Below are 57,671 nucleotides of genomic sequence, written 5' to 3' on the forward strand. Positions count from 1 at the left end.
TGCGGGCGGACACCCCCCACCCCGTCCCCTTCGCGCCGTACGCGGCTAAAGGTGCGTCCACCGTCCCCACCCCAGGGGCGCGGGGAACTGCGCGATCAGCCCCCACCGGGGCGCAGCCGACACCCCTCCTCCAGAACCCCGTGACCCGTCCCGACATCACCGGAGACAATGGACCCCGTGCGCTATCGCATCCTCGGCACCACGCAGGTACTCCGTCCCGACGGTTCGTCCGTCCCGGTCGGCGGGGCGCGGCTGCGTGCGCTGCTGACCGTTCTCGCTCTGCGGCCCGGCCGCACCGTTCCGGTGAGTGTGCTGGTGGACGAGGTGTGGGACAGTGACCCGCCCGCCGACGCCATGGGTGCGGTGCAGGCACTGGTGGGGAGGCTCAGGCGAGCGCTCGGGTCGGACGCGGTGGCCTCCGTGGACGGTGGCTACCGGCTGACCGCCGTGCCGGACGACATCGACCTGCACCGTTTCGAGCGGCTCGCCGGTGACGGGGTGCGGGCCCTGGGCGACGGTGACCCCGCGAAGGCGGCCGTGGTCCTGGACGACGCGCTCGCCCTGTGGCGGGGTCCGGCCCTGGCCGACCTGCCCGACCGTACGGCCGAGGCGGCCCGTGCCGAAGCGCGTCGCCTGGACGTTCTCCGGGCCCGTCACACGGCCGCGCTCGCCCTCGGCCACGCCGATCTGTCTCTTCCCGAACTGACCGCCCTGTGCGACGCCCACCCTCTTGACGAGCCCCTCCAGGCCCTCCGCCTCCGTGCCCTCCGCGACACGGGCCGTACGGCGGAGGCGCTGGCCGCCTACGAGTCCGTACGGCAGGTTCTCGCGGACCAGTTGGGTGCCGATCCGGGACCGGAACTGCGGGCGCTGCACGGGGAGTTGCTGCGGCCGGAGGCTGTCTCCGTGACGCCCTGGGTTCCCGGCGCGGACTCCTCCGGCCCCTCTCTTCCCGGCAACCTCCGCGCCCGCCTCACCTCGTTCGTCGGCCGGGAAGCCGACATCGAAGCCATCCGGGGCGACCTCGCGGCCGCGCGGCTCGTCACGTTGCTCGGGCCTGGCGGGGCCGGGAAGACGCGGCTCTCGCAGGAGGCCGCCGAGACCGTGCGGGACGCGGCGCGGGACGGGGTGTGGCTGGCCGAGCTCGCGCCGGTCGATGATCCGGACGCCGTGCCGGAGGCCGTGCTCACCGCCGTCGGTGCCCGTGAGACCGTGCTGTACGGCGCCGGTGCCGAGGCGATCCGTGCCGCCGGGAGCGAGCGGCACGACGATCCGGTCGAGCGGCTCGCTGAGCACTGCGGTCGGCGTCGGATGCTGCTGATCCTCGACAACTGTGAACATGTCGTCGAGGCTGCCGCCCGACTGGCGGAGACGCTTCTGGAGCGGTGTGCGGGACTGACCGTCCTGGCCACCAGTCGTGAACCCCTCGGTGTGCCGGGGGAGTTGCTGCGGCCCGTGGAGCCTCTGCCCGAGCCGGTCGCGCTGCGGCTGCTCGCCGACCGGGGTGCCGCCGCCCGGCCCGGGTTCCGGGTCGACGCCGACGAGGAGACCGCGGCGGCCTGTGCCGAGATCTGCCGTCGCCTCGACGGGCTGCCCCTGGGTATCGAGCTCGCCGCCGCCCGGCTACGGATGTTGACGCCACGTCAGATCGCCGACCGGCTCGACGACCGCTTCCGGCTGCTCACTTCCGGCAGCCGTACCGTCCTGCCCCGGCAGCAGACCCTGCGGGCCGTCGTCGACTGGTCGTGGGACCTGCTCGACGAGGAGGAACGGGACGTACTGCGGCGCCTTTCGGTGTTCGCCGGCGGTTGCGAGCTGGCCGCCGCCGAGGCCGTGTGCGGACCCGCCGCCCTGGACTCGCTCGGCTCGTTGGTGGACAAGTCCCTTGTCGTGGCCGCTCCTTCGGGGGACGGCGAGATGCGCTACCGGCTCCTGGAGACCGTCGCCGAGTACGCCGGCGAGCGACTTGGCGAGGCTGGCGGGCTGCGTGCCGACGCCGAGCGCGCGCATCTCACGTACTACCGCGAACTCGCCCGCACCACCGACCCGTTGCTGCGCGGGCCCCGTCAACTCGACGCCATCGGGCGCCTGGAGCGCGAGTACGAGAACCTCCGTACCGCCCTGCGCCGGGCCGTCGCCGGGCGTGACGAGCAGGAAGGGCTGTGTCTGGTCCTGTCGTTGGCCTGGTACTGGCAGATGCGTGACCTGCGCATCGAGGCCCGCAACTGGTCCCGCGAGGTCCAGGGCCTGGGTCCCGATCCCTTCACCGAGCCGGTCCGCCCCGCCGCACCGGTGCGGGAGCGCTGCACGGACAGCCCGCCGCCGTGGACCGGCGAGGTGCTGGAGGAGGCCCGGCGCGGCGCCCACCTCGTCCATCTGGCTTGTATGGACACCGAGTTGGACGCCTGGCAGAACCAGCACGCACAGGCCAAGCTGCGCACCATCGCCGCGACCTACGAGCCCGGCATGGCACAGACCTGCCGGATGCCGGGCTCCCTGTGGTTCTTCGCCGTCATGCTCACCGGGGACATGGACCGGCTGCGGAAGGTCATCCAGGCGACCGTCGACACCTGCCGGGCCACCCCGGGCTACGAGTGGGAGCTCGCCGCCTCCCTCCAGTGGCGGGCCAACCTGCTCGCCAACCGTTCCGACTGGGCCGGCGACGCCATCCAGGACGCCGAGGAGGCGCTGGAGATCTACGAGCGTCTCGGTGACCTGTGGGGCACCGCCGAGGCGCTCTCGGCGCGCGCCGAGGCCCATGAGCGCAAGGGCAAGTGGCATGCGGCCGCCGACGACTACGAGAGGGCGATCGAGCGGGCCGAACAGCTCGGTGCCCGCGCCCAGAAGTCCGTGCTCAACGCCCGGTTGGGCAGCGCGCTGCTGGAGACGGGGGAGGCCGAGCGCGGCGAGCTGCTGCTGCGCGAGGTGATCGCCGACCGGGAGGGTGCCCGCAACGAGGCGATGCCCGCCTCCCGGATGTTCCTCGCGGGCCGACTGGGTATGACCGGCCGCATTCCCGAGGCGCGTGAGCAACTCCGGCTGCTGCGCCAGCAGTTCGGCATCGCCCACTTCGTCATCTTCGACGCCTTCATCCTCGGCTCCGAGGCCTGGCTGGAGGCGATGGACGGCTGCTACGAGGAGTGCCTGACGCTGACCCGCCGGGCGCTGGAGAAGTCCGAGGACCCGCTGGCCCGGACCATCGCCCCGCATATGCGCACCATGTATCTGCACACCGCCGCGCTCGCCCTGGCCGCGGTGGACGGCGGCGCCCGCGCCGCTGACGGTGCCCGCTGCCTGAGGGCCGGGGACGCGCTGCTGCCGTCCAGCCATGTGCCGACGACCATCGAGCGCGAGGTGCGGACCACGGCCGAGCGGACGCTGCGCGAGGCACTCGGCGACACCGCCTACGAGTCGGCGTACGCGGAGGGCGACGGCCTCTCCCCGGAGGAGGCCGCCGCCCTGGTGTGACGCGCACCGACGCCGAACTTCAGTTCTTCGTACGGAACTTGTGGATCGCGTACGGTGCCGCCACCGCCGTGATGGCCGCGGACCAGCCGAGGGTCACCCACAGGTCGTGCGCGACCGGGCCGCCCACCATCAGTCCGCGGGCCGCGTCGGCGAGCGTGGACAGCGGGTTGTAGTCGGTGAAGTGCTGGAGCCAGCCCGGCATCGAGTTCGTCGGCGCGAAGATCGACGAGCCGAACTGGAGCGGGAACAGCACCAGGAAACCCATCGCCTGTACGGACTGCGCGTTCTTCAGGATCACGCCCAGGGTGAGGAACACCCACATGATCGAGGAGGCGAACACGGCGGACAGACCGACCGCCGCGAACAGACCGCCCCAGTGGTCGATGTCGAACCCGACCAGGACGGCGACCACCATCAGCACGGTGGTCGCGAACAGCATCCGCAGCAGTTCCACGGAGATCTTCGCGAACAGCACCGACCCACGCCCGATCGGCAGGGACCGGAAGCGGTCCATGACACCGGAGTTGAAGTCCTGGCTGAAGCCGGTGCCGACGCCCTGGGACAGAGTCATGCTCATCATCGCGATCATGCCCGGGATGACGTACTGGACGTATCCGTCCTGTCCACCGCCAAGGGCCTGTCCGATCGAGCCGCCGAAGACGTACACGAACAGCAGGGTGAAGATGACCGGCATCAGCACCGCGTCCATCATCGACTCCGGGTCCTGCCGGATCCACAGCAGGTTGCGGCGGATGAGGGCGCCGGTGTGGCGCAGATGGCCGCGCAGCGGGATCCGGGCGTCGGCGTCGATGGTGGCGGTTGCGGCGCTCATACGGCGACCTCCTCGCGGGTGTCGGTGGTGGGGGTGGGGTCCTGCGGGGCACTGGCGCGGTGGCCGGTGAGGGACAGGAACACCTCGTCCAGGCTGGGCAGTTCGGTGGTGATGGAGGAGAGGGTGACGCCGCGCGCGGTGACCGCGCCGACCACGGCGGTCAGCTGCTCGTCGCTGAGGATCGGGACGACGACCGTGCCGCTGTCGGTGTCCACGGTGCTGGTGGCGAGCCCGGTGATGCCGAGTTCGTCGATCCACCCGGCCAGCGGCCGCAGCTGCATCGGGTCGACGGGCCGTACCCGCAGGGAGCGTCCGCCGACCTTCGCCTTGAGCTCCTCGATGGCGCCGTCGGCGATGACCTTGCCGTGGTCCACGACGGTCAGCTCGGAGGCGAGCTGCTCGGCCTCCTCCATGTACTGGGTGGTCAGCAGGACGGTGACACCGTCCCCGACCATCCGCTTGACCTCGTCCCACACCTCGTTGCGGGTGCGCGGGTCGAGACCGGTGGTCGGCTCGTCCAGGAAGAGCACCTGGGGCCGTCCGATCATCGAGGCGGCGAGGTCGAGCCGCCGCCGCATACCGCCGGAGTAGGTGCTCGCGGGCCGCTTGGCGGCATCCGTCAGCGAGAACCGCTCCAGCAGCTCGTCGGCCCGGGCGCGGGCGTCCTTGCGGGGCAGGTCGAGCAGCCGCCCGATCATGTACAGGTTCTCCCAGCCCGGGAGCTTCTCGTCCACCGAGGCGTACTGGCCGGTGAGCCCGATCACCCGGCGCAGCTGGCGGGGCTGGTGCAGCACGTCGTAACCGGCGACGGTCGCCTGCCCGGAGTCGGGGGAGAGGAGGGTGGACAGAATGCGTACGAGGGTGGTCTTCCCGGCGCCGTTCGGCCCGAGCACACCCATCACGGTGCCCTCGCGCACGTCCAGGTCGACACCGTCCAGCGCCTTGGTCTCGCCGTAGTGCTTGACCAGCCCCCGCACGGATACGGCGGTGTTCCCGCCCTTGGGGTTCTTGTCGATTCGCGTCATACCGAGGACGGTGTCAGCCCTCACCGACAAACCGCCTACAGGCCGCCGACAGGCACCTACAGACCGCCGACAGGTCCGGCAGGGCGTGTGTGCGGCAGCGAAAGGGGGCGCCCGGTGATCACCGGGCGCCCCCTTCGTCGTACGACCGCTCAGTGCCGTACGGCTTCCACGTGCTCGGGCACATGGCCGGCCACGAGCCGCTCGCGGCCGGACGACATGCCACCGCGCCGTCGGTCCACGGCCGTCGCCACCCCGGCGACCCCGAGGCCGAGTACGGCCAGGCCCGCGCCCGTCAGAGCCGGGGAGGTCACGCCGAGGCCCGCGGCCAGGGCCAGGCCGCCGATCCAGGCGCCGCCGGCGTTGGCGAGGTTGAAGGCGGCCTGGTTGGCGGAGGAGGCCAGGGAGGGGGCCGCCGAGGCCTTCTCCATGACCATCAGCTGGAGCGGGGAGCCGGTGACGAAGGCCGCCGTGCCCAGCAGGACCACCGCGACCACCGCGCTCCACTGCGCGGACATCAGCACCGGGAACAGGGCGAGGACCGCGACCAGCGAGGTCAGACCGCCGAACAGGGTGCCGCGCAGCGAGTGGTCGGCGAGCCGTCCGCCCAGCAGGTTGCCCGCCGTCGCGCCCACGCCGAACAGGGCGAGGAGCAGGGTGACGCTGGAGTCGGCGTATCCGGCGGCGTCCGTGAGCATCGGCGTGATGTAGCTGTACGCGGCGAACAGCGCGCCGAAGCCCGCGACCGTCGTGCCGAGGGCGAGCCAGACCGGGACCGACTTCAGGGCGACCAGTTCGCGGCGCAGGCCCACGGCGGGGGCGTGCGCGTGGTCGTGCGGGATCAGCAGGGCCAGCGAGGCTATCGCCGCCAGGCCGATCGCGCTGACGCCGAGGAAGGTCGCGCGCCAGCCCAGGTGCTGTCCCATGACGGTGGCGACGGGCACGCCCGCGATGTTGGCGAGGGTCAGGCCGAGGAACATCAGGGAGACCGAGCGGGCCTTGCGCTCCGGCGCCACCATGCCGGTGGCGACGACCGCGCCGACGCCGAAGAAGGCACCGTGCGGCAGACCGCTCACGAAGCGCGCCGCCAGCAGAGTGTGTTCGTCGGGGGCGAAGGCGGAGGCCGCGTTGCCGATCACGAAGAGTCCCATCAGACCGATGAGGACCGTACGGCGGGACATCCGGGCGGTGACCGCGGCGAGCAGCGGGGCGCCGATCACCACGCCCAGCGCGTACGCGGAGACCAGGTGACCCGCGGTGGGGATCGAGATGTTCAGGTCGTCGGCGACGTCGGGCAGCAGGCCCATCATCACGAATTCGGTGGTGCCGAGACCAAAAGCGCCGACGGCCAGTGCGAGCAGGGCCAAGGGCATGGGAGAGCCGAGCCTTTCAGGGGAGAGCGGAGTTCCGTACGCGTTTATGTTCAAGTACGGAACAAAGACTCCCGTGCTCGGTATTCCAACGGGGTTCCGGGGGGTTACGACGAGGTGGCGATGTTCACACGGGCCGCCACCGGCAGATGGTCGCTGCCGGTGGCGGGCAGCGTCCACGAGCTCACCGGGTCGATGCCCTGCACCATGATCTGGTCGATCCGCGCCATCGGGAACGACGCCGGCCAGCTGAACCCGAACCCGCTGCCCGCGGCGCCCTGCGTGGAGCGCATCTGGGCGGTGACCGCGTTCAGCGCACGGTCGTTCATCGTGCCGTTGAGGTCGCCGAGCAGGATCTTCCGGGGGAGCTTCTCGTCCGAGATGGCCTCGCCGAGCGCGTTGGCGCTCTTGTCGCGCTGCCGTGCGGTGAACCCGGCCGCCATCTTCACCCGTACGGATGGCAGATGGGCGACGTAGACCGCGACCTGTCCGTCCGGAGCGGTCACCGTGGCCCGCATGGCCCGCGTCCAGCCGAGCTTGATGTCGACCGCCTTGACGCCTGTCAGCGGGTACTTGCTCCACAGCCCGACGGTGCCCTCGACCGCGCGGTACTTGTACGTCGACGCCAGCGCCTTCTCGTACACCGGTACGGCCGTCGTGGTCAGCTCCTCCAGGGCCACCACGTCCGCGTCGGAGGCGGCCACGTCGCGGGCGGTGCCGGACGGGTCGGCGTTCTCGGCGTTGACGTTGTGGGTGGCCACCGTGAGGTCGCCACCGGTGCCGTCCTTGTCGGAGAGCAGCCCGCCGAAGAGGTTCAGCCACACGGCCGTCGCCAGCAGCACCGCGATCAGGGCGGTCGCCGACTTGCGCACCAGGGCGAGCACGAGGAGCAGCGGAACGAACAGGCCCAGCCAGGGCAGGAACGTCTCGGTGAGACTGCCGAGGTTGCCGACCGCGTTCGGGATCTGTGCGTGCAGCAGCATGACCAGCGCGACGATCACGGCGATCGTGGCGAGGACGATCCCGCGGCGCCAGATCCGCCGGTCACCGCGCCATCCGGAGACCGTCCGACCGAGCAGGCGCTGGAACCGGCCTCTCTGGCGCTCGGACCCCGAGCCGCCGTCCGCCGTCTCCTTCACGTACGCCTGCTGCGCCATACCGTCGCCTCACTACCTGCCGTACACACCGTTCGCCCCGCTGCCGTGGGGTGTCAGACACCCCATAAGACCCTAGGGGATGATCGGCTTTCATCTCGTCGTCGCATGACGACCGTACGGGGGCGATGACGTACAAGTCGGCTTCCCGAGTTCCGGATCCCGGCGGGGAAAGCGCCCTCTGTGACCAAACGCGCACACTCGGACCGCGGAGGCCAGGGCCCGTCCGCCGGATCAGGCAGGCTTCAGGCAACGGCGCCTCGTCAACCCAGGTGAGCGGGGTGTGGTGTGTGCAGCTGCAAGGCGGAGGAGGTTAGGAACTGACGGGCCGTAGACCTTCGAGCAGACTGTCGACGATCTGCTCCGAGAGCCCCTCGGGGAGGTCCGCTTCGGGTTGCATGACCGTGCGGAACAGCATGGGGCCGACGAACAGGTCGTTGAGCAGTTCGGCATCGACATCCCTGCGGAGTTCGCCGTTGGCCTGGCCGCGGCGCAGGATGTCGACCTGCTGCTGTCGCCGGGGCGCGATGACGAGCGTCTGGTAGGCGTCCCAGACCTTCGGGCTGCTCTTCATCTGGGCGAACACACTGTGCAGCAGCGCCGAGGAACGGGTCATCAGTCCGCGCTGGCGCAACTGCTCCAGGAGCGCCACGAGATCGTCGCGCATCGAGGTGCCGGGGAGTCGGGGGTCCGGCGGCTCGGCGTTGCGCACGACGTCGACGAAAAGCTCCTCCTTGCCGTTCCAGCGGCGGTAGATGGTGGCCTTGCCGACGCCGGCGGTACGGGCGATGCGCTCGATGGACAGCTCGGCAAGCGGTACGCCGTCCTCCAGCAGCTTGATGACGGCCTCGACGATGGACCGCTCCACCGCCTCACTGCGGGGCCGGCCCCGCACGGGACCCATCTGCCTGGGCTGACTCTCGGCGAGGCCGCTCACGTCGCTCCGTCCTCTCTGTGGTCTGAGGTGATTCTCCCTGGCGTACGACGGTCTCGGAGGACCATGTCCGGCCGTCCCCCGGGGATCCCCACACCGACCGCTCGGGCCGCGGGGACCTTCCCCGGGAATCCGGGGCACCGAGGGTCCGTGGTCCGGCCCGGGTTCTCGGTGGCCGGGGTGGTGGCCGGGGCCCTGGTTCGACCCGGGGCCCCGCTGCCTCCGCCGACCGGCTCGGCCACCGACCCCCACGCTGTCACCGTCGCCTCACTCGCCCGCGGCCACCAACTCCTGTTCCTGCCGCCCCGACTGAGGGTCCGTCGGTCGCCCCGGCAGAAACAGCGCCGCCACCAGGGCGCCGATCAGGGCCACGCCCGATCCGCACAGGGCGGTGATGTGCATCGCGTGCAGGAAGGCGTCGTTGGCCGTGCCGAGCAGGGCGTCACCCCTTGGGCCCAGCTTCGCGGCGACGCCGAGGGTGGCCTCGATGGACTCGCCGGCCGTGTCGCGGAGGCCTGCCGGGAGGAGCCCCAGCTTGCCCTCGATGCCGTTGCGGTAGGCCGTCGACAGCACCGAGCCGAGGACGGCGATGCCGAGCGCGCCGCCGACCTGGCGGAAGGTGTTGCTCAGCGCGGACGCGGAGCCGGCCTTCTCGCGCGGCAGTGCCTGCATGATGACGACGGACGTCGGCGTCATGACGTGCGCCATACCGGTGCCCATCAGGAAGAACACGACCTCCAGCACCCAGATCGGCGTGTCCGCCTCGAAGGTCGCGAACGCGGCGAGCGCCCCCGCGAGCAGCAGCAGTCCCGCAGTGGTGGTGACCCGGTTGCCGAACCGGTCGACGATCAGCCGCGCCCGCGGAGCGAAGATCATCTGCGCGGCGGCCAGCGGCAGCATCAGCAGACCCGACTCCAGCGGCGAGTAGCCGCGCACGCTCTGCGTGTAGAAGATCGAGAAGAACGTCACACCCATCAGCGCGAAGAACACCAGCGCGATGGCGGCCATGGCGGCCGAGAACACCTTGTTCTTGAAGTACGTGACATCCAGCGACGGATGGTCACTGCGCTTCTCGAACACCACGAACGCGGCGAGCACGACCACTCCGGCGCCGATCGTCGACAGCACGGTCGGGTCCGTGAAGTCGGCGAGCTCGCCGCCCCGGATGATGCCGTAGACGAGAAGGACGAGCCCGACGACGGACAGGACCACACCGACGGGGTCGAGACGGCCGGGCCTCGGGTCGCGCGAGTCGGGGACCAGCCACACCATCAGCGCGAGGGCGATCAGCACGATCGGCACGTTGATGAGGAAGACCGACCCCCACCAGAAGTGGTCCAGGAGGACACCGCCGGTGATCGGGCCGATCGCGATGGCGAGTCCGACACCGCCCGCCCAGATGCCGATGGCTTTGGGCTGCTCCTCGCGCTCGAAGACGTTCATCAGGACGGCGAGGGTGGCCGGCATGACGAAGGCCGCGCCGAGGGCCATCAGCGCGCGGTAGGCGATGAGCTGCCCCGGCGAGCCGGACTCGGCGGCCAGCGCGGAGCCGATGCCGAACACGACCAGACCACCGAGCAGCACCTTCTTGCGGCCCACCCGGTCACCGATCAGTCCCGCGGTGAACAGCAGGCCCGCGAAGGCGAGCGTGTAGGAGTTGATCGCCCACTCCAGCTCGCTCTGGGTGGCGCCCAGACCGGTCGGGGCGGGGGTCGAGATCGTCTTGATCGCGACGTTCAGGATCGAGTTGTCGAGCACCACGATCAGCAGGCTCAGCATCAGCACGCCGAGGATCGCCCAGCGGCGCCGGTGCACTGCTTCCGGGATCCGGGGTTCAGGGACTGCGGTAGTCATGCGTTCGAGCGTAGGCTATTTTCGATACGGCACCGTCTCGTATCGTAATTCTTTACTGAGGCCTTACCCACAGGGGGGCCTCTGGCCCTCTCTGGCACGAGGTGCCACCATGGAGGTGATCCGGGGACGCCGTGAGGGCGCCTCGAGATGACGTAAGGAGCCGTTGCAATGACGCAGCTTTCGGCTGCCCACAACAAGCCCTCCGACGGCAGCAAAGCGCTGTACGGGGGGAAGGGCACGCGCCGCATCACTGTCCGGGACATCGCACTCGCCAAGGAGCGCGGCGAGAAGTGGCCCATGCTCACCGCCTACGACGCGATGACCGCGTCCGTCTTCGACGAGGCCGGCATCCCGGTCATGCTCGTCGGCGACTCGGCGGGCAACTGCCATCTCGGGTACGAGACCACCGTGCCCGTCACGATGGACGAGATGACCATGCTGTCGGCGGCGGTCGTACGGGGCACCTCGCGCGCCCTGATCGTCGGCGACCTGCCCTTCGGGTCGTACCAGGAGGGCCCCGTACAGGCGCTGCGCTCGGCGACCCGGCTGGTCAAGGAGGCGGGCGTCGGCGCCGTCAAGCTGGAGGGCGGCGAGCGTTCGCACGAACAGATCCGGCTGCTCGTGGAGTCCGGCATCCCGGTGATGGCCCACATCGGCCTGACCCCCCAGTCCGTCAACGCCATGGGCTACCGCGTCCAGGGCCGCGGCGAGGAGGCGGCCCAGCAGCTGCTGCGGGACGCGAAGGCCGTCCAGGACGCGGGCGCGTTCGCGGTCGTCCTTGAGCTGGTCCCGGCGGAGCTCGCGGCCGAGGTCACCCGGGTCCTGCACATCCCGACCGTCGGTATCGGCGCCGGTCCCGAGACCGACGCCCAGGTCCTCGTCTGGACCGACATGCTCGGCCTCACCGGCGGCCGGGTCCCGAAGTTCGTCAAGCAGTACGCCGACCTGCGCGAGGTGATGTCCGGCGCGGTCAAGGCCTTCGCGGAGGACGTCGTCGGCGGAACGTTCCCGCTGGAGGAGCACTCCGTCCACTAGGGCCTACGGCCCACCAGAGCCACAGTGGCACCAAGCGCCCCGCCGATCTTCCCCCGTCGGCGGGGCGCTCTCCGTGTAGGACAGGCTCCGGCCTACTGGGTGCCTACCGTCGTCGGTGTCCGACGCCGACGAAGGAGCCGCCATGACCGAGCAGACCAGCGCAGCGCCCGAGGGCTACACCTCCGTCGCCCCCTGGGTCGTCACCGACGACACGGGAGCCTTCCTCGACTTCGTCACCGAGGTGTTCGGGGGCGAGGAGCTCGGCAGGGTGGCCACCGAGTCCGGTGCGATCGGCCACGGCGAGATCAGGGTCGGCGACACCGTCGTCCTGGCCTTCGACCGGGGCGCGGACTGGCCGGTCATGCCGAGCCTGCTGCGGGTGTTCGTCGAGGACGCGGACGTAACGTTCGCCAGGGCTCTCAAGGCCGGCGCAACGGTGGTCACGTCCCTGGCGGACAGCGCCTTCGGCCAGCGCGGCGGCCGGATCAAGGACCCCTTCGGCAACATCTGGTGGGTGGTCGCCCATGTCGAGGACGTCTCCGAGGAGGAGATGTGGAAGCGGCTGCGGATGCCCGTCTACGCCGAGGCCATGCGGGTGGCGCAGGAGACGTTCGACGCGGAGATGACGGGGCGGGGGAGTGGGCGCAGCAGCGCACCGGTCAGGGAAGTCAGCCCGTCCGGCGATTGAGGACGAGGCCCAACGGGCCGACGGGGTCTGGGGGCCCGTTGGGGGTCTGGGGGCGCAGCCCCCACGGACGCGTACCCCCACCGGCCCGCACCACCTAGTCGAACCGCTCCAGATCCCGCAACCAGGCCCGCGCCGAACCATCACTCGGCGCCCGCCAGTCCCCACGCGGCGACAGCGAACCCCCGGCCGACACCTTCGGCCCGTTCGGCATCGCCGACCGCTTGAACTGCGCGAACGCGAAGAAGCGACGGCAGAACACCTCCAGCCACCTCCGGATCTCCGGCAGGTCGAACGCCCCGCGCTTGTCCTTGGGAAAGCCCGGCGGCCACTCGCCCCCCTCCACGTCATGCCAGGCATGCCACGCCAGGAAGGCGATCTTCGACGGCCGGAAGCCGTAGCGCAGCACATGGAAGAGCGTGAAGTCGTGCAGCGCGTACGGTCCGATCTTGGACTCGGTGGACTGCATCTCCTCGCCCGGCACCAGCTCCGGGCTGATCTCGGTGTCGAGGATCGCCGCGAGGATGTCGCCGGTCTCCTCGTCGAACTGCTCGCTGCTGATGACCCAGCGGATCAGATGCTGGATCAGCGTCTTCGGCACACCGGAGTTGACGTTGTAGTGGCTCATCTGGTCGCCGACGCCGTATGTGGACCAGCCGAGCGCCAGCTCAGAGAGGTCACCGGTGCCGAGCACGATGCCGCCCCGCTGGTTGGCGAGCCGGAACAGGTAGTCGGTGCGCAGTCCGGCCTGGACGTTCTCGAAGGTGACGTCGTACACCGGCTCGCCGGAGGCGAACGGGTGGCCCATCTCCTTCAGCATCAGTCGCGCGGTCGGCGTGATGTCCAGCTCGGCCGCGGTGACCCCGAGGGACCGCATCAGCCGGTGGGCGTTGTCCTTGGTGTGGTCGCTGGTGGCGAAGCCGGGCAGGGTCCAGGCGAGGATGTCGCTGCGCGGACGCCCCGCCCGGTCCATCGCGCGGGCGGCGACGATCAGGGCGTGCGTGGAGTCGAGGCCGCCGGACACCCCGATGACGACCTTCGGTCCGCCGATCGCCGCGAGCCGCTGCTGGAGCCCCGCGACCTGGATGTTGTAGGCCTCGTAGCAGTCCTGGGCGAGCCGGTCGGCGTCGGCCGGCACGAACGGGAAGCGCTCAAGGCGCCGCTTGAGGCCGAGGTCGCCCGCGGGCGGGTCGAGTTCGAAGGAGACCGTCCGGAAGTCACCGGTCCGCGCCTGATGGGTGCGCCGGTTCTCGTCGAACGTGCCCATCCGCATCCGCTCCTGCCGGAGCAGGTCGAGGTCGACGTCCGCCACCGCGTACTCGTCGCCCAGCGGGAACCGCTCGGTCTCGGCCAGCAGTACGCCGTTCTCGTACACCATGGCCTGCCCGTCCCAGGACAGGTCGGTGGTCGACTCGCCGAGACCGGCAGCCGCGTAGACGTACGCGGCGAGACAGCGCGAGGACGCCGAGCGGCAGAGCAGCTTGCGGTCCTCGGCCCGGCCCACGGTGATCGGGCTGCCGGAGAGGTTGGCCAGGACGGTCGCACCGGCGAGGGCGGCCTCCGCGCTGGGCGGCACCGGCACCCACATGTCCTCGCAGATCTCCGCGTGCAGCACGAGACCGGGGACGTCGGCGGCCTGGAACAGCAGGTCCACCCCGAAGGGCACGTCCGAGCCGCCCACCCGGATGGACCCGCCGCGCTCGTCGGCGCCGTCTCCGATCTGCCGACGCTCGTAGAACTCCCGGTAGTTCGGCGGGTACGACTTCGGTACGACACCGAGGACGCGGCCGCGATGCACGATCACCGCGCAGTTGTAGACCCGGTTGCGGTGGCGGAGCGGGGCGCCGACGACCAGTACCGGCAGCAGTTCGGCCGAGCCGGTCACGACCTCCTGGAGCGCCGCCTCGACCTCGTCGAGCAGCGCGTCCTGGAGCAGTAGATCCTCGATGGAGTAGCCGCACAGCCCCATCTCCGGGAAGACGGCGACGGCGACCCCCTCCGCACCGCACCGGCGCGCGTGGCGCAGTACCGCTTCGGCGTTGGCGGGCGGGTCCGCGATGACGGTGTGACCCGTACACGCGGCGACACGTGCGAACCCGTGCTGATAGATGGACCAGAAGTTCGACTGAGGCACGGGCCCAGTGTAATCGTCAGAGCGACGCGATGGGGTGGCGCGAGATGTCGGGCACCTCACGCCACCCCATGTGCGACTAGCGCTTCTTGTACGACTCCACGTAACCGTTCGCGGGCGTGCCCACGCCGGTCACGTCGTCGTACCCCTTCACCGCGGACAGCGAGCTGTCCTTGCCGAGGGAGCGGACCGAGGTGAGCAGCCCGTCGGTGGCGTCATAGCCGTTGGTGAAGTCGACACGGGCCACCGCGAGGCCGGAGCCCGTCGGGTTGTCCGTGACGTCGTGGAAGGCCTTCGACCCGTACTTGGCGTAGATCGACGGGTTGGCGAAGCCGATCGCCTTTCCGCCCCGCGCCTGCTGCGCCAGCGCCTGCACGGCCGCGATCACCGGCGAGGCCAGCGAGGTGCCGCCGATGCGGTACTCGCTGTACTTCTGCGACCCGTCCGGGAAGGTCTGCGTCTGCCCGACCAGGAAACCGGTGTTCGGGTCGGCGATCGCGGAGATGTCCGGGACCACGCGGTTGCCGGCGGCGTTGTTGGCCGTGGCGAGCGCGTCGGGGACGACACCCTTCTGGTAGAAGGGCTCGGCGACCGTCCTGCTGGTGCCGCCGCCCGCACCGGAGGTGAACGCGCCGGGGAAGTCCGTCCAGCTCTTGCCGTCCGCGGACAGCGTGGCCTTGTCGGTGCCCCAGCCGGTCTCCCACAGGTACTTGTCGCCCTTGCCGACGGCGAGGGAGGTACCGCCGACCGCCGTCACCCACGCCGAGTTGGCCGGGGTGTCGACCTGCTTCGTCCCGGTGTTGGCGACCTCGTCGCCGTTGTCGCCGGAGGAGAAGTAGAAGCCGATGCCCTCGACCGCGCCGAACTGGAAGACCTGGTCGTAGGCGGCCGCGAGGTCCGGCGTCTGGTTGGCCTCGATGTCGCCCCAGGAGTTGGAGACGAGGTCGGCCAGATGGTTGTCGACGATCTTGCTGAGCGAGTCGAGCAGATCGTCGTCGTAGCAGGACGAGGCGCCCACGTACGTGATGTTCGCGTCCGGCGCGACCGCGTGCACGGCCTCGACGTCGAGGGTCTCCTCGCCGTACCAGCCGGCCGCCCCGCACTCCTCGGTCTTGGTGTAGTTCTTCGGCAGGACCTGCTTCAACTGGCCGCTGGTGTAGGCCGCGTCACCGTTCTTCTTCGCGTAGGTGGCCGCGTCGAAGGCGATGGTCGGGGAGGCGTACGCGTCGGTGATGGCCACGCGCACCCCCTTGCCCGTGTACGTGCCCGCGCCGTAGGCGGAGCGCAGCTGCTTGCCCGTGTAGCCCTTGATCGCGTACGGGATCTTCGAGCCGTAGGCCTCGGGCAGGGTGCTCGCGGTGTTGGAGCCGTAGTACGAGGAGAACGGCCCGGCGTTCTTGAACACGGCGTCCGGCGGCGGCAGTTGGTCCTTGCTGCTCGCTTTGTGCGGCGCGTTGTCCAGGCCGGTGACGGTCAGTACGGCACCGTCGAGACCGGCCGGCGCGGAGGCGGCCTTGGCCGGGGCGTGGTAGGTCTTCGAGCCCTTGGTGTAGTTGTGCAGCTGGGTGCCGAAGGCCTTCTCGACGGCGGCCACCTCACCGCTGACGGCGACGTAGTGCTCGGTGACGTCCGTGACCTTCAGGCCCGCCGACGTCAGCCAGGACTTCACCGCGGCGACCTGAGCCGCGGTCGCGCCGAAGCGGTCCTGCGCCTGCGCGGCGCTCAGATACTTGCCGTACGACGCCGAGTTCGGGTCGGACACGGCCTTCGCGTAGGCGGCGAGGCCGGTGGCGTCCTTGCCGGCGAGGTAGACCCGGGCGGAGACCTGGGCGCTGTCCGAGGTGGCGCCCTTGTCGGCCTTGGCCGTGGCCCACGCAGGCTTGGTCCCGGCCAGCGTGTCGCGGTTCGGGCTGTCCGCGGCGTGGGCCGCGGGTATGCCGAGCGCCAGCGCGCCCGCGAGCATCGGCAGTGTCGCCGCCATGCTCACCCCGGCGCGCACCATGGCGCGATTGGATCTCATGGAACCCCCTGTGCGGTTCGTCGCGAGTGATCACTCGACGGTCGTCACTCTCTCGATGAACCGTTCACGTCAGGGGAATGTCAGCGTCAAGAGGAGCTCAATTAACCTAATGGCAAAGCCATTTGAGGGTTAAGCCGCTGCGCGGACCGAGGGTTAACCCTCTAGGAACGCGCTTTCGCGCCCCGCTCCTTCAACATCCCCGCCATCAGGTCGATCTCCGACTGCTGCGCGTCGACCATCCCCTGCGCGAGCCGCTTCTCCACCTTGACCGTGCACTTGTCGACACAGCCCTTCGCCATGTGGATGCCGCCCTTGTGATGGTCCGTCATCAACTGCAGATAGAAGATCTCCGCCTGCTTGCCGTTGAGCGTGCCCAGCTTCTTCATCTCGCTGTCGGTGGCCATGCCCGGCATCAGCGAACCCTCCCCGGCGGAGGGCATGTCGCCCATGCCCATCCACGTCATCGGCGCATCGGCCGACACCTTCGGCAGTCCCCACAGGTCCAGCCAGCCCAGCAGCATGCCGCGCTGGTTGGCCTGCGTCTGCGCGATGTCGTAGGCAAGCCGCCGTACCTCCACGTCCTTGGTGCGGTCGCGCACGATGTACGACATCTCGACGGCCTGCTGGTGGTGAACGGCCATGTCGCGCGCGAAACCGGCGTCCGCCGACTCGGCGGTGGGCGCGTCGGCCGAGCCGCCGTCCTCGGCGACGGCATAGGTGATCGCGCCGGCCGCGACGAGCACGCCCGCCACGGCGACGGCCACTCCCGCGAACCTCACTGCGACAGACCGCCCGTGCACGCCGCGCCCGGCTCGGGCGTCTGCTCGCCCTGCACGAACTTCTCGAAGAACTTGTCGACGTTCGGGTCGTCGGCCCCCGTCACCGTCCGCTGGTGGCCCCACGCCGACAGCATGATCGGGTCCTTCTGCTTGTCGTCCGGGCTCATCAGCGTGTACGGCGTCTTCTTCACCTTCGCCGCCAGCGCCTCGACGTCGGCCTTCGAGGCCTTGCTCGTGTACGTCACCCAGACCGAGCCGTGTTCCAGGGAGTGCACGGCGTTCATGTTGTTGAGCGCCTTGGTGTAGACGTCGCCGTTGCAGTTCATCCAGACCTGGTTGTGGTCGCCGCCGACCGGGGGCTCCATCGGGTAGTTCACGGTCTTGGTGACGTGGGTGCGGCCCAGGGTGCCCTTCCAGGTCTTCACCCCGTCCGAGCCCGTCACGAAGTGCCCCGTCCCCTTGGAGTCGGCCGCCGTGCTCGCGTCGTCGTCGGACTGCGACTGCACCAGCGCGACGGTGCCGGCGACCAGACCGGCGACCACCACCACGCTGGCGGCGATGACGAGGATCCGGTTGCGGCGCTCCCTGGACTGCTCGGCGCGCCGCATCTCCTCTATACGCGCCTTGCGTGCCGTGGCGGTGCTCTTCTTGGCGGAACCCATGAGATGTGTCCTTCTGGGGAAAAGGGATGGGCCGGACGGTGACGATCGGTCCACTGATCGTAGTGGGGCGGGAGGGGCTTCTCACAGGGAGTCCCCGGGAAACCCGGGGCACGGGGTGAGACAGGGCGGGCCGGGCATTACGTATGTCAGTCCGAGCAGGCAAGATGGGCGGAAGAGCAGTACATCTGCCGGGTGCCAGGCATTCACTCCTGCGTCGCCCGGACGATCAAGGTCGGCAACGCGCACGAAATGGTGTTGTGGTGTGATGCTCAGGTGCCCGACCGCCTCCTGCGGGACACGGAGACAGGCGGCCTGACCAGCAAGGATGGGGAAGCGGAAGATGGACAAGCAGCAGGAGTTCGTGCTCCGGACCTTGGAGGAGCGCGACATCCGGTTCGTACGCCTGTGGTTCACGGACGTGCTGGGCTTCCTCAAGTCCGTCGCCGTGGCCCCGGCGGAGCTGGAACAGGCCTTCGACGAGGGCATCGGCTTCGACGGCTCCGCGATCGAGGGATTCGCTCGCGTGTACGAGTCCGACATGATCGCCAAGCCGGACCCTTCGACCTTCCAGGTCCTGCCCTGGCGCGCGGAGGCACCCGGCACGGCCCGTATGTTCTGCGACATCCTCATGCCGGACGGCAGCCCGTCCTTCGCGGACCCGCGCTACGTCCTCAAGCGCGCCCTGGCCCGCACCTCCGACCTGGGTTTCACCTTCTACACCCACCCGGAGATCGAGTTCTTCCTCCTGAAGGACCGCCCGCTGGACGGCTCGCGCCCCACCCCGGCCGACAACTCCGGCTACTTCGATCACACCCCGCAGAACATCGGCATGGACTTCCGCCGCCAGGCGATCACCATGCTGGAGTCGATGGGCATCTCGGTCGAGTTCTCCCACCACGAGGGAGCGCCGGGCCAGCAGGAGATCGACCTCCGCTACGCCGACGCGCTCTCCACGGCGGACAACATCATGACGTTCCGCCTGGTCATGAAGCAGGTGGCGCTGGAGCAGGGCGTCCAGGCGACGTTCATGCCGAAGCCGTTCTCCGAGCACCCCGGCTCGGGCATGCACACCCACCTCTCCCTCTTCGAGGGCGACCGGAACGCGTTCTACGAGTCGGGCTCCGAGTACCAGCTCTCCAAGGTCGGTCGCTCCTTCATCGCGGGCCTGCTGAAGCACGCCGCGGAGATCTCCGCGGTCACCAACCAGTGGGTCAACTCCTACAAGCGCATCTGGGGCGGCACCGAGCGCACGGCGGGCGCGGGCGGCGAGGCCCCCTCCTACATCTGCTGGGGCCACAACAACCGCTCGGCCCTGGTCCGCGTCCCGATGTACAAGCCCGGCAAGACCGGCTCGGCCCGCATCGAGGTCCGCTCCCTCGACTCCGGCGCCAACCCGTACCTCGCCTACGCCCTGCTCCTGGCCGCCGGCCTCAAGGGCGTCGAAGAGGGCTACGAGCTCCCGCCGGGCGCCGAGGACGACGTCTGGGCCCTCTCCAACTCCGAGCGCCGCGCCATGGGCATCGAGCCCCTGCCCCAGAACCTCGGCGAGGCCCTCACCCTGATGGAACGCAGCGACCTGGTCGCCGAGACACTCGGCGAGCACGTCTTCGACTTCTTCCTGCGCAACAAGAAGAGCGAGTGGGAGGAGTACCGCAGCGAGGTCACGGCCTTCGAGCTGCGGAAGAACCTGCCGGTGCTGTAGGGGCGGGCCCCAGTGGGTGGACCCCCCGTCCCGGAGGCAGTCGCGTCCAGGACGGGGGGTGCGGTGCGGGTGCTACCAGGTCCACTTCTGGTCGGTGTTCGTCGAGCACGGCCACTGAATGGCCTTGGCGCCGATATCGGTGGTGGACTGGGGAATGGCGAGGCACTTGTCGGTGGCCAGGTTCCGCAGCCGGTCGACGCTGTCGTGGATCCAGACCTGCTCGTTGCCCGTGGAACAGGTCCACTGGATGGCCTGGGTGGCGTCGGTGGTGGTGCCGCTGGGGATGGCGAGGCACCTGCCGCTGTTGGCGTTCTTGACGCGGTAGCGGTCGTTGTTTCCGCCCGCCACCTTCTCCAGGTGCCACTGCTGCTCGGCGCCGGTGGAACAGGTCCACTGGATCAGACCGGTGCCGTTGTCCTTGCTGGCCTGAGGCACGGCCAGGCACCTTCCGGTCCCCTGGTTTTTCAGGGGGCGGGCGGCGGTCACGGCCGCGTCGACCCAGGAGGCCAGGTCGTCGACACGGGCGGCGATACCGCCGGTGCGGGTCTCGGTCGCGTCCGTGGCGAAGCAACCGCCCTGGTACGAACGGCTGTTGAGGGCCACCAGCTGGTCGGCGCCGTTCACCGTGCGCACCACCGGGCCGCCGGTGTCGCCGGCACACGCGGCCACGCCCTCCTTGCCGGTGACCGTGGCCGTGGTGGTGTCCGCGGCGTCCACCGAGAGCGCGCCGGCGTGCAGCTGAAGGGGCGCCCACTCGGTCTGGGTGCGCCCGTACCCGGCGAACTTCAGCTCCTCGCCCACGGCGGGCGCGGCGGTGGCCAGGGCGACGGGGGTGACATTGGTGACCGCCTGGTTGAGCCGGGCCAGGACCACGTCACGGTCGGTACGGGGCACCAGCTCCACGACCTCGCGCACCGCGCCCGCCGTGGTGGTGAGGTCGGAGCGGCCGATGGTCGCGGTGGTCGTCAGCGCCGGCTTGCCCGCGGGCACGGCCGGGTTTGTGGCCGTCTGATCGTCGGCGAAGCAGCTCGCCCCGGTGAGCAGCCACTGAGGAGCGACCAGGACGCCGGAGCAGCCGCGGTCGTGATCGCCGAGGACGAGCTGCGCCGTGTAGCCGAACGTGGCGTCCGTGACGGCGGGGCCGGTGACGGCCGGCGCGGGCACCGCGAAGAACGCGAGCGGCGCTGCGGCCAGGACCATTGCCAGTACGGCTCTACGTGCCTGTCTGGAGTGTCGCAAGACGGGATTCCTTGAGCTGGAGGTCGGATGTCGGAGGTGTGCCGGGGCGGGGGCCGGCACACCTCACTCTCTCCACTCCGTGAAGCACGCATGGGATGAGGGCCGAGGTTCTGATGTGAGGTCGATCACCGTCATCGAAGGTTGTACGGAATTCGATGAACAAGCGATGACGAATGAGGACGGCCGGCCTACTGTCCGGCCGTCCTCGCCACCACCTGGTGCAGGGGCTCCGTCTCGCGGCGCTTGTACTCCTGGATCGCCCAGCCGTTGCCGTCCGGGTCCTTGAAGTACATGAAGGTGGCGCCGTCCTGAGGGGCGAACTGGACGGGTTCACTGACGTCCAGGCCGCGGGAGGTCAGCTCGTCGTAGGCGGCCTTGGCGTCGGTGACGCAGAGCTGCATGCCGTGGTAGGTGCCGGGCTGTGGGGCTCCCGTGGGCACCTGGAGGCCGTCCACCAGGGCGATCGAGCAGCCTGAGCCGGGTGGCGTGAGCTGGCAGATGCGGACTCCCTCCATGACCTCGCCGTCCAGGTCCACGTGGAAGCCGACCTTGTCGCGGTAGAACTCCTTCGCCCGGTCCACGTCCGTGACGGGCAGCAGGATGACTTCGAGGCTCATGTCCATGGCGTGACTCCCTTGTCGACGTCAGTACGGCCGTCCTCAGAAGCGCCACCGCGTCTGGCTGAACGGCTGTCCCTTACCGAAGCCGAAAACCGTGCGCGGCGCCACCGCATAGACGACGGCGTGGCCCGGACCGTGATGGAAATAGCCCTCCCGCACCTCGAAGCGCCAGAAGTCGCCGTACTTCGCCTCCCACGCGGCGGCCAGCTCCCGCAGACGCGTGTCGTCGGACACCCGCACCGCCTCGCCCTCCACCACCAGGTCGTAGCCCTTGTCCCAGATGTTGGTGCCGGTCGTCAGGGTGACGTGGGGGTTGTGCGCGAGGTTCTTCGCCTTGCGTTCCTCGGGGCCGGTGCAGAAGTGCAGCGCGCCATGGGCCCACACCGCGGGCAACGGCGTGACGTGCGGGCGCCCGTCCGGTCGTACCGTCGAGATCCAGAACAGTTCGGCGGCGGCCAGCAGCGACTCGGCGTCGGGCCAGGAGTGTGCCGTCGCGTCGGCGTCGCTGTAGCGCGGGTCGAGGTGGGTCTCGGGTTCCTTCTCGGTCATCACAGAGCCTCCGGCTCGGGGAACACCCGGGCCACCGCGGCGGTCCGGCTCGACACTCCCAGTCTGCCGAAGGCGTTCTCCAGATGCTTGCGAACGGTGCCGGACGACCACATGCCAGCGGTGAACCGGTACGTCGTCCTCTCCCGGGGCCGAGTCGGGCGACACGATCCTCACGGACCCGTCCCGGCCACGACGGTCGTGGTGATCCGCCGAACCGACCCTCACCACAAAACCACCGCCCCGCGCCCCGGCGCTTCTCCCAGGCTCTCCGGTTAGGCTCGATCGACACGACCTTGATCGGACGGGAGGCCGGGGATGACGGCGGCGCCGGGGCGCAGGAGCAGTACCTTCACGCGGCTGCTGCGGCACGGTTTCACCGATCCGTCGGCGGCCGAGCGGCTGCTGGAGAGCGCGGAGCTGAGCGCCGTACGCAATGACCCGGTGCTCCTTGAGGCCCTCGGCGCGACCGCCGACCCCGATCTCGCGCTGCACGGTCTCGTACGGCTCCTGGAGGCGCAGCCCGGCCGGGAACTCCTCGACACGGTGATAGCGGCGAAGCCGCTGCGCGACCGGCTGCTCGGGGTGCTCGGGGCGTCCGCCGCGCTGGCCGAGCATCTCGCCCGGCATCCCCGCGACTGGCACGCGCTCGTCACCTACGAGCCCCGCGATCTCCACCCCGGTGTCGAGGAGTTCGAGCGCGGGCTCGCCGAGGCCACCGACCCGGTCTCGCTGCGCGTCGCCTACCGTCGCTGTCTGCTGTCCATCGCCGCCCGTGACGTGTGCGGCACCACCGACCTCGCCGAGACCGCCGCCGAGCTCGCCGACCTCGCCACCGCGACCCTGCGCGCCGCGCTCGCCATAGCGCGGGCGGCCGCTCCCGAGGACGCCGCGCTGTGCCGGCTCGCGGTCATCGCGATGGGCAAGTGCGGTGGTCACGAGCTGAATTACGTCTCCGACGTCGATGTGATCTTTGTCGGTGAGGCCGTCGACGGGGCCGACGAGGGCAAGGCCCTGCGTGCCGCCACCAAGCTCGCCTCGCACATGATGCGGGTCTGCTCCGAGACCACCGTCGAGGGGTCCATCTGGCCCGTCGACGCCAATCTGCGGCCCGAGGGCAGGAACGGCCCGCTCGTCCGCTCCCTCTCCAGCCACCTCGCCTACTACCAGCGCTGGGCCAAGACATGGGAGTTCCAGGCCCTTCTCAAGGCCCGCCCGGTCGCCGGTGACATCGAGCTCGGCGAGCAGTACGTCGAGGCACTCGAACCCCTCGTCTGGAAGGCCGCCGAGCGCGACAACTTCGTCGCCGACGTGCAGAAGATGCGGCGGAGAGTCGTCGAGAACATCCCCGTCGCCGAGCTCGACCGGCAACTCAAACTCGGCCCAGGGGGCCTCAGGGACGTCGAATTCGCCGTGCAGCTCCTGCAGTTGGTGCACGGCCGCGAGGACGGCTCGCTGCGCAGCGGCACCACCCTCAACGCCCTCCAGGCGCTCGCCGTCGGCGGTTACGTCGGCCGCGTCGACGCCGCACAGCTCGACGAGGCCTACCGCTTCCTGCGCTCCATGGAGCATCGCATCCAGCTCTACCGGCTGCGCCGCACCCACCTCGTCCCCGAGGACGAGGCCGACCTGCGCCGCCTCGGCCGCTCGCTCGGTCTGCGCGCCGACCCGGTGACCGAGCTGAACCGCGAGTGGAAGCGGCACGCCTCGGTCGTACGACGACTGCACGAGAAGATCTTCTACCGGCCGCTGCTGGACGCCGTCGCCCAACTCGGGCCCGGCGAAGCCCGGTTGAGCGCCGGAGCGGCCCGCGAACGCCTGGTCGCGCTCGGATACGCCGACCCGGCCTCCGCCCTGCGTCATCTGGAGGCCCTCGCCTCCGGTGTCACCCGCAAGGCCGCCATCCAGCGAACTCTCCTTCCGGTACTGCTGGGTTGGTTCGCCGAATCCGCCGACCCGGACGCCGGACTGCTCAACTTCCGCAAGGTGTCGGACGCGTTGGGCAAGACGCCCTGGTATCTGCGGCTGCTGAGGGACGAGGGCGCCGCCGCCGAGAACCTCGCCCGGGTCCTGTCCGCCGGACGTCTCGCCCCCGACCTGCTGATGCGCGCCCCGGAAGCGGTGGCGCTCCTCGGGGACGGAGACGGCGGCGGCCTCGACCCGCGCGGCCGGGCCGGACTCGAACAGGAGATCCTCTCCGCGGTCGGCCGCGCAGAGGGCGCCGCCCAGGGCGTCACGGCGGCCCGTGGAGTCCGCCGCCGCGAACTCTTCCGTACGGCCGCCGCGGACATCGTCGGCTCCTACGGCACCGAGACCCAGCCCGCCGAACCAGACCAGGGCGTCCTGATGGACCGGGTCGGCGACGCGGTGTCCGACCTGACCGCCGCGACCCTCGCCGGCACCCTGCGCGCGGTCGTGCGGGAGGGCTGGGGCGACACCCTGCCGACCCGGTTCGCCGTCATCGGCATGGGCCGCTTCGGCGGTCACGAACTCGGCTACGGCTCCGACGCGGACGTCCTGTTCGTCCACGAACCGCGCGACGGTGTCGACGAGCGGGAGGCCTCCCAGGCCGCCAACAAGGTCGTCTCCGAGATGCGCCGGCTGCTCCAGATCCCGAGCGCCGACCCGCCCCTGCTCATCGACGCCGACCTGCGTCCGGAGGGCAAGTCCGGGCCGCTGGTACGGACGTTGACGTCGTACGAGGCCTACTACCGCCGCTGGTCCCTGGTCTGGGAGTCGCAGGCGCTGCTGCGGGCCGAACCGGTCGCCGGGGACGAGGAGTTGGGCCGCCGCTTCGTCGAGCTGATCGACCCCCTCCGGTACCCGGCGGCAGGGCTCGGCGACGACGCCGTACGCGAGATCCGGCGGCTGAAGGCACGGATGGAGTCCGAGCGGCTGCCTCGCGGGGCCGACCCCAAGCTGCACACCAAGCTCGGACCCGGTGGGTTGTCGGACGTCGAGTGGACCGTCCAGCTGCTCCAGATGCGGCACGGAGCGACGGAGCCGGGGCTGCGGACCACCCGTACCCGTGCGGCGCTCACTGCCGCGCGGGCTGCCGGGCTGATCTCCGAGGAGGACACGCAGGTGCTCGACGAGGCCTGGGTGCTGGCCACTCGGGTGCGTAACGCGGTGATGCTGGTGCGGGGGCGGGCCGGCGACACGTTTCCGACCGAGGCGCGGGAACTTGCCGCGGTGGGCCGGTACCTGGGTTATGGGCCGGGACATGCCGGGGACATGCTGGACGACTATCGGCGGACTGCTCGGCGGGCCCGGGGCGTGGTGGAGGATTTGTTCTACGGGGCGTAGCGGGGTCCGGTTTTCGGCTGCGGGCCCGTCTTCACGCCGGACCTGATCGAGACGTGGATCGACTTCAAGCGGACGAACGAGATCGCCGGGGTCCGGATTTCGGCCGCGGGCCGGTGGGGGCTTGTCGCGCCGTTCCCCGCGCCCCTTTGGTCAAGCCGCTGAACGAGCCGGCAGCGTGCCCTTGTCCGGGGCCGGGACCACCCTCGGCAGGGCGTACGGCAGTGCCCCGTACCAGAGACGGGCCACCGTGAAGCCGAACAGGAGGCACAGGATGCCGCCCACCGCGTCGAGCCAGAAGTGGTTGGCGGTGGAGACGATGACCAGGAGCGTCGCCGCCGGGTAGAGGAGGCCCAGGACACGCACCCACGGCACCGACGCCAGCGCGAAGATCGTCAGGCCGCACCACAGGGACCAGCCGATGTGCATGGACGGCATCGCGGCGTACTGGTTGGACATGTGCTTGAGGTCACCGGAGGCCATCGAGCCCCAGGTCTGGTGGACCATGACCGTGTCGACGAAGTGCCCGCCGTTCATCAGCCGCGGGGGTGCGAGGGGATACAGATAGTAACCGACCAGTGCCACGCCCGTAGTCGCGAACAGGACCAGGCGCGCCGCCGCGTAGCGGCCGGGATGACTGCGGAAGAGCCAGACCAGGACGCTCAGCGTCACGATGAAGTGCAGCGTCGCGTAGTAGTAGTTCATGCCGACGATGAGCCAAGTCATCGAGTTGACCGCGTGGTTGACGGACTCCTCGACCGCGATGTCGAGATGGTGCTCCATCCGCCAGATCCAGTCGGCGTTGCGCAGCGCCTCCGCCTTCTGCTCCGGCACCGCGTTGCGGATGAGTGAGTACGTCCAGTAACTCACCGCGATCAGGAGGATCTCGAACCAGAGGCGCGGTCGGGGCGGGGTGCGCAGCCGACGAAGGAATCCGGGCCGGTCCGAGGCCGTGACGGAGCCCGGAACGGCCGTGTTCTCACGGTCTTCCAGACTGGTCACGGTCGAGTCACCCATAGACACAAAGTCTGCCAGAATTGCCCTACCCCACCGATCATCCCCTGGTCGGGTTCGGGGCGCATGTCCTACGACGGGAAGACTGTCCCTTTCTCCTACCGGCGCACTGGTTCAGGCCCGGTTTCTCCGCCCTACGAACGAGAGCGGTCCCCAGGGGCCGAAGCCGTCGAACCCCGCACCACCAGCTCCGGCATGAACACGAACTCGCTGTGCGGCGCGGGCGTTCCGCCGATCTCCTCGAGCAACGTCCGCACAGCCGCCTGTCCCATGGCCGGCACCGGCTTGCGGATCGTCGTCAGCGGCGGATCGGTGAAGGCGATCAGGGGGGAGTCGTCGAAGCCCACGACCGAGATGTCCCGCGGCACGTCCAGGTCCCGCTGCCGGGCCGCCCGTATCGCGCCCAGTGCCATCATGTCGCTCGCGCAGACCACCGCCGTGCAGTCACGGTCGATGAGGGCCGTGGCGGCCGCCTGGCCGCCCTCCAGGGTGTAGAGCGAGTGCTGGACGAGGTCCTCCTCGACGGTCGCCGAGGCCAGGCCGAGCTGGTCCTGCATGGTGCGGACGAAGCCCTCGATCTTGCGCTGCACCGGCACGAAGCGCTTCGGGCCGAGGGCCAGGCCGATCCGGGTGTGGCCCAGCGACACCAGGTGTGTCACCGCCAGCGACATGGCCGCGCGGTCGTCGGGGGAGATGAACGGCGCCTGCACCTTCGGCGAGAAGCCGTCGACCAGCACGAACGGCACACCCTGCGCCCGCAGCTGCTCGTAGCGCTGCATGTCCGCGGAGGTGTCCGCGTGCAGCCCGGAGACGAAGATGATCCCGGCCACGCCCCGGTCGACGAGCATCTCGGTGAGCTCGTCCTCCGTGGAGCCGCCCGGGGTCTGGGTGGCGAGGACCGGGGTGTAGCCCTGCCGGGTCAGCGCCTGCCCGATCACCTGGGCCAGGGCCGGGAATATCGGGTTCTCCAGCTCCGGGGTGATCAGGCCCACCAGGCCCTCGCTGCGCTGCCGCAGACGGACCGGGCGCTCGTAGCCCAGGACGTCGAGTGCGGCCAGCACGGACTGTCGGGTGGTGGCGGCGACGCCGGGCTTCCCGTTGAGGACGCGGCTGACGGTCGCTTCGCTCACCCCCGCCTGGGCGGCGATGTCGGCTAGCCGTGTGGTCACGGCACCGGACTGTACCGGCCGTATCGTCATCGCGGTCCCTCTGTTCTGGTCGGCTCCCCTTGTCCCGCAAGGAGATGATTCCCCCGCGGGTATGGGATGGCAAGAGCTTGCAGAGTCTTGCACAGTCGCCCCGGCCCTGCTTCATCCCTGTAAACAAGGGTCTCACGAGGGTCGCCGACAGATCACGCCCGGATAACTTCAGGAGGCTCTTGCAGTTTTTTGCTGCAAGGTCTTTCGTGAGGCTTGCATCGCTGTTACGTTCGGCCACGCCCGGCGGAGAAGGTGGACGGGACCCCCTTCGCAGCACAGCAGCACACGGGCTTTCACCCTCAAGGAGAACTCATGCGGCGTGGCATAGCGGCCACCGCGCTGGTGGCGTCCTTCGCCCTCGCGGCGACGGCCTGCGGCGGAAGCGACAGCGGCGGCAAGGCCGACGGTCCGGTCACCATCACCTGGTGGGACACCTCCAACGCCACCAATGAGGCGCCGACGTACAAGGCCCTGATCAAGGACTTCGAGGCCGCCAACAAGGACATCAAGGTCAAGTACGTCAACGTCCAGTTCGACCAGGCGCAGAACAAGTTCGACACCGCCGCCGGTGCCTCCGGCGCCCCCGACGTGCTGCGCTCCGAGGTCGGCTGGACCCCGGCCTTCGCCAAGAAGGGCTACTTCCTGCCGCTGGACGGCACCGAGGCCCTCGCCGACCAGGCCAAGTTCAAGTCCAACCTGATCGAGCAGGCCCAGTACGACGGCAAGACCTACGGCGTTCCGTTCGTCACCGACACCCTCGCCCTGGTCTACAACAAGCAGCTCTTCGAGAAGGCCGGCGTCGAGGCCCCCAAGACCTGGGACGACCTGAAGAAGGCCGCCGCCACCATCAAGACCAAGACCGGCGTCGACGGCTACTGGGGCTCCACCCAGGCCTACTACGCCCAGACCTTCCTCCACGGCGAGGGCACCGACACCGTCGACGCGGCCGCCAAGAAGATCACGGTGAACTCGGCCGCCGCCAAGAAGGGCTACGGCACCTGGCTGAGCCTCTTCTCCGGCAAGGGCCTGCACAAGGCCGACACCACCGCCGACGCCTACGCCCACATCCAGGACGCGTTCGTCAACGGCAAGGTCGCCGCGATCATCCAGGGCCCCTGGGAGATCACCAACTTCTACAAGGGCTCCGCGTTCACGGACAAGTCCAACCTCGGCATCGCCACCGTCCCGGCGGGCTCCACCGGCAAGGCGGGCGCCCCGACCGGCGGCCACAACCTGTCCGTCTACGCCGGCTCGGACTCCGCCCACCAGAAGGCCGCGCTGAAGTTCGTCAACTTCATGACCTCCGCGAAGTCCCAGTCGACCATCGCGCTGAAGAACTCCACGCTGCCCACCCGTGACGACGCGTACACCACCGAGGTCAAGGCAGACCCGGGCATCGCCGGATTCCAGACGGTCCTCTCCGCCGCCCAGCCGCGCCCGGCGCTGCCCGAGTACAGCTCCCTGTGGGGCCCTCTGGACATCGAGCTGCCCAAGGTCGCCGGCGGCAAGGAGTCCCTGGACAAGGGCCTGAGCAACGCCGAGGTCGCCATCGCCAAGCTGGTGCCGGACTTCAGCAAGTGAGCGCGTGGCCGCCGGATCTCCCGATCATTGGGGGGAGAGATCCGGCGGCCACCGGCCTGCGCCCCACCCGTGAACCGCAGAACTCATCGAAGGTTGTCGAACCATGACAGTCGCCATCGACCGCGCGACCGGCAAGCGACGCGGTGACCGCGAACCCCGGCCCGGACTCGGCCGGCGCCTGAAGCACGGCTACCAACGCCACTGGTACGCCTACGCGATGATCACCCCGGTGGCGATCGTCCTCGGCGTCCTCGTGCTCTACCCCCTGGTCTACGGCGTCTACCTCACGCTCACCGACGCCAACAGCCTCAACACGGCCCGCACGATCGGCGTCAACCACATCGACGCCACCTACAAGTTCATCGGCCTCGACAACTACGCCGACATCCTGTGGGGCCCGACGGCCTACGACCGCTTCTGGTCGCACTTCATCTGGACGATCGTCTGGACCGCCCTCTGTGTCACCCTCCACTACTGCATCGGCCTCGGCCTCGCCCTGCTGCTCAACCAGAAGCTGCGCGGACGCACGCTGTACCGGCTGATCCTCGTCCTGCCCTGGGCCGTGCCGACCTTCGTCACCGTCTTCGGCTGGCGGTTCATGCTCGCCGACGGCGGCATCGTCAACACCGCCCTGGACGCACTGCACCTGCCGTCGCCCGACTGGCTGGAGGACACCTTCTGGCAGCGGTTCGCCGCGATCATGGTCAACACCTGGTGCGGAGTGCCGTTCATGATGGTCTCGCTGCTCGGCGGACTCCAGTCCATCGACACCTCGCTGTACGAGGCCGCCGAGATGGACGGCGCGAGCGCCTGGCAGCGCTTCCGGTACGTCACCCTCCCGGGGCTCAGGAGCGTCAGCTCCACCGTCGTACTGCTCGGCATCATCTGGACGTTCAACCAGTTCGCCGTGATCTTCCTGCTGTTCGGCAGCACCGCACCGGACGCGCAGATCCTCGTCACCTGGGCCTACTACCTGGGCTTCGGACAGCAGCCGCGTGACTTCGCTCAGTCGGCGGCGTACGGCATCCTGCTGCTGGCCATCCTGATCGTCTTCACCTCCTTCTACCGCCGCTGGCTGAACCGCAACGAGCAGCAGCTCGCGATCTGAGGCAGGAGCTCCCATGAGTACGACCGCTGTCGAGACCCCGGCCGCAGCGCCCGAGGCCGCGTCTTCGCGGGCCCCCCGCCGGACCCGGCGCCGCGGCGAGCAGAGCCCCGCCGGCTCCCTCGCCTCGCACGGCATCCTGATCGTCGCGAGCCTGATCGCGCTGTTCCCGATCCTCTGGCTGCTCTTCCTGTCCCTCGGCCCGGACAAGGACGACTATCTCCACCCGGGCGGCATCTGGAAGAAGATGACGTTCGACAACTACTCGTTCGTCCTCCAGCACACGGAGTTCTTCGACTGGCTGAAGAGCTCGATGATCGTCTCGCTCGGGACCTCGTTCATCGGTGTGCTGATCGCCGCGACCACCGGGTACGCCGTCTCCCGTATGCGCTTTCCGGGCTACCGGAAGTTCATGTGGGTGCTCCTGGTCACGCAGATGTTCCCGGTAGCCGTACTCATGGTGCCGATGTACCAGATGCTCTCGGACCTGCAGCTCATCGACAGCTACCTTGGACTCGTCCTCGTCTACTGCTCGACCACGGTCCCGTACTGCGCGTGGCTGATGAAGGGCTACTTCGACACCATCCCGTTCGAGATCGACGAGGCCGGACGGGTCGACGGGCTGACCCCCTTCGGCACCTTCGCACGGCTGATCCTGCCGCTCGCCAAGCCAGGGCTCGCGGTCGCCGCGTTCTACAGCTTCCTCACGGCCTTCGGTGAGGTCGCGTTCGCCTCCACGTTCATGCTGTCCGACACGAAGTACACCTTCGCGGTGGGGTTGCAGAGCTTTGTGAGCGAGCACGACGCCCAGCGGAACCTGATGGCCGCGACCGCCGTGCTGATCGCGATACCGGTGTCGGCGTTCTTCTACCTGGTGCAGAAGAACCTCGTCACCGGGCTCACCGCCGGTGGAACCAAGGGATAGACCGTCACTCGACTGCGACGCCGTTGTGGCTTGTCGAGCCCACGCGGCGGGAGCCGCAGATCCAACACAGCCCCGCGTCCCTACGGGCGCGGATGGCGGCCGCGGTGTCCATCCGACCCCGCTGTCACCGCGGCCGCCCTTTCACCCCCATACCTTTGACCTGATGACTCCGTTACGTACCAAGGACGCCATGAGCCAGCAGCACTACGCCACCGCCCCGGCACCGATCCCCGCCAAAGCCCAGCGCAGCGACTGGTGGCGGGACGCGGTGATCTACCAGGTCTATCCGCGCAGCTTCGCCGACAGCAACGCCGACGGCATGGGCGATCTGGAGGGCATCCGCACCCGACTGCCGTATCTGCGCGACCTCGGCGTGGACGCCGTGTGGCTCAGCCCCTTCTACGCCTCGCCGCAGGCCGACGCCGGCTACGACGTCGCCGACTACCGGGCCGTGGACCCCATGTTCGGCAACCTCCTGGACGCCGACGCGCTGATCCGGGACGCCCGCGGGCTGGGGCTGCGCATCATCGTCGACCTGGTGCCCAACCACTCCTCCGACCAGCACGAGTGGTTCAAGCGGGCGGTCGCCGAGGGCCCGGGGTCGCCGCTCCGGGACCGCTACCACTTCCGGCCCGGCAAGGGCGAGAACGGCGAACTGCCGCCCAACGACTGGGAGTCCATCTTCGGCGGCCCCGCCTGGACCCGCGTCGAGGACGGCGAGTGGTACCTGCACCTCTTCGCCCCCGAGCAGCCCGACTTCAACTGGGAACACCCCGCCGTCGGCGACGAGTTCCGCTCCATCCTGCGCTTCTGGCTGGACATGGGCGTGGACGGCTTCCGCATCGACGTGGCACACGGCCTGGTGAAGGCGGAAGGCCTGCCCGACCTGGGTTCCCACGACCAGGTCAAGCTGCTGGGCAACGATGTCATGCCGTTCTTCGACCAGGACGGCGTCCATGAGATCTACCGCCAGTGGCGGCTGATCCTGGACGAATACTCCGGCGATCGCATCTTCGTCGCCGAGGCGTGGACCCCGACCGTCGAGCGCACCGCGAACTACGTCCGCCCCGACGAACTGCACCAGGCCTTCAACTTCCAGTACCTGAGCACCGCTTGGGACGCCGAGGAGCTGCGTGGGGTCATCGACCGCACGCTGGAGGCGATGCGCCCGGTCGGCGCCCCGGCCACCTGGGTGCTGTCCAACCACGACGTCACCCGCCACACCACCCGCTTCGCCAACCCGCCCGGCCTCGGCACCCAGATCCGCACGGCGGGGGACAGGGCGCTGGGCCTGCGCCGCGCCCGCGCCGCCACGCTGCTCATGCTCGCCCTGCCGGGATCGGCGTACGTCTACCAGGGCGAGGAACTCGGCCTCCCGGACGTCGTCGACCTCCCCGACGAGGTCCGCCAGGACCCGGCGTACTTCCGCGGCGCGGGGCAGGACGGCTTCCGCGACGGCTGCCGGGTGCCGATCCCGTGGACGCGCGAGGGATCGTCGTACGGCTTCGGCGCGGGCGGGAGCTGGCTGCCCCAGCCGTCGGACTGGGCCGACCTCAGCGTGGAGGCCCAGACCGGCGATCCCGACTCCACCCTGGAGCTGTACCGCTCCGCCCTCGCCGTCCGCCGCTCCCAGCCCGACCTGGGCGCGGGCGACGCGGTGGAGTGGCTCCGGGCACCCGAGGGCGTCCTCGCCTTCCGGCGCGGAGAGTTCGTCTGCGTCGCGAACACCGGCACGCAATCGGTGACGACTCCGGCATACGGCCGGCTGCTGCTCGCCAGCGGAGAGGTCGCCGAGGCCGACCGCGACGCGAAGGTGCCGGCCGACACGACCGTGTGGTGGACGACGGCCTGAGCACATACACGGATCACCGGGCCCCGAGAGGGCCCGGTGATTTTTTGTCGGGCGTGTCGATCGGCGGAAGCCGCGTTCGACGCTTGGGTGAAAGGGCGCGCACAGCGCCCCGCACCCGAGGAGAGACCATGCAGATCCGCGCCCGCCTCAGCATGAGTGCCGACGGCTATGTGACCACCCCGAACGGCTGGCCCGCGCTCACCGCCGACCCCGCGTTCGTCTCCGGCCAGAGCCACGGCATCCGGGAGTTCCTGGCCGACTGCGAGGCCGCGCTCATGGGCCGGACGACCTTCGAGCCCGCCCTGACAAACAACCGGTGGCCGTGGCCGAACCTGGATGTGTTCGTCCTCGGCTCGCACCGCCCGGAGGGCACCCCCGACCACGTCACCACCGACAGCGACCCGGCCCGGCTGCTGGAGAGGATCCGCTCCGCCAACCGCGGCGGCGACGTCCATCTCATCGGCGGCCCGCGCACGATCGGCACCTTCCACGCCCTCGGCGCGCTCGACCGCCTCGAACTGGTCGTGCTGCCCATGCTGTTCGGCGGCGGCATGCAGCTCACCCCGGCGCTCAGCCCCGAGACCGGCCTGACCTTCCAGAGCCAGCGGGCGCTGCCCGGCGGGTCGGTGGAGATCGTCTACTCCTGCGGGGGCAGTCGTGGCGGCCTTCCGGGCATGCCCGCCAGCCAGGTGTGAAAGTTCTTGCCGTTACTTTCACGACCCTTGCTGTAAATGTTGCGGCAGCGGTACGTTCTCGCCGGCGCCAGGCAAAGACGCCTGGCCGTCTCGCAAGGAGTACCCCCACGTGATATCGAGATGGTCCATCACCGCGACCGCCGCCGCCCTCGCCGCCTCGGTCGCCGTCCTCACCCCCACCACCGCCCAGGCCTCCCCACCAGGCACCAAGGACGTCACCGCGGTCCTCTTCGAGTGGAACTTCGCCTCCGTCGCCAAGGAGTGCACCAACACCCTCGGCCCCGCCGGATACGGCTACGTCCAGGTCTCCCCGCCCGCCGAGCACATCCAGGGCTCGCAGTGGTGGACCTCGTACCAGCCGGTCAGCTACAGGATCGCGGGGCGCCTCGGTGACGCCACCGCCTTCCAGAACATGGTCAGCACCTGCCACGCGGCCGGAGTGAAGGTCGTCGTCGACACCGTCGTCAACCACATGTCCGCGGGCAGCGGCACCGGCACCGGCGGCTCGTCGTACACGAAGTACGACTACCCGGGCCTGTACTCGTCGTACGACATGGACGACTGCACGTCCACCATCACCGACTACACCAACCGCGCCAACGTCCAGAACTGCGAACTCGTCGGCCTCGCCGACCTGGACACCGGCGAGGAGTACGTCCGCGCCACCATCGCCGGCTATATGAACTCCCTGCTCGGCTACGGCGTCGACGGCTTCCGTATGGACGCGGCCAAGCACATCCCGGCGGCCGACCTCGCGAACATCAAGTCCCGGCTCAGCAACACGAGCGTCTACTGGAAGCAGGAGGTCATCTACGGCAGCGGCGAGGCGGTCCAGCCCACCGAGTACACGGGCAACGGGGACGTCCAGGAGTTCCGTTACGCCTACGACCTCAAGCGGGTCTTCAACAACGAGAACCTCGCCTATCTGAAGAACTACGGCGAGGGCTGGGGGTACATGAGCAGCTCGGTCGCCGGTGTCTTCGTCGACAACCACGACACCGAGCGCAACGGCTCGACCCTGAACTACAAGGACGGGGCGAACTACACCCTGGCCAACGTCTTCTTGCTTGCCTATCCCTATGGCGCCCCGGACATCAACTCCGGCTACGAGTGGTCCGACACGGACGCCGGACCGCCCAACAACGGCTCCGTGACCGCCTGTTGGCAGGACGGCTGGAAGTGCCAGCACGCCTGGCCGGAGATCATCCGCATGGTCGCCTTCCGCAACGCGACCCGCGGCGAGTCGGTCACCAACTGGTGGGACAACGGCGGCGACGCGATCGCCTTCGGGCGCGGCGCCAAGGGGTACGTCGCCATCAACCACGAGTCGAGCAGCCTGAGCCGGACCTACCAGACCTCGCTGCCCGCCGGGACGTACTGCAACGTGCAGAACAACACCAGCGTGACGGTCGACTCCAACGGCCGGTTCACGGCCACCCTCGGGTCCAACACGGCGCTGGCGATCTACGCGGGCAAGGCCAGTTGCTGAGCAACTGACGGGGAACGTGGGATTGACGCTCAAGGAGTTGTCGTCCTACGTTCCCTGCTGTCTCTGGGAGCGCTCCCACCCCCTTCGTCAAGGAGTGCGTCATGCAGCGCAGACTCAGCAAGTGGGCGGTGAGCACGGCGGCGGCCCTGCTCACCGTCGCCGGCGTCACAGCCGCCGACCTGCCCTCCAGGGCGGCCGCCACCACCGCCACCATCAACGGCGCCACCACCTACCAGCCCATCGACGGCTTCGGTTTCTCCGAACACTTCGGCCGGGCCGCCGTCATGAACGGCTCCGAAGGTCTGTCGGCCGAGCGCCAGCGGGAGTTACTCGACCTGCTGCTCAGCCGCACCACCGGCGCGGGCCTGAGCATCCTGCGCCTCGGCATCGACTCGGGCATCCAGCCCACCGACCCCGGCGGCCCGAACGCCACCCCCAAGTACACCTGGGACGGCTACGACAAGGGCCAGGTGTGGCTGGCCAAGGAGGCCAAGGCGTACGGCGTGAACCGCTTCTACGCCGACGCCTGGACCGCGCCCGGCTATATGAAGACCAACGGGACGGACGCCAACGGCGGCACCCTCTGCGGCCTGGGCGGTGCCACCTGCGCGAGCGGGGACTGGCGTAAGGCGTACGCCGACTTCCTTGTCCAATGGGCCAAGTTCTACGGCCAGGAGGGCATCGGCATCACCGACATCGGCTTCACCAACGAACCCGACTGGACGGCGACATACGACTCGATGCGGCTCACGCCCGCCCAGGCGACGGAGTACGTGAAGTTCTTCGGGCCGGTGGCGAGCGCCGCCGGATACAAGGTCGCCTGCTGCGACTCCTTCGGCTGGACCCAGCAGAAGGCCTACACCAGCGCGATCGAGGCCGACGCGACCGCGCGCGGTTACGTGACCACCCACACCGGCCACAACTACGCCAGCGCGGTCGACAGTCTGCTGCCGACCCGGAAGCGCACCTGGATGTCGGAGTGGTCGCCCAACGGCACCACCTGGAACGAGAGTTGGGACGACGGCAGCGGCTACGACGGCTTCACGGTCGCCTCCGCCATCCATGACGCCCTCACCAAGGGGAACGTCAGCGGATACGTCTACTGGTACGGCGCCTCCCTGGGCGCGACCCGGGGTCTGATCCAGATGGACGGCGACAGCTACCACGTCTCCAAGCGGCTGTGGGCGATGGCCAACTACAGCCGCTTCGTCCGCCCCGGCGCCACCCGCATCGGTGCCACGACTCCCGACAGCGCGCTGAAGCTCTCGGCCTTCCGCAACACCGACGGCACGGTCACGGTCGTGGCCCTGAACTCGGCCACCACGGCCAACCAGGTGTCCTTCAGCCTCCAGAACACCGGGATCACCAGCGGAACGGCGACGCCGTATCTGACCAACGCCTCCAGCAGCACCGCCCGTCAGGCCGCCGTCCGCGTCCGCGGGGGCTCGCTCACGGCCACGGTCCCGGCCCGCTCGCTCGTCACCTACACCATCCGGCGCTGAAAGTTCTTTCCATCTGTTTCAGGACTCTTGCTGTAAGCCTTACGGCGGCGATACGGTCACGCGGGGTCGGACCCACAGAGCCGTCATCGCAAGGAGTCCACGTCAGTGATACCGAGATGGCCGGTGCCGTCGAGGCGCCGCAGCACGCATGCCGGACGGGTCGCCGCGGTCACCGTGACCGCGCTGGCCGCAGCGCTCGTCCAGCCGCTGTCCGCCCAGGCGGACACCCCGCCCCCGCCGCCCTCCGACGCGAAGCTCGCCGCGGAACCGGCCCGGCACGACGACACCCGTGAGCAGTTCTACTTCGTCCTGCCGGACCGCTTCGCCAACGGCGACACCGCGAACGACAAGGGCGGCCTGACCGGTTCCCGCCTCTCCACCGGCTACGACCCCACCGACAAGGGCTTCTACCAGGGCGGCGACCTCAAGGGTCTGACCAAGAAGCTCGACTACATCAAGGGCCTGGGCACCACCGCCATCTGGATGGCCCCGATCTTCAAGAACCAGCCCGTGCAGGGGACCGGCAGCAACGCCTCGGCCGGTTACCACGGGTACTGGATTACGGATTTCACCCAGGTCGACCCGCACTTCGGGACCAACCAGGACTTGGAGAACCTCATCTCCAAGGCCCACACCAAGGGCATGAAGGTCTTCTTCGACGTCATCACCAACCACACGGCCGATGTCGTCGACTACGAGGAGAAGTCCTACGACTACCTCTCCAAGGGCGCGTTCCCGTATCTGGCCGAGGACGGCGAGCCCTTCGACGACTCCGACTACGCGGACGGCACCCAGGACTTCCCGGACGTCGACGCCGACTCCTTCGCGCGGACGCCGACCGTCACCGCCGCCACGAAGGACACCAAGGTCCCGTCGTGGCTCAACGACCCGACGATGTACCACAACCGCGGTGACTCCACTTTCGCCGGCGAGAGCTCCGAGCAGGGCGACTTCTCCGGCCTCGACGACCTGTGGACCGAGCGTCCCGAGGTCGTCAGCGGCATGGAGAAGATCTACGAGAAGTGGGTCAGGGACTTCGGCATCGACGGCTTCCGGATCGACACCGTGAAGCACGTCGATATGGAGTTCTGGACCCAGTGGGCCACGGCCCTCGACGCCTACGCCGCCAAGCAAGGCCGCGACGACTTCTTCATGTTCGGCGAGGTCTACTCCGCCGACACGTCGATCACCTCGCCGTACGTCACCCAGGGCCGCCTCGACGCCACGCTCGACTTCCCCTTCCAGGAGGCGGCACGGCAGTACGTCTCCCAGGACGGCAGCGCGCAGAAGCTGGCGGCGCTCTTCGGTGACGACTACAAGTACACGACCGACAAGGCCAACGCGTACGAGCAGGTCACCTTCCTCGGCAACCACGACATGGGCCGCCTCGGGTACTTCCTGAACCAGGACAACCCGAAGGCGACCGACGCCGAGCTGCTGGCCAAGGACGAGCTCGCCAACGAGCTGATGTTCCTCAGCCGCGGCAACCCGGTCGTCTACTACGGCGACGAGCAGGGCTTCACCGGCTCCGGCGGCGACAAGGACGCCCGGCAGACGATGTTCGCGTCGAAGACCGCCGACTACCTCGACGACGACGAGCTCGGCACCGACCGCACGCACGCGAGCGACGCCTACGACACGAGCGCACCGCTCTACGAGCAGATCAGTGCTCTCGCCAAGCTCCGCAAGGCCAACCCGGCCCTCACCGACGGCGTCCAGACCGAGCGCTACGCGGCCGACGGCGCGGGGATCTACGCCTTCTCCCGCACCGACGCCACGACGGGGCAGGAGTACGTCGTCGCCTTCAACAACGCGAGCGAGGCCAAGTCGGCGACGTTCGTGGCCGGTTCGGCCTCCATGGCGTACCACGGCATCTACGGCAGCGACGCGTCCCTGAAGTCCGACGCCGACAAGAAGCTCACCGTCACCGTCCCGGCCGGCTCCGCGATCGTCCTCAAGGCCGCCGCGAAGCCCGCCAAGGCGGCCACCGCGCCGACGGTCACCCTCAAGGCCCCGGCCGCCGGCGCCACCGGCACCACCGAGATCAGCGCCGATGTCGACGGCGGTCAGCTCAACCGCGTCGTGTTCGCCGCCCAGGTCGGCAACGGCAAGTGGAAGACCCTCGGCTCCGCCGACCACGCCCCCTACAAGGTCACGCAGGTGATCGACGAGGACGTACCGGCCGGAACCGCCCTGCGCTACAAGGCGGTTGTCGTCGACTCCGCGGGACGCACCGCCAGTGCCCTCGCCGAGTCCACCAGCGGCACCCCGCCCGCCGAAGAGGTCCCCACCGCCTCCTCCCGCGACTACGCGGTCGTCCACTACAAGCGCGAGGACGGCGACTACGACGACTGGGGCCTGTACGCCTGGGGCGACCTCGCCGACGGCGAGGCCACCGACTGGCCGAACAGCCACCCCTTCACCGGCCGTGACGCCTACGGCGCCTTCGCCTACGTCAAGTTGAAGACCGGCGCCTCCAACGTCGGCTTCCTCGTCATCGACAAGGACGGCAACAAGGACGTCTCCGCCGACCGGTCGATCGACGTCACCAAGACCGGTGAGGTGTGGATCGAGCAGGGCAAGACGGATGTCCTGACGGAGAAGCCGGACTACCCGGCGCAGGACACGACCAAGGCCGTCCTCCACTACCACCGCGCCGACGGGAACTACGATGGCTGGGGGCTGCACGTCTGGACGGGCGCCGCGAACCCCACCGACTGGTCGAACCCCCTGGAGCCGGTGAAGACTGACGCCTATGGCGCGGTCTACGAGGTACCGCTCATCGACGGTGCCACCAGCCTCAGTTACCTCATCCACAAGGGCGACGACAAGGACCTGGCGACCGACCAGTCGCTCGACCTCACGGCCAACGGGCATGAGGTGTGGCTGTTGAACGGCCAGGAGAAATACCTGCTGCCGCAGCCCGCGGGCTCCGCGGCCGCCCTCGACCTGACCACCTCCAAGGCGGTCTGGATCGACCGGAACACGGTCGCCTGGAACGGCTCCAACGCCGCCGCCTCCACCCAGCTCCGCTACAGCCGCGACGGCTCGATCGCGGTCAGGGACGGGGCGTTGACGAGTGACGACGAGCGCTGGCTGCGGCTGACCAAGACCAGCCTCACCGACGCCCAGAAGGAGAAGTTCCCGCACCTGAAGGCGTACACCGCCTGGACCGTCGACGCCCGTGACCGCGACCGCGTCCGCGAGGCGCTGAGTGGCCAGGTCGTCGCGTCCCAGCTGTCCGCGAACGGCGCCGTCCTCGCGGCGACCGGCGTCCAGATCGCCGGTGTCCTCGACGACGTGTACGCGAGCGCGACCAAGGCCGACCTCGGGCCGACCTTCGACAAGAGCGGCCGTCCCACGCTGTCCGTGTGGGCGCCGACCGCGCGGAGCGTCGCCCTGGAGCTCGACGGCTCCACGGTGAAGATGAAGCGCGAGGCGAAGACCGGTGTCTGGTCCGTCACCGGGCCCAAGTCCTGGAAGGGCAAGGAGTACCGGTACGTCGCCAAGGTCTGGGCGCCCAGCGTCCAGAAGGTCGTCACCAACAAGGTCACCGACCCCTACTCGGTCGCCCTGACCACCGACTCCGAGCGCAGCCTCGTCGTCGATCTCGACGACAAGTCCCTGGCCCCGTCGGGCTGGACGTCGTACACCAAGCCCAAGGCCGTTCCCCTCAAGGACGCCGAGATCCAGGAGCTGCACATCCGGGACTTCTCCGTGGCGGACACGACGGTCCCGGCGAAGGACCAGGGCACCTACCTCGCCTTCACCGACAAGGACAGCGACGGCTCGAAGCACCTCAAGGAGCTGGCGAAGTCGGGCACTTCGTACGTGCATCTGCTGCCGGCGTTCGACATCGCGACCATCCCCGAGAACAAGTCCGATCAGGCGACCACCGCCTGCGACCTCGCCTCCTACCCGGCCGACTCCGACCAGCAGCAGGAGTGCGTCGCGAAGACCGCCGCGAAGGACGCCTACAACTGGGGCTACGACCCGTACCACTACACGGTCCCGGAGGGCTCCTACGCGACGGACCCGGACGGCACCGGACGTACGGTCGAGTTCCGCAGGATGGTCAAGTCCCTCAACGAGGACGGACTGAGGGTCGTCATGGACGTCGTCTACAACCACACCGCGGCGAGTGGACAGGCCTCCGGGAGTGTGCTCGACCAGATCGTGCCCGGCTACTACCAGCGGCTCCTCGCCGACGGCTCGGTCGCCAACAGCACCTGTTGCGCGGGCACCGCGACCGAGAACGCCATGATGGGCAAGCTGGTCGTCGACTCGATCGTCACCTGGGCCAAGGAGTACAAGGTCGACGGGTTCCGCTTCGACCTCATGGGCCACCACCCCAAGGCCAACATCCTGGCCGTGCGCAAGGCCCTCGACGCGCTCACCCTCAAGAAGGACGGCGTCGACGGCAAGAAGATCATCCTCTACGGCGAGGGCTGGAACTTCGGCGAGGTCGCCGACGACGCCCGCTTCGTGCAGGCCACGCAGAAGAACATGGCCGGCACGGGCATCGCGACCTTCTCCGACCGCGCCCGTGACGCCGTACGCGGCGGCGGACCCTTCGACGAGGACCCCGGCGTCCAGGGCTTCGCGTCCGGGCTGTACACCGACCCCAACTCGACCACGGCAAACGGGACTTCGGAGGAACAGAGGGCCCGCCTCCTGCACTACCAGGACCTGATCAAGGTGGGTCTGACCGGCAACCTCGCGAAGTACCGCTTCACCGACACCGACGGCAAGGAGGTCACCGGCGCCGAGGTCGACTACAACGGCCAACCGGCCGGATACGCGGACGCGCCCGGCGACGCCCTCGCCTACGCCGACGCGCACGACAACGAGTCACTGTTCGACGCGCTGACGTACAAGCTGCCCGCGGGCACCAGCGCCGCCGACCGGGCCCGGATGCAGGTCCTCGCCATGGCCACGGCCGCCCTCTCGCAGGGCCCGGCGCTCTCCCAGGCGGGTACCGACCTGCTGCGCTCCAAGTCCCTTGACCGCAACTCCTACGACAGCGGTGACTGGTTCAACGCCATCCACTGGAACTGCCAGGACGGCAACGGCTTCGGCGGCGGACTGCCCATGGCGGCCGACAACGCGTCCAAGTGGCCGTACGCCAAACCCCTGTTGGGCTCGGTGGCGGTGGGCTGCGCGCAGATCGAGGGGGCCTCGGCCGCGTACCAGGACCTGTTGAAGATCCGTACGACGGCGAAGGCCTTCTCGCTCGGCACGGCGGACCGGGTGCAGTCGCAGCTGTCCTTCCCGCTGTCCGGGAAGGACGAGACGCCCGGTGTGATCACGATGGAACTCGGGGACCTGGTCGTCGTGTTCAACGCGACACCGAAGGCCCGGAACCAGCAGGTCGGCGCCCTTGCCGGAAGCGCATACCGGCTGCATCCCGTGCAGACGGCAGGCGCGGACCCTACCGTCAAGGGGGCGTCCTACGAGAAGGAATCGGGCACCTTCTCCGTTCCCGGGCGGACCGTGGCCGTATTCATCCGCCATCCTTAGGAGAACGCATAACCTTGGTGGAGCAGACCCCGACCCCGGTCTGCTCCACCGGTGTTGCCCGAGGGGTGACAGATGGACGCAAAAGGCAAGCTGACCGGCACGACCGTGATGGTCGTGGACGACGTGGAGGCCAGCCGGTACGCCATGAGCACCGTGCTGAGCCGCGCGGGGCACCGGGTCGTCCCGGTCGCCACCGGCGGCGAGGCCCTCGCCGAACTCGACGTACGGCTGCGCAAGGGCACTCTGCCGGACGTGGCCCTCGTCGACGTGGGCCTGCCCGACATGAGCGGCTTCGACCTGTGCCGGCTGTTCAAGGAGCGCCCGCACACGGCCGGGATACCCGTGGTGCACTTCTCGGCCTCCGCCGTGCCCCCGGCCGTGCACTGCGCGGGCATGGACATGGGGGTCGAGGCCTATCTGAAGGTGCCCGCCGAACCCCTGGAGATCGAGGCGGTGGTCCGGGCCGCCGTACGCAACGCTCAACTGCGGGCCGGCGACCGGGCGTTGGTACGACGGCTCACCCTGCTGTCGGAAACCATCGTGACCATTCAGTCGGCCCGTACCCTCCAGGAGCTCTCCGACGCGGCCGCCGAGGGCGTCTCGCGGCTCACCGGCACCCCCGCCGCCGTCTTCGTCCTCGACCAGGACGACCAGCTCTACCGTGGCCTGTCCCGGGACCGCATCCCCGTCGCCCTGCCGGACGAGGGTGCCGACCGGGCCGTCGCGGGGCTGCTGCGCCGGCTCACCCGGGGCCAGGCCGGCGTGCAGCTGACCACCGTGCCCGCGCCGCTGTGGCCCGCGGGGTTCTTCCGGCCCGGCGTCGAGCACGACGCCCGGCTCGCGCTGGTCGTCACCCAGGACGGCAGGGCACCGGTGTGCCTGGCCGCGCCCGCGCGCGGGATGCGCAGGGTGGGCCTGGAGGGGGAGACCCTGCTGGCCCAGCTCGCGCAGGCCACCGCGCTGGCCGCCGAGCCACTGCTCATGTACAAGGTCGAGCGGCATGTCGCCCTCACCCTCCAGCACAGCTTCCTGCCCCAGCCGCACCGGCTGCCCGACCTGCCGGGCCTCGACGTCGTGGTCCGGTATGTCCCGGCCTCCCGGCAGACCGAGATCGGCGGTGACTTCTATGCCGCGCTCCGCGTGGACGAGGGGGCGCTCACCGCGGTCGGCGACGTCGTCGGGCACTCCCTGGACGCGGCGACCGTCATGGTCGAGCTGCGGCACGCGCTGCGGGCCTACGCCGTCGACGAGAGCGACCCGGCCGTCCTCGCCGAGCGCCTCGACCGGATGCTCCACCGGTACCACCCCGACACCACGGCCACCGTCTGCCTGGCCCTGATCGACCCGGAGACCGGACGCACCCGGATCGCCAACGCCGGGCACATCCCGCCGCTGATCGTCCGCGACGCCGGCACCGCGGACTACGCCAAGGCCGCGGGGCCGCTGCTCGGCGTCGGGCTGCCCCATCCGCCGGCCACCGAGCTCTTCCTCGAACCCACCGACCGGCTCCTCATGGTCACCGACGGCCTCATCGAGACCCGGGGCACCGATCTCACGGCCTCCCTGGAACAGCTCCGAGCGGCCTCCTCGGGCGCCCTGCCCGGCCTGGACGCCCTGTGCGACACCCTGCTGGGCACCTTCGGTCACGACCGGGAGGACGACATCGCGATGCTGGCGCTGCGGCTAGGGGGTGTCTGACAATTCCCGCCCGCCCCGCGACGCCTGGCACGCACGCTCGCCGCGGGGCCCGCCCTCCGGGCGGACGACGGGAATTGTCAGACACCCCTAAGCTGACCTGTGACGTCGTAGAACAGGAGTGCCCATGCCACAGATCACCGTCGACCACTCACGTTTCGTCTCGTTCGACCGGGAGGCCTTCGCGCGGGGCCTGCACACCGCTCTCGTCGAGATCGCGGCCGCCAAGCCGGAGGCCTGCAAGACGCAGTTCCGGGCAAGCGAGGTCACCGCGTTCGGGTACGAGGACCCGGGCGAGCACGGACACACCGTCGTGCACGTCACGATGGGTCTGCTCGCCGGGCGCACCGAGGAGACGAAGGCGAAGCTGACCGAGGCGGTCCTGGAACTGCTGCGCGAGCACATCGAGGACGACGGGGGCGCCGTTCTGCACGCCTCGGCGGAGGTCCGGGACCTCGACGCCTCGTACCGCAAGTTCGAGCGCTAGGACTTTCAGGACGCCAGGGCGATCAGCCGGGTGGCGAGGTCGGTGAACGGGCCGTCGTTCGGCTCGTCCTTGAGCAGGGTGCGCAGGAGCGCGGTCATCTCCTCGTCGAAAGCCGCGCTCACGGCGGCCAGCGCCGCGAAGTCGTGCACCAGCTTCACCTCCAGCTCGGCGCGCGGGACACGCCGGCCGTCCAGCCAGAGCAGGGCCGTGGACTCGACGAGCGAGATCCAGGAGCGGACGACCATCTCCAGTCGCGCGGGCGGGTTCTCCACCCGCAGATGCGACAGGATCTGCTCGTAGGCGACCTGTCGTACGGAGTCGACGAGCGCGTTCGTCGCCGAGACGTGGCTCATGGAGTGGGCTCCGCCCACGGAGACCGCCGGCCCGCCGCGCATCAACGCCGAGAAACCCGGCCCGTGTTGGTCCACGAAGTCGAAGAACCGGCGCATCACCCGCAGCAGCCGCCCGCCCAGCGAGCCCTCGTGCGGCTCCTCGAACCGGCTCGCCAGATCCTGCGCCGCCCGCTTCAACGCGGCCTCGTACAGGCTGAGTTTGCCGGGGAAGTAGTGGTAGACCAGCGGTCGCGAGATACCGGCAGCGGACGCTATCTCGTCGATGGAGACCTCGTCGGGCGAGCGGCGGGCGAACAGTTCGAGGGCGACGCCGATCAGTTGCTGACGCCGTTCCTCGACTCCCATTCTTCGGCGGACCCCGGTAGTCATGCGAACACCTTACCGATCGAATCCGGCCCGGAACGGTCCGGTCCGGCCAGGGGTGTTCACACATCCGGCACGAGTCGGCCACTTCGCACTACCGAAGCCCGCTCACGACCTGCCCGTCCTCCAGAGTGCCCTTCAGACCGGTCTGAGCGCCTTGCTTCGCCTTCACCGCCAGCAGATTCCCCCGCGCGGAACCGCGGACGTCACCCGTCGCGCTGATCGACGACGTCCCCCGGCTGCCCGCCGCCAGCAGGTACCAGGACCCGCCCGCCGACTTCCACAGCACCCCGGCCAGCACCTGCGGGTCCTTCGCCCCGCACGACGGCACGTTCTCGGCCTTCGCCGCGACCGCGCCGTATGTCCCGCCCGGCGTGTGGAACTGGGCCAGCACCCGCTCGCCGCCGCCCTGCCAGGTCTCGGCCCGGGTGCACACCCAGTCCGCCGTCCCGCTCGCGTCCGGCAGCGGCTGCGCCGCATAGGCCCAGGCGTTCACCCCCCGCACCCCCGAGGCACGCATCGCACCGAGCGAGCAGGCGTACGGCGCCCAGGCGCGCAGCCCCTGCGCCCCGGACGCGTCCTTCACTGACCCGGGGCGGCCGGTGGTGAGGCGGGCCGGGACCAGTTCACCGAGGTCGGTCAGCAGCCGGGTGCCGGAGGCGTCCGTCAACTGGAGCACGTTCCACGAGGTGCAGGCGCCACTCTGCGCGGGGCCGGCCATCGGCGCGGTGGTGCCGTCGGTCAGGGCGAGGGCCATGGCGCCGGAACCCGGCTTCATCAGGTCCCGCTCGGCGGCCTTCGTCACCCAAGGCGCCGTCAGATAGCGGATGTTGCCGTCGGAGCGGCCCAGGACGACCGCGCTCGCCTCGGCCCGGTCCGCGCCGTCGACCCGGGCGAAGTCGAGCGCGGCACCCTTGGTGCTGTCCCTCGGCTCGGCGTAGCGGACGATGCGCAGACCGTCGTAGAGGATCACCACGCGCGCACTGTCGACGGTCCCGGCATACAGGAGCTGCGGTGGGCCGGACGGGCCGCCCGACGGGGTGCCGGGGGTGGCGGAGACCTGGACGGTCTCGCCGGGCCGGGCCCAGACGGCGAGGGCGCGGCGCAGCAGGGCGCTGTCGCCGGTGAGGTCGCCGCGCGCCGGCCACACGGAGAAGTCGGTGCGGGCCGAGGACTCCCACGCGACGGCCGGGACCTTGAGCAACAGGGACGGGTCCAGGGCGGCCTGGGCGGCCGGGTTCTGCGCGTACGAGGGAGCGGCGGCGCCGTCCGGGCCCCAGCCGTCACCGGGCATCCCGAGCAGCGCCCCGCACACCGCGACGGCCGCGGCGGCGGCGAGCGCGGCCTTCATGTGCTGCCTGCGCCGCATCAGGTCGGTGGGCCGGGCCTGTAGCGAACAGGGGTCGAACTCGGGGGAGTCGAGGAGGGGGTACTGGGCCGTCGCGGAGTCGGCCTCGTCGAGAGCCGCGTCCACGTCGTCCACGGCGGCCGCGGTCAGCACCTGGCGTACGTCGCCGTCGGGGAGCTTCTCCAGGCCGCGCAGGACGTAGGCGGCGCGGGCAGGTCCTGAAAGGGCCGAGAGGGCCTGGTCCAGGGCGAGTTCGTCGGCGCCGCCGGAGCGGGGGAAGAGGCGCAGGCCCCACACCTGGGGAAGCAGCGGCGGGAGCTGGGAGCGCTTGGGCCACGCCTTGCGCTTGAGCGGCAGGCCCGCCTCCAGTGCCGTACGCACCACCTGGAGACGGACGAAGGCGTAGCCGGGGTCACCCTCGCGGCCGCTCGCCTGGGCCGGGATCACGGGAGTCGCGGCGCGGCCCCGGGGCAGGGCGCGCTGGGTGAGAGCGTGCGCGGTCAGGACCCGCCGGTTGCGGCCCAGGCCCGGCGGCAGCACCAGATAGGCGAGCCGGACCAGCCGGGGGTAGTGCTCGACGAGAGCTGCCTCGGCCTGCTCGACGTTCACGACGGGGTCGGTGGCGGAGCCTGAGGCGGGTGCGGGGCGCGGGGCGACATCCTGTGACTGCACGTTCAGCAGAACGAGCGAATCGTCGGTTGGTCACCGCCGCGGTCGCGCCCCCGCGGGGCGGTGCGGGAGGGTGAGGTGCCCCGCTCCGGTGACCGATGCGATGCGGAGTGCCCCAGGGAGCCCGCGTGACCTGCGGGGCGATGCAGTCCACGGCTCTACGGCACCTCGCGGGACGTGATCATCGCCGCTCGGGCGCGTCAGTCCGCCTGGGCGACCAGGGCGCGCGCGTAGTTCGCCATCGACCGCTGATAGCGCGGCAGATGAGGAGCGAGCGCGCCCAGGACCAGCGACAGCCCCTCGCGGTCCCGGCCGAGACTGGACAGGCACAGCGCCAGAGTGGCCCGTACTGCGTCGTCCAACTCGTCGGAGGGACCGTTGAGTTCGGGGGTGAGCAGCTTGACGCCCTCCTCCGCCTGTCCTGTGTTCCGGAGCGAACTGGACAGCTGGATCTTGGCGCGGCGGCCCCTGTAGCCGTTCTGCTCGCTGAGCCCCTTCGCGAGCGCCTCCCGGTACAGCGGAACCGCCTTGTCCGAGTGTCCCGTCGAGTCCCAGGCGCAGGCCCGCTCGAAGAGGCCGAGCGGACTGCCGTCGGGCAGCTCGGCCGCGAGCGCGTCGATCACGGCCCGGAAATCTGCCGCCCGCTCCTGCGGATGGTCGTCCAGAGTCGCCCAGGCGGCGAGCACCCGCTGTTCCCAGTCCTCGTTCACCGGCACACTTTCGCACAGCCGTACCCGTGGCGACACCAGGATTTGAGCGTCCCGCGCCGCACAGCCGTATGGGAGGAGACGGGCCCCCGCCGGGACCCGAAGGAATGGACCGTGACCGGAGGAACAGATGAGGACTACCCGACCGATGCTCGCGCTGACCGGCGCGGCCGCGGTGCTGGCGCTGGCGGGCTGCGGAGCCGGCGGTGACGCGAAGGCCACCGCAGCGGTGCCGTCGACGGCCACCGGCAGTCTGGAACACCTGGCCGCCGAGGTGAAGTGCACGCCCAACATCCAGATCGACGCCGACGAGCTGCGCCAGGCCCTGTGCAAGAAGGCCGCCGACGCTGACGACAAGTTCGTCCTCGCCACGTTCTCCACCGACCGCGGCCAGCGGGAGTGGATCAACACCGCGAAAGACTACGGCGGTTACTACCTCGTCGGCCGCAAGTGGGTCGCCGTCGGCCACCAGGACGTGGTCAAGACGCTGCGCGCCACCCTCGGTGGGGATCTCGAAGTGGGCACGAACCACTCCGCGCACACCGGTCACTGACCTTCCGGACAGAAGAAAGCCGGCGGTGGGAGATCCCACCGCCGGCTTACTCAGTTCTGGGTCACTGGCACTTCTTGCCTGAGTTGATGCAGTTGACCACCTTGTTCATCAGTTTGTTGCTCATGACGTTGATGAAGTCGTCGTGGTCGGTGATGGGCTTGTGCAACTGCTCCGGGAAGCCATCCACCGCGTACGGGTTCTGGACCTGACCGTTGGCGATGGTCGGAGCCTGGATGTTGTACACGAGACGCATCTGGAGCTGCGGGATCGCCTTGAAACCGTTGGCACAGCTGCCGTCCTGCTGGACGAACGCCACGTGGTCACGGTGGTTGGCGCTGTCGATGTTCTGGCCGTCCCAGCAGCTCTGGAAGTTGAACGTCCGCACCACCTGGCTGCCCTGCGGGCAGATCACGTACTTGTCCGTCACCTGCCGGTCCTCGAAGCCGGTGCAGCTCCACGAGGTGTTGGCGTTCGCGGTGCCGTTGGTGAAGGCCTTGGCGTCACCGGTGATGATGCGCAGCAGCTTCGGCATCGCGACGACGTTGCTCGTCCGGTTGCCGACGAACTTGATCTCCGCCTGGCTCGCCTTCAGGATCTTGCCGACGTTGCCCTCGGCGCCACCGCCCAGGTCGCCCGCGTCGAACTCCTGCGTGCCGTCCTGGAGACGCAGCACCGGCCAGTAGTAGGTGGACTTGTCACCCTGGTTCTGGCAGCTCGTGCCGGCGTTCTGCAGGTCCTGGTCGCTGGCGAAGGCGTCGTTGCCCTGGTTGCCGACGTAGTCGTGCGTGTGGTGCGCGCCGTTGTCGACACCCGGGGCGACGATCAGGTTGTCGGAGTTGAACAGGTTGTTCTCGTTGACGCCGCACTTGGTGGTGAAGGAGCCCTTGGAGCCGGAGTTCCCGTTGGCGGCCAGTCCGGTCTGCAACCCGCGGGAGTTGGGCTGGACGTCGTTGATGTTGACGAAGTCGTCGGCCACCGGTCCCGCGGCGCCGTTGCCGTTGTCGCCGGCGTTCTGGTCCCCGCCCTGGTCCTGGCCGTCACCCTGGTTCTGACCGTCGTTGTTCTGGTCGTCGCCCTGGTTCTGGTCGCCCTGGTCCTGGCCGTTGTTGTTCTGGCCGTCGCCCTCACCGGCGTTGGTCTGCGGGTCCGCGGTCTGCGTGGTGCAGGCGGCCAGCTGGCTGAGCGAGCTGTTGAACTGCCCCCCGACCCGCTGGATGTCGATGCGGATCCGGTCGATCGTGGCCGCCCGCTTCTCCTTCAGAGGGCCGACGATGGCGTTCTGGACGAAGCCCGAGTCGCCTGCCTGAGCCTGGCGCGTCGAGGCGAGCCTGGCGTAGGCCTCGGTGATCTGCTTGTCGAGGTTCGCCAGCTCCGTGGCCACGCCCTGCCGCGCCGAATTCGGCACGTTCGTCAGCTTCTGGCCGACGTCAGGGCAGGAGATGGTCGCCACCTGCGCGGCCGCGTTGGCGGCCTTGGTCTGGTTCTGTGACGAGTTGTTGGACTCGTGCGCCGAAGCGTAGAAGTTCGCCCAGATCAGCCCGCCCCCACCGAGCGCTATGGCCGCCGACGCGGCTATGGCCTTGGTGGCCATCGACGAGCGGCGTTTACGTGTATTGCGTCCCATGGAACTCCTCTGACTTCCTTTTTCGGGGCATCGAGGCGCCCGACAGGAGTGAAGCGGCTCCCTCCCTTACGGATGTGGTCCCACGGGTGTTCAGTCGCCCCACAAACAAATCAGAGGTTTGCCGGGCCGCGGTCCATCAACAGGCCCTTGAACAGCAGGAGTTACAGAAAATGAGGGGCCGCTCACCGGCCGCGGTCGAGAAATGCGAGCACCGCCAGAACGCGGCGATTGTCGTCGTCCGACACCTCAAGCTCCAGTTTGGCGAAGATGTTGGCGGTGTGTTTGGCGATCGCCCGTTCCGTGACGACGAGCTTGCCGGCGATCGCCGCGTTCGTCCGCCCCTGCGCCATCAGTTCCAGTACCTCCCGCTCCCGGGGCGTGAGGCGGGCGAGCGGCTGGTCGTCGGCCGCCCGCCTGGTCAGCAGCTGCTGGATCACCTGCGGGTCCATCGCCGTACCGCCCGCCGCGACCCGTCGTACGGCGTCCACGAACTGCTCCGCGTCGAACACCCGGTCCTTGAGCAGATAGCCCACCCCGCCGCTCCCGTCGGCCAGCAACTCGCGCGCGTACAGCTGTTCCACGTGCTGGGAGAGCACCAGCACCGGCAGGCCGGGTCTGTCACGCCGGGCGTTCAGCGCGCACTGCAGCCCCTCGTCGGTGTGGGTCGGCGGCAGGCGCACGTCGACCACGGCGACGTCCGGTTCCAGCTCGGCCAGCGCGCGGGCCAGCTCGGGGCCGCTCTCGACGGCCGCGGCGATCTCGAAGTCGTGTGCTTCGAGGAGCCGGACCAGGCCGTCGCGCAGCAGGAAGAGGTCTTCGGCCAGGACTACGCGCAAGGGATCTCCATGGTGACCATGGTGGGACCGCCCACGGGTGAGCGGACGGTCAGGACGCCGTCGAATGTACCCAGCCGCCGCCCCGCTCCGGCCAGTCCCGAACCGGCCGCGATCACCGCGCCGCCCCGGCCGTTGTCGGTGACGGTGATGCGCATGCACCCCCCCGCCGCGCTCACACAGTGAATCGCGCCACAGCACCACCAGGTAACACGGGGTTCACATTCGAGCAATGACCGGGAAATGGCCTGTTGACAGGCTCGCGGGCATCGAGAAGCGGCGTTTCAGTGCCGCAGCGCCGCAGCACCCGCAAGTGCGCCTAGACACACCCCGAAGGAAGTGGCCCGTGACCTTCAAGGCTGAGTACATCTGGATCGACGGCACCCAGCCGACGGCGAAGCTCCGTTCCAAGACCAAGATCCTCGCGGACGACGCCAAGGGCGCCGAGCTGGGCATCTGGGGCTTCGACGGGTCCTCCACGAACCAGGCTGAGGGCCACTCCTCGGACCGTGTCCTCAAGCCGGTCTTCTCCTGCCCGGATCCGATCCGCGGCGGCGACGACATCCTCGTCCTGTGCGAGGTCCTCAACATCGACATGACGCCGCACGAGTCCAACACCCGTGCCGCGCTGACCGAGGTCGCCGAGAAGTTCGCCGCCCAGGAGCCGATCTTCGGCATCGAGCAGGAGTACACGTTCTTCAAGGACGGCTACCCCCTCGGCTTCCCCAAGGGCGGCTTCCCGGCCCCGCAGGGCGGCTACTACTGCGGTGTCGGCGCGGACGAGATCTTCGGCCGTGACATCGTCGAGGCCCACCTGGAGAACTGCCTCAAGGCCGGTCTCGCGATCTCCGGCATCAACGCCGAGGTCATGCCCGGCCAGTGGGAGTTCCAGGTCGGCCCGGTCTCCCCGCTGGAGGTCTCCGACCACCTGTGGGTGGCCCGCTGGCTGCTCTACCGCACCGCCGAGGACTTCGGTGTCGCCGCGACCCTGGACCCGAAGCCGGTCAAGGGCGACTGGAACGGCGCCGGTGCGCACACCAACTTCTCCACCAAGGCGATGCGCGAGGGCTACGACGCGATCATCACCGCGTGCGAGTCGCTCGGTGAGGGCTCCAAGCCGCTCGACCACGTCAAGCACTACGGCGCCGGCATCGACGACCGTCTGACCGGTCTGCACGAGACCGCCCCGTGGAACGAGTACTCCTACGGTGTCTCCAACCGTGGCGCCTCGGTCCGTATCCCGTGGCAGGTCGAGAAGGACGGCAAGGGCTACATCGAGGACCGCCGTCCGAACGCCAACGTCGACCCGTACCTGGTGACGCGCCTGATCGTCGACACCTGCTGCTCCGCGCTGGAGAAGGCCGGCCAGGTCTGATCCCGGCTGCTTCTCCGAGGGGCGTCCACCGGTTTCGGTGGACGCCCCTCGGCGTCCCCTCCGGAGGCGGGCCATGTCATTTTCATGCCAAGGAGGCGTCCAAGCAGTGAGAGGAGGCTCCTGTTGCGGGCCGGTGTCTGCTTCAATGAGCTCATGGCCAGCTTCCAGAAGTACACCGCGACGGGTCGCCATGACCTTGAGCCCTTCTGGCCCTCCCGTCAGCACCACGACTTCGACCGGGTGTGTTGCCGCGCGATGAACGCGCCGGCCCTCTAAAGCCGTACACCCCGGCCTTCGGCCAGCGCGCAGTCGACGTACGTCTCCGACGACCTTCTCGCGCGAAAGAGCTGACCTCTCATGGCGACCACACGTTCTCTCTCCACCGCCACGCTCAACACCCCCGCCCCGGCCGGTTCACGGCAGCACCTGCGTGCCGTCGACCGGAACGAGGTGATCGACGTGGCGGAGTTCCTGCCGCCGGGGGCCACCTGGCTGCCCGCTCCGCAGCACACCCTGCCCACCCTGCCGGGCCGACCGCCGATGATCGGCTACCTGGTGCTCGTCCCGGCCGACCAGCAGCACCTCTTCCTGGCGGAACCGCCGGAGCCGGGGGAGGCCGACACCGAGGCGCCCCTTGTCCGCATCGACACCGTGCAGCGCACCGCAGAGCTGAACGGCGAGGAACTCGACCTCACCTACCTGGAGTTCGAGCTGCTCGCCCATCTCGTCCAGCACCCGCACCGGGTGCACACCCGCGACCAGTTGGTCACCACGGTCTGGGGCTACGGCCACGTGGGCGACGGCCGTACCGTCGACGTCCACATCGCCCGGCTGCGCCGCAAGCTGGGCGCGGACTTCCGGGGCGCGATCCAGACCGTGCGGCGGGTCGGCTACAAGTACACCCCGCCGACCGCCGGCTGATCCTCTGCCGCGGGCGGATCCGGGTTCCCTCGCGCGGCACCGGCGGGCACAGTCACCGGCAGACTTCTTCTGCTGGGTGGCACCAGCGGCTCGGTACGGATCCGGTGGGCGGGCGCCGTGCAGAGGAAACCTCGCGGGCCCGCCTCCCGCACCGGACGCACTCCGCACCCTGAAAACGCCGGTCCTGCCGCTCGTGGCCGCGAGCAGCAGGACCTGTGACACACACATACGAGGTGACGGCCCGCGCCTCCCGAACAGGTCCGCCGACCTCGGCGAGTTCCTATGCGAAGGACGCGAACAGCCTCACCCCACCTTCTCGATCACGGCCCGGCGGATCAGGAACTTGCCGGGCTCCCGTACCTGTTCGAAGGCCGCGTTGTTCAGCAGGGCACAGCTGCCGGAGACCGAAGTGACCTCCACCGTCGTGGACTTGTTGTTGTCCAGGTTGGTGACCTTCAGTTTCGTACCGGCCGGGAACTGGTTGCTGGACGCGGCGGGCGCGCCGGCCTCGCCGGACAAGGTGACGGTCGAGCCGTTGCACACCTGCTGTCCTGAGGCGGCGTTCCCGGCGGAGGGGGCCTGTGCAGCGGGGGCCTGAGCAGCGGGCGCCGACGCGGAGGCGGTCTGCGAAGGCTGCTGCTGTGCGGCCTGGGAGCCCTGAGCCGACTCCCCGACCACACAATTGGACGCCTTCTGCTGCACCTTGATCTGCGCGATCACCGCTTCCCGGTTGGCGATCCGGGCCGCCGACTGTGCGTCGGGACTGGTCTGTTGGCCCTCGATGAACCGCTGGTTGTTGCCGAGTGCGGTGGCGAGTCCCTGGCAGACCGTCGACTCCGCGGCCGTCTGCGGACCCTGTGCGGCGTTCGAGGTGCTGGCCATCAGGAAGGCCCCACCGCCCGCCACCGCCGCCGCGCTCACCAGCAGCGCGATCTTCTTCTTCGTACCGAGAGTTCTCCTGCGCGACATCCGCGTCTCCTGAGAGGTAGGGGAGCGTACGCCGCTATGTACGGGATGCCGAACGTGGCTGCTCAGTGGTTACAGGAGTCAAGTAACGTAACCTGCGTCACACTCGACTACTTCCTGGAGAGGGCGTCCCGTACGGCGTCGTCGGTGCGGGCGACCACGGCCGAACCGTCGTCCGCCGTGATGATGGGCCGCTGGATCAGCTTGGGGTGTTCGGCGAGTGCCGTGATCCACCGGTCACGCGAACTGTGGTCCCGCGCCCACTCCTTGAGGCCGAGCTCCTTGGCGACGGCCTCCTGGGTCCGGGTGATGTCCCACGGTTCGAGGCCGAGCCGGTCGAGCACCGCACGGATCTCGTCCTCGCTCGGAACGTCCTCCAGATAGCGGCGGACGGTGTACTCGGCACCCTCCGCATCGAGCACACTGACCGCGCTGCGGCACTTCGAACAGGCCGGGTTGATCCAGATCTCCATGCCACCCACGGTACGCGAAAACCCGTCCTCCACCTGCGTCACAGCACCCCCGAAAGCCCTTGTGGCCAGGGGCTTTTGTCAGTGGCGGGCGGTAGAATAAAACCAGTGTTCGAGGGCGTCGCCGGGACCCCGGCCCCGCCCTTACCGCGACAGGAGGATGCCTGTGCCCGCTGCCGCACTGAAGCAGAAGCCGTTGCCGACCCAGTCCACCGCGAAGCACCCCGTGCTGCTCGACCTTCCGTACGCCCCTGTGGAGAAGCGCCCGTTGCCGCCGGGCCGTCCCCGCGATTGGTACGTCACCCACAACCGCCGCCTCAAGGCGATGCGGCTCGCGATAGCCCTGCTCGACTCGGGCGTCTTCGTGCCGAACCAGGCCCGCAACGAGACGATCCGGGACACGGCGGAGATGATCGGCGTCCATCCGCCGTCGGACACCACGTGCCATATGGTGCGGGCGCTGATGCGCTACTCGCGGTGAGCCCGGGCGCCGGGTGCCCTCTCGGTCATGGGGGCGCCCGGCGTTCCGGTCAGCCCTCGGAGCCGGCCAACTCCTTCTCCAGCGGGTTCCGGAAGCGAGGGGTGACCCGGGTCGGCCCGAGCCACCCGTGCAACCTGGCCGCCTCCGCCTCGATGGCAGCCTTCTCCTCGCGCCCCATCCCCTCCGTGTCCAGCAGCCGCCAGACGATCTCCCCGTCGGGCCGCTGGCCCCAGCCGCCCACCACCCGCCCGTTCCACCACACCGTCGGCCCCACGTTGCCGCTGCCGTCGAACATCGCGGGCCGCAGTGCCGGCGCCAGATACCAGTCCCGCTGCTGCCAGCCCATCGCCGTCGGATCCAGTGCGGGCAGCAGGGCGGCCCATGGCTCGGCGGGGCCCGCGACCGGGCCCACGTCGCCGTCGACGACGTAGGCGAGCCCCTCGTCGACGGACACCGGTACCGCGCGGATCGTCGTGAGCGCGCGGCGGACGTCGGTCACCTTCCAGCCCGTCCACCACTTCAGATCGGCCTCGGTTGCGGGACCGCAGGCGGTGAGCCAGCGCCGCAGCAACTCGGCCTGCGCCTCGGCCACGTCGAGTTCGGGATGCGGCGGTGCCACCGCCCAGCGGAACTGCGAGGAGGTCCAGGAGCCGAGCGGGCGGCCGCGGACCACCTTGCCCTCCACACCGAGCACCTTCAACAGCCGGGTCGAGACACTGTGGACGCCCTCGTAGCCCTTCCCGGCCGCGTACACGAACCGCTCCCGCAGCCGCGGCTCGTCCTTGGCGAGTTCGGACGCCGTCGCCTGCCCCCGTCGGCCGAGCGCGGCCAGCGTCGACTCCTCGACCTCCTTCAGCCAGGTCGCGTCCGGGGCACCGGCCGTCGCCATGTCCTTGAGGAGCTTGGCCCGTTCGCGGGCGGCGACGGTGATGCCGGTCGAAGCGTGCACGACGGCGGTGAGCTCGGTGGGAAACGCGAACACCGTGTGCCGCATGCCGTGCATCCGCACCAGGGTCCGGTCCTCGTACAGCGCCCGCTCCGTCTCGGCGACAGTCCCCGAGGAGTCCGAGAGCCGCGCACCGACCGCCAGATACACGGTCGCCGGATCCGACCCGTGCAACGCGACGAGCGCCCCGGCCACCTCCTCGGGACTCCCCGCACGAGCCGTCCCGGCCAACTGCTGCCGCAGGGCCAGCCGCCCCCGCCGCTCACCCACCCCGATGTACCGCACCCCGTCACTCATGGGTCCCATCCTGGCCCACGGCACTGACAACGCGCCCTGAAGGGGCGCGGGGAACGGCGCGACCAGCCCCCACTTGCCCGCAGCCGCCCGACGACCAGACCAGGCACCCCCTTCAGCGAAGCGCAAGTCACCCGATCGCCGTACCCGGCATGCGCACCCCTTACCGCGGCCCTTCACTGCGATCAGGAGGTGACGGACACACCGGGGACCAGGAGGCGGGTCATGACACAGAACACCCCCGGTACCCCCGCCGCCCGAGCCGACCGCGGTCGCACGGCCCGCAAACGAGCCCCCCGCTCCGCCCACGCCACCTGGATCCCCTCCGTCGACCGCCCCGACCCCGTCGCCGTACTGGAACGCCAGGGCCGCGACCGTCTCCCGGAGCTGCTGCCGATCCGCTACGGCAGGATGTCGGCCTCCCCCCTCGCCTTCCTGCGCGGTGCGGCCGCCGTGATGGCCGCCGATCTCGCCGCCCAGCCGCACACCGGCCTCACCGTGCAGCTCTGCGGCGACGCCCACCTGCTCAACTTCGGCCTGTACGCCTCCCCGGAACGCACCCTTCTCTTCGACCTCAACGACTTCGACGAGACCTTCCCCGGCCCCTTCGAGTGGGACGTCAAACGGCTCGCCGCGAGCATCGCCGTGGCCGCCCGGGAGAACGGCCACAGCGAGGCCAAGGCCCATCGGGCGGCCCGGGAGGCGGTCACCGAGTACCGCACCGCGATGCGCCGCCTGGCCCGCATGGGCGAGCTGGAGGTCTGGTACGAGAGCGTCCACGCCGACAGCCTGCTGCCCCTCGTGCGCTCCGCCCGTCACCACAGGCGCGTCGAGTCCAGCCTCACCCGGGCCCGCCGCCGCACCAGCCTCCAGGCCCTCGGCAAGCTGACGGAGGTCGTGGACGGCCGCCGCCGCATCATCCACGACCCGCCGCTCCTCGAACCCGCCGGCGCCCCGGACATGGCCAGCCTGCGCAAGATCTTCAGCGACTACCGCTCCACGCTCTCCGAGGAACGCCGGCTGCTCCTGGACCGCTACCGCTTCGTCGACGCGGCCCGCAAGGTAGTCGGCGTCGGCAGTGTCGGCATGCGCTGCTTCATCGTGCTGCTGGCCGGGAGGGACGCCGACGACCCGCTGTTCCTGCAGATCAAGGAGGCGCGGACGTCCGTACTGGAGGAACACCTGCCGCATGGTCCTTACGTCCATCCCGGCCGCCGTGTGGTGGCGGGCCAGCGCCTCCTCCAGTCCGCGAGCGACATCTTCCTGGGCTGGATGAGCGGGCCGCAGGGACGCGCCTTCTACTGGCGCCAACTGCGCGACATGAAAGGCTCCGCGGACGTCGTCGGCA

The 57,671-nt window shown here is 69.7% G+C and carries 44 protein-coding genes and 1 pseudogene (1 of these 45 running past the window's edge); 21 read left to right on the forward strand and 24 right to left on the reverse strand.

Translation table 11 applies throughout. The features are described 5' to 3' along the window. Window positions 1-168 precede the first annotated feature (168 nt). The gene (locus ACI2L1_RS22195; protein WP_404741065.1) at window positions 169-3,468 is read left to right on the forward strand and encodes a BTAD domain-containing putative transcriptional regulator; all 3,300 of its coding nucleotides are present in this window, start codon (window positions 169-171) and stop codon (window positions 3,466-3,468) included. A 19-nt stretch (window positions 3,469-3,487) separates the two neighbouring features. On the opposite strand, the gene ACI2L1_RS22200 is transcribed toward ACI2L1_RS22195, so the two are convergent. The 6 genes from ACI2L1_RS22200 to ACI2L1_RS22225 all read right to left on the reverse strand — a co-directional run bounded on the left by ACI2L1_RS22200 (window position 3,488) and on the right by ACI2L1_RS22225 (window position 10,634). Beyond that, on the reverse strand, window positions 3,488-4,300 hold the full coding sequence (locus tag ACI2L1_RS22200) for an ABC transporter permease (RefSeq protein WP_404741066.1): 813 nt from the start codon (window positions 4,298-4,300) through the stop codon (window positions 3,488-3,490). After that, on the reverse strand, window positions 4,297-5,325 hold the full coding sequence (locus ACI2L1_RS22205; protein WP_404741067.1) for an ATP-binding cassette domain-containing protein: 1,029 nt from the start codon (window positions 5,323-5,325) through the stop codon (window positions 4,297-4,299). Before ACI2L1_RS22205 ends, ACI2L1_RS22200 begins: the two co-directional genes overlap by 4 nt. Before the next feature lie 149 nt (window positions 5,326-5,474). Continuing rightward, window positions 5,475-6,695 (reverse strand): MFS transporter, encoded by a 1,221-nt coding sequence (locus tag ACI2L1_RS22210; protein ID WP_404741068.1) that lies wholly within the window; start codon window positions 6,693-6,695, stop codon window positions 5,475-5,477. A 104-nt stretch (window positions 6,696-6,799) separates the two neighbouring features. Next, window positions 6,800-7,849 carry an endonuclease/exonuclease/phosphatase family protein gene (locus ACI2L1_RS22215; protein WP_404741069.1) on the reverse strand — a complete coding sequence of 350 codons (1,050 nt, stop codon included), beginning with the start codon at window positions 7,847-7,849 and terminating at the stop codon, window positions 6,800-6,802. 310 nt (window positions 7,850-8,159) lie between these two features. Continuing rightward, window positions 8,160-8,750, reverse strand: coding sequence for a TetR/AcrR family transcriptional regulator (locus ACI2L1_RS22220; protein WP_404741178.1), 591 nt, complete (start codon window positions 8,748-8,750; stop codon window positions 8,160-8,162). 297 nt (window positions 8,751-9,047) lie between these two features. Continuing rightward, window positions 9,048-10,634, reverse strand: a complete 1,587-nt coding sequence (locus ACI2L1_RS22225; RefSeq protein ID WP_404741070.1) for an MFS transporter — start codon at window positions 10,632-10,634, stop codon at window positions 9,048-9,050. Window positions 10,635-10,802: 168 nt separating this feature from the next. On the opposite strand from ACI2L1_RS22225, the gene panB reads away from it, so the two are divergent. Together panB and ACI2L1_RS22235 are read left to right on the forward strand one after the other, a co-directional pair. Continuing rightward, window positions 10,803-11,669 carry a 3-methyl-2-oxobutanoate hydroxymethyltransferase gene (panB, locus tag ACI2L1_RS22230; protein ID WP_404741071.1) on the forward strand — a complete coding sequence of 289 codons (867 nt, stop codon included), beginning with the start codon at window positions 10,803-10,805 and terminating at the stop codon, window positions 11,667-11,669. 142 nt (window positions 11,670-11,811) lie between these two features. Then, a complete protein-coding gene (locus ACI2L1_RS22235) occupies window positions 11,812-12,357 on the forward strand; it encodes a VOC family protein (protein ID WP_404741072.1) in 546 nt (181 codons plus the stop codon). A 94-nt stretch (window positions 12,358-12,451) separates the two neighbouring features. Here the strand turns inward: ACI2L1_RS22235 and ACI2L1_RS22240 are convergent, their stop codons facing one another. From ACI2L1_RS22240 to ACI2L1_RS22255, 4 genes are all read right to left on the reverse strand, one after another. Further along, window positions 12,452-14,488: an NAD(+) synthase gene (locus tag ACI2L1_RS22240; RefSeq protein WP_404741073.1), complete on the reverse strand. Its 2,037-nt coding sequence runs from the start codon at window positions 14,486-14,488 to the stop codon at window positions 12,452-12,454. Between the two features lie 76 nt (window positions 14,489-14,564). Continuing rightward, complete coding sequence (locus tag ACI2L1_RS22245; RefSeq protein ID WP_404741074.1) at window positions 14,565-16,505, reverse strand: protease pro-enzyme activation domain-containing protein; 1,941 nt, start codon at window positions 16,503-16,505, stop codon at window positions 14,565-14,567. A gap of 161 nt (window positions 16,506-16,666) precedes the next feature. Then, a complete protein-coding gene (locus ACI2L1_RS22250; RefSeq protein WP_404741075.1) occupies window positions 16,667-17,269 on the reverse strand; it encodes a DUF305 domain-containing protein in 603 nt (200 codons plus the stop codon). A gap of 11 nt (window positions 17,270-17,280) precedes the next feature. Then, window positions 17,281-17,946, reverse strand: coding sequence for a DUF3105 domain-containing protein (locus tag ACI2L1_RS22255; RefSeq protein WP_404741076.1), 666 nt, complete (start codon window positions 17,944-17,946; stop codon window positions 17,281-17,283). Window positions 17,947-18,286: 340 nt separating this feature from the next. On the opposite strand from ACI2L1_RS22255, the gene glnA reads away from it, so the two are divergent. Then, window positions 18,287-19,648, forward strand: a complete 1,362-nt coding sequence (gene glnA, locus ACI2L1_RS22260; protein WP_352383150.1) for a type I glutamate--ammonia ligase — start codon at window positions 18,287-18,289, stop codon at window positions 19,646-19,648. A gap of 72 nt (window positions 19,649-19,720) precedes the next feature. On the opposite strand, the gene ACI2L1_RS22265 is transcribed toward glnA, so the two are convergent. The 3 genes from ACI2L1_RS22265 to ACI2L1_RS22275 form a co-directional block, all read right to left on the reverse strand. Beyond that, window positions 19,721-20,848, reverse strand: a complete 1,128-nt coding sequence (locus ACI2L1_RS22265; RefSeq protein ID WP_404741179.1) for an RICIN domain-containing protein — start codon at window positions 20,846-20,848, stop codon at window positions 19,721-19,723. 227 nt (window positions 20,849-21,075) lie between these two features. Beyond that, window positions 21,076-21,510 carry a VOC family protein gene (locus ACI2L1_RS22270; protein ID WP_404741077.1) on the reverse strand — a complete coding sequence of 145 codons (435 nt, stop codon included), beginning with the start codon at window positions 21,508-21,510 and terminating at the stop codon, window positions 21,076-21,078. Window positions 21,511-21,546: 36 nt separating this feature from the next. Continuing rightward, window positions 21,547-22,056, reverse strand: a complete 510-nt coding sequence (locus ACI2L1_RS22275; protein WP_404741078.1) for a pyridoxamine 5'-phosphate oxidase family protein — start codon at window positions 22,054-22,056, stop codon at window positions 21,547-21,549. A 315-nt stretch (window positions 22,057-22,371) separates the two neighbouring features. Between ACI2L1_RS22275 and ACI2L1_RS22280 the strand changes: the two genes are divergently transcribed. Continuing rightward, window positions 22,372-25,359: a bifunctional [glutamine synthetase] adenylyltransferase/[glutamine synthetase]-adenylyl-L-tyrosine phosphorylase gene (locus tag ACI2L1_RS22280; protein WP_404741079.1), complete on the forward strand. Its 2,988-nt coding sequence runs from the start codon at window positions 22,372-22,374 to the stop codon at window positions 25,357-25,359. A 150-nt stretch (window positions 25,360-25,509) separates the two neighbouring features. On the opposite strand, the gene ACI2L1_RS22285 is transcribed toward ACI2L1_RS22280, so the two are convergent. Then, window positions 25,510-26,373 carry a phosphatase PAP2 family protein gene (locus ACI2L1_RS22285; RefSeq protein WP_404741080.1) on the reverse strand — a complete coding sequence of 288 codons (864 nt, stop codon included), beginning with the start codon at window positions 26,371-26,373 and terminating at the stop codon, window positions 25,510-25,512. A gap of 131 nt (window positions 26,374-26,504) precedes the next feature. Further along, window positions 26,505-27,539, reverse strand: coding sequence for a LacI family DNA-binding transcriptional regulator (locus ACI2L1_RS22290; protein WP_404741081.1), 1,035 nt, complete (start codon window positions 27,537-27,539; stop codon window positions 26,505-26,507). 342 nt (window positions 27,540-27,881) lie between these two features. On the opposite strand from ACI2L1_RS22290, the gene ACI2L1_RS22295 reads away from it, so the two are divergent. From ACI2L1_RS22295 to ACI2L1_RS22340, 10 genes are all read left to right on the forward strand, one after another. After that, window positions 27,882-29,150 carry an extracellular solute-binding protein gene (locus tag ACI2L1_RS22295; RefSeq protein WP_404741082.1) on the forward strand — a complete coding sequence of 423 codons (1,269 nt, stop codon included), beginning with the start codon at window positions 27,882-27,884 and terminating at the stop codon, window positions 29,148-29,150. 103 nt (window positions 29,151-29,253) lie between these two features. After that, on the forward strand, window positions 29,254-30,258 hold the full coding sequence (locus tag ACI2L1_RS22300; protein WP_404741083.1) for a carbohydrate ABC transporter permease: 1,005 nt from the start codon (window positions 29,254-29,256) through the stop codon (window positions 30,256-30,258). Between the two features lie 13 nt (window positions 30,259-30,271). Further along, window positions 30,272-31,180 (forward strand): sugar ABC transporter permease, encoded by a 909-nt coding sequence (locus ACI2L1_RS22305; RefSeq protein ID WP_404741084.1) that lies wholly within the window; start codon window positions 30,272-30,274, stop codon window positions 31,178-31,180. 190 nt (window positions 31,181-31,370) lie between these two features. Beyond that, a complete protein-coding gene (locus ACI2L1_RS22310) occupies window positions 31,371-33,032 on the forward strand; it encodes a glycoside hydrolase family 13 protein (protein WP_404741180.1) in 1,662 nt (553 codons plus the stop codon). A 128-nt stretch (window positions 33,033-33,160) separates the two neighbouring features. Then, window positions 33,161-33,727, forward strand: a complete 567-nt coding sequence (locus tag ACI2L1_RS22315) for a dihydrofolate reductase family protein (protein ID WP_404741085.1) — start codon at window positions 33,161-33,163, stop codon at window positions 33,725-33,727. Between the two features lie 109 nt (window positions 33,728-33,836). After that, window positions 33,837-35,216 (forward strand): alpha-amylase family protein, encoded by a 1,380-nt coding sequence (locus ACI2L1_RS22320; RefSeq protein ID WP_404741086.1) that lies wholly within the window; start codon window positions 33,837-33,839, stop codon window positions 35,214-35,216. Window positions 35,217-35,317: 101 nt separating this feature from the next. Further along, window positions 35,318-36,718, forward strand: a complete 1,401-nt coding sequence (locus ACI2L1_RS22325) for a glycoside hydrolase family 30 beta sandwich domain-containing protein (RefSeq protein WP_404741087.1) — start codon at window positions 35,318-35,320, stop codon at window positions 36,716-36,718. 105 nt (window positions 36,719-36,823) lie between these two features. Then, window positions 36,824-42,238: a pullulanase-type alpha-1,6-glucosidase gene (gene pulA, locus ACI2L1_RS22330; protein WP_404741088.1), complete on the forward strand. Its 5,415-nt coding sequence runs from the start codon at window positions 36,824-36,826 to the stop codon at window positions 42,236-42,238. A 72-nt stretch (window positions 42,239-42,310) separates the two neighbouring features. Further along, on the forward strand, window positions 42,311-43,936 hold the full coding sequence (locus tag ACI2L1_RS22335) for a SpoIIE family protein phosphatase (protein WP_404741089.1): 1,626 nt from the start codon (window positions 42,311-42,313) through the stop codon (window positions 43,934-43,936). A gap of 124 nt (window positions 43,937-44,060) precedes the next feature. Beyond that, on the forward strand, window positions 44,061-44,420 hold the full coding sequence (locus ACI2L1_RS22340; protein ID WP_404741090.1) for a 5-carboxymethyl-2-hydroxymuconate Delta-isomerase: 360 nt from the start codon (window positions 44,061-44,063) through the stop codon (window positions 44,418-44,420). Window positions 44,421-44,425: 5 nt separating this feature from the next. Here ACI2L1_RS22340 and ACI2L1_RS22345 read toward each other — a convergent pair whose 3' ends face one another. The 3 genes from ACI2L1_RS22345 to ACI2L1_RS22355 form a co-directional block, all read right to left on the reverse strand. Beyond that, complete coding sequence (locus ACI2L1_RS22345; protein WP_404741091.1) at window positions 44,426-45,142, reverse strand: TetR/AcrR family transcriptional regulator; 717 nt, start codon at window positions 45,140-45,142, stop codon at window positions 44,426-44,428. A gap of 88 nt (window positions 45,143-45,230) precedes the next feature. Next, window positions 45,231-47,156, reverse strand: coding sequence for a hypothetical protein (locus ACI2L1_RS22350; protein ID WP_404741092.1), 1,926 nt, complete (start codon window positions 47,154-47,156; stop codon window positions 45,231-45,233). Window positions 47,157-47,353: 197 nt separating this feature from the next. Beyond that, entirely contained in the window at window positions 47,354-47,863 is a 510-nt protein-coding gene (locus tag ACI2L1_RS22355; protein ID WP_404741093.1) for a tetratricopeptide repeat protein, read from the reverse strand. Window positions 47,864-47,990: 127 nt separating this feature from the next. Between ACI2L1_RS22355 and ACI2L1_RS22360 the strand changes: the two genes are divergently transcribed. Beyond that, window positions 47,991-48,413, forward strand: a complete 423-nt coding sequence (locus ACI2L1_RS22360; protein WP_404741094.1) for a hypothetical protein — start codon at window positions 47,991-47,993, stop codon at window positions 48,411-48,413. Window positions 48,414-48,474: 61 nt separating this feature from the next. On the opposite strand, the gene ACI2L1_RS22365 is transcribed toward ACI2L1_RS22360, so the two are convergent. The 3 genes and pseudogenes from ACI2L1_RS22365 to ACI2L1_RS22375 all read right to left on the reverse strand — a co-directional run. Beyond that, window positions 48,475-50,037: a DUF1996 domain-containing protein gene (locus ACI2L1_RS22365; protein ID WP_404741095.1), complete on the reverse strand. Its 1,563-nt coding sequence runs from the start codon at window positions 50,035-50,037 to the stop codon at window positions 48,475-48,477. 182 nt (window positions 50,038-50,219) lie between these two features. Then, the gene (locus ACI2L1_RS22370) at window positions 50,220-50,873 is read right to left on the reverse strand and encodes a LuxR C-terminal-related transcriptional regulator (protein WP_404741096.1); all 654 of its coding nucleotides are present in this window, start codon (window positions 50,871-50,873) and stop codon (window positions 50,220-50,222) included. Continuing rightward, window positions 50,864-51,034: pseudogene (locus ACI2L1_RS22375) on the reverse strand (sensor histidine kinase); the annotation flags it as partial. The pseudogene ACI2L1_RS22375 and the gene ACI2L1_RS22370, both read right to left, overlap by 10 nt. Window positions 51,035-51,216: 182 nt before the next feature. Here ACI2L1_RS22375 and glnII point away from each other — a divergent pair. From glnII to ACI2L1_RS22390, 3 genes are all read left to right on the forward strand, one after another. After that, window positions 51,217-52,245, forward strand: a complete 1,029-nt coding sequence (gene glnII / locus ACI2L1_RS22380; protein ID WP_404741097.1) for a glutamine synthetase — start codon at window positions 51,217-51,219, stop codon at window positions 52,243-52,245. A 153-nt stretch (window positions 52,246-52,398) separates the two neighbouring features. After that, window positions 52,399-52,521, forward strand: coding sequence for a hypothetical protein (locus ACI2L1_RS22385; protein WP_106981153.1), 123 nt, complete (start codon window positions 52,399-52,401; stop codon window positions 52,519-52,521). Between the two features lie 81 nt (window positions 52,522-52,602). Then, window positions 52,603-53,166 carry a winged helix-turn-helix domain-containing protein gene (locus ACI2L1_RS22390; protein ID WP_404741098.1) on the forward strand — a complete coding sequence of 188 codons (564 nt, stop codon included), beginning with the start codon at window positions 52,603-52,605 and terminating at the stop codon, window positions 53,164-53,166. A gap of 303 nt (window positions 53,167-53,469) precedes the next feature. Here ACI2L1_RS22390 and ACI2L1_RS22395 read toward each other — a convergent pair whose 3' ends face one another. Together ACI2L1_RS22395 and ACI2L1_RS22400 are read right to left on the reverse strand one after the other, a co-directional pair. After that, window positions 53,470-54,135: a hypothetical protein gene (locus tag ACI2L1_RS22395; RefSeq protein WP_404741099.1), complete on the reverse strand. Its 666-nt coding sequence runs from the start codon at window positions 54,133-54,135 to the stop codon at window positions 53,470-53,472. A gap of 107 nt (window positions 54,136-54,242) precedes the next feature. Next, window positions 54,243-54,605, reverse strand: a complete 363-nt coding sequence (locus ACI2L1_RS22400; RefSeq protein ID WP_404741100.1) for an arsenate reductase family protein — start codon at window positions 54,603-54,605, stop codon at window positions 54,243-54,245. 163 nt (window positions 54,606-54,768) lie between these two features. Between ACI2L1_RS22400 and ACI2L1_RS22405 the strand changes: the two genes are divergently transcribed. Beyond that, window positions 54,769-55,083, forward strand: a complete 315-nt coding sequence (locus ACI2L1_RS22405) for a hypothetical protein (RefSeq protein ID WP_404741101.1) — start codon at window positions 54,769-54,771, stop codon at window positions 55,081-55,083. 49 nt (window positions 55,084-55,132) lie between these two features. On the opposite strand, the gene ACI2L1_RS22410 is transcribed toward ACI2L1_RS22405, so the two are convergent. Continuing rightward, the gene (locus ACI2L1_RS22410) at window positions 55,133-56,326 is read right to left on the reverse strand and encodes a winged helix DNA-binding domain-containing protein (protein WP_404741102.1); all 1,194 of its coding nucleotides are present in this window, start codon (window positions 56,324-56,326) and stop codon (window positions 55,133-55,135) included. A 222-nt stretch (window positions 56,327-56,548) separates the two neighbouring features. On the opposite strand from ACI2L1_RS22410, the gene ACI2L1_RS22415 reads away from it, so the two are divergent. Next, on the forward strand, window positions 56,549-57,671 hold the 5' portion of the coding sequence (locus ACI2L1_RS22415) for a DUF2252 domain-containing protein (RefSeq protein WP_404741103.1). 233 nt of this gene lie beyond the right edge of the window; the window shows 1,123 of its 1,356 coding nt (coding positions 1-1,123); it begins with the start codon at window positions 56,549-56,551; its stop codon lies beyond the right edge, outside the window.

Source organism: Streptomyces sp. NPDC019531 (assembly GCF_044903305.1).
Taxonomy (GTDB): Bacteria; Actinomycetota; Actinomycetes; order Streptomycetales; family Streptomycetaceae; genus Streptomyces.

Coding starts and splice junctions, on each gene's coding strand:
- ACI2L1_RS22195 (WP_404741065.1), top strand. CDS start 169: ATGGACCCCGTGCGCTATCGCATCCTCGGCACCACGCAGGTACTCCGT.
- ACI2L1_RS22200 (WP_404741066.1), bottom strand. CDS start 4,300: ATGAGCGCCGCAACCGCCACCATCGACGCCGACGCCCGGATCCCGCTG.
- ACI2L1_RS22205 (WP_404741067.1), bottom strand. CDS start 5,325: ATGACGCGAATCGACAAGAACCCCAAGGGCGGGAACACCGCCGTATCC.
- ACI2L1_RS22210 (WP_404741068.1), bottom strand. CDS start 6,695: ATGCCCTTGGCCCTGCTCGCACTGGCCGTCGGCGCTTTTGGTCTCGGC.
- ACI2L1_RS22215 (WP_404741069.1), bottom strand. CDS start 7,849: ATGGCGCAGCAGGCGTACGTGAAGGAGACGGCGGACGGCGGCTCGGGG.
- ACI2L1_RS22220 (WP_404741178.1), bottom strand. CDS start 8,750: ATGGGTCCCGTGCGGGGCCGGCCCCGCAGTGAGGCGGTGGAGCGGTCC.
- ACI2L1_RS22225 (WP_404741070.1), bottom strand. CDS start 10,634: ATGACTACCGCAGTCCCTGAACCCCGGATCCCGGAAGCAGTGCACCGG.
- panB (WP_404741071.1), top strand. CDS start 10,803: ATGACGCAGCTTTCGGCTGCCCACAACAAGCCCTCCGACGGCAGCAAA.
- ACI2L1_RS22235 (WP_404741072.1), top strand. CDS start 11,812: ATGACCGAGCAGACCAGCGCAGCGCCCGAGGGCTACACCTCCGTCGCC.
- ACI2L1_RS22245 (WP_404741074.1), bottom strand. CDS start 16,505: ATGAGATCCAATCGCGCCATGGTGCGCGCCGGGGTGAGCATGGCGGCG.
- ACI2L1_RS22255 (WP_404741076.1), bottom strand. CDS start 17,946: ATGGGTTCCGCCAAGAAGAGCACCGCCACGGCACGCAAGGCGCGTATA.
- glnA (WP_352383150.1), top strand. CDS start 18,287: ATGGACAAGCAGCAGGAGTTCGTGCTCCGGACCTTGGAGGAGCGCGAC.
- ACI2L1_RS22265 (WP_404741179.1), bottom strand. CDS start 20,848: ATGGTCCTGGCCGCAGCGCCGCTCGCGTTCTTCGCGGTGCCCGCGCCG.
- ACI2L1_RS22270 (WP_404741077.1), bottom strand. CDS start 21,510: ATGGACATGAGCCTCGAAGTCATCCTGCTGCCCGTCACGGACGTGGAC.
- ACI2L1_RS22275 (WP_404741078.1), bottom strand. CDS start 22,056: ATGACCGAGAAGGAACCCGAGACCCACCTCGACCCGCGCTACAGCGAC.
- ACI2L1_RS22280 (WP_404741079.1), top strand. CDS start 22,372: ATGACGGCGGCGCCGGGGCGCAGGAGCAGTACCTTCACGCGGCTGCTG.
- ACI2L1_RS22285 (WP_404741080.1), bottom strand. CDS start 26,373: ATGGGTGACTCGACCGTGACCAGTCTGGAAGACCGTGAGAACACGGCC.
- ACI2L1_RS22295 (WP_404741082.1), top strand. CDS start 27,882: ATGCGGCGTGGCATAGCGGCCACCGCGCTGGTGGCGTCCTTCGCCCTC.
- ACI2L1_RS22300 (WP_404741083.1), top strand. CDS start 29,254: ATGACAGTCGCCATCGACCGCGCGACCGGCAAGCGACGCGGTGACCGC.
- ACI2L1_RS22305 (WP_404741084.1), top strand. CDS start 30,272: ATGAGTACGACCGCTGTCGAGACCCCGGCCGCAGCGCCCGAGGCCGCG.
- ACI2L1_RS22310 (WP_404741180.1), top strand. CDS start 31,371: ATGAGCCAGCAGCACTACGCCACCGCCCCGGCACCGATCCCCGCCAAA.
- ACI2L1_RS22315 (WP_404741085.1), top strand. CDS start 33,161: ATGCAGATCCGCGCCCGCCTCAGCATGAGTGCCGACGGCTATGTGACC.
- ACI2L1_RS22325 (WP_404741087.1), top strand. CDS start 35,318: ATGCAGCGCAGACTCAGCAAGTGGGCGGTGAGCACGGCGGCGGCCCTG.
- ACI2L1_RS22335 (WP_404741089.1), top strand. CDS start 42,311: ATGGACGCAAAAGGCAAGCTGACCGGCACGACCGTGATGGTCGTGGAC.
- ACI2L1_RS22340 (WP_404741090.1), top strand. CDS start 44,061: ATGCCACAGATCACCGTCGACCACTCACGTTTCGTCTCGTTCGACCGG.
- ACI2L1_RS22345 (WP_404741091.1), bottom strand. CDS start 45,142: ATGACTACCGGGGTCCGCCGAAGAATGGGAGTCGAGGAACGGCGTCAG.
- ACI2L1_RS22360 (WP_404741094.1), top strand. CDS start 47,991: ATGAGGACTACCCGACCGATGCTCGCGCTGACCGGCGCGGCCGCGGTG.
- ACI2L1_RS22365 (WP_404741095.1), bottom strand. CDS start 50,037: ATGGGACGCAATACACGTAAACGCCGCTCGTCGATGGCCACCAAGGCC.
- ACI2L1_RS22385 (WP_106981153.1), top strand. CDS start 52,399: ATGGCCAGCTTCCAGAAGTACACCGCGACGGGTCGCCATGACCTTGAG.
- ACI2L1_RS22390 (WP_404741098.1), top strand. CDS start 52,603: ATGGCGACCACACGTTCTCTCTCCACCGCCACGCTCAACACCCCCGCC.
- ACI2L1_RS22395 (WP_404741099.1), bottom strand. CDS start 54,135: ATGTCGCGCAGGAGAACTCTCGGTACGAAGAAGAAGATCGCGCTGCTG.
- ACI2L1_RS22400 (WP_404741100.1), bottom strand. CDS start 54,605: ATGGAGATCTGGATCAACCCGGCCTGTTCGAAGTGCCGCAGCGCGGTC.
- ACI2L1_RS22410 (WP_404741102.1), bottom strand. CDS start 56,326: ATGAGTGACGGGGTGCGGTACATCGGGGTGGGTGAGCGGCGGGGGCGG.